The sequence below is a fragment of the Comamonas sp. F1-6 genome, assembly GCF_039581415.1.
Classification (GTDB): Bacteria; Pseudomonadota; Gammaproteobacteria; order Burkholderiales; family Burkholderiaceae_C; genus Comamonas; species Comamonas thiooxydans.
This window is the reverse complement of the sequence record NZ_JBCPWN010000027.1, coordinates 1-55,178: the sequence shown is the minus strand read 5'-3', so window position 1 is coordinate 55,178 and position 55,178 is coordinate 1. Positions and strand designations below refer to the sequence as shown.

Annotated in this window: 58 protein-coding genes and 1 tRNA gene (1 of these 59 running past the window's edge); 20 read left to right on the top strand and 39 right to left on the bottom strand. The window is 63.1% G+C overall.

Features of this window, described 5'->3' with window-relative positions:
* The 11 genes from AAIL66_RS21395 to AAIL66_RS21345 all read left to right on the top strand — a co-directional run.
* Positions 1–1,286 carry the 3' portion of a sigma-54-dependent Fis family transcriptional regulator gene (locus AAIL66_RS21395; protein WP_046462610.1) on the top strand. Its footprint begins 229 nt before the window's first position, so the window shows 1,286 of its 1,515 coding nt (coding positions 230–1,515); the start codon falls outside the window, past its left edge; it ends in the stop codon at positions 1,284–1,286.
* Between the two features lie 85 nt (positions 1,287–1,371).
* Complete coding sequence (locus AAIL66_RS21390; RefSeq protein ID WP_343497712.1) at positions 1,372–3,360, top strand: acetoacetate--CoA ligase; 1,989 nt, start codon at positions 1,372–1,374, stop codon at positions 3,358–3,360.
* Positions 3,361–3,407: 47 nt separating this feature from the next.
* Entirely contained in the window at positions 3,408–4,289 is an 882-nt protein-coding gene (locus tag AAIL66_RS21385; protein ID WP_034357944.1) for an amidohydrolase family protein, read from the top strand.
* A 257-nt stretch (positions 4,290–4,546) separates the two neighbouring features.
* A complete protein-coding gene (locus AAIL66_RS21380; RefSeq protein ID WP_034357945.1) occupies positions 4,547–5,734 on the top strand; it encodes a substrate-binding domain-containing protein in 1,188 nt (395 codons plus the stop codon).
* Between the two features lie 212 nt (positions 5,735–5,946).
* Positions 5,947–6,777 carry an ABC transporter ATP-binding protein gene (locus AAIL66_RS21375; protein ID WP_034357948.1) on the top strand — a complete coding sequence of 277 codons (831 nt, stop codon included), beginning with the start codon at positions 5,947–5,949 and terminating at the stop codon, positions 6,775–6,777.
* The gene (locus AAIL66_RS21370) at positions 6,774–7,499 is read left to right on the top strand and encodes an ABC transporter ATP-binding protein (protein WP_343497711.1); all 726 of its coding nucleotides are present in this window, start codon (positions 6,774–6,776) and stop codon (positions 7,497–7,499) included. The genes AAIL66_RS21375 and AAIL66_RS21370 overlap by 4 nt, the downstream gene beginning before the upstream one ends.
* A 91-nt stretch (positions 7,500–7,590) precedes the next feature.
* The gene (locus AAIL66_RS21365) at positions 7,591–8,574 is read left to right on the top strand and encodes a branched-chain amino acid ABC transporter permease (protein ID WP_034357952.1); all 984 of its coding nucleotides are present in this window, start codon (positions 7,591–7,593) and stop codon (positions 8,572–8,574) included.
* A gap of 156 nt (positions 8,575–8,730) precedes the next feature.
* Positions 8,731–9,801 (top strand): branched-chain amino acid ABC transporter permease, encoded by a 1,071-nt coding sequence (locus AAIL66_RS21360; RefSeq protein ID WP_343497710.1) that lies wholly within the window; start codon positions 8,731–8,733, stop codon positions 9,799–9,801.
* Between the two features lie 57 nt (positions 9,802–9,858).
* The gene (locus tag AAIL66_RS21355; protein ID WP_343497709.1) at positions 9,859–11,997 is read left to right on the top strand and encodes a D-(-)-3-hydroxybutyrate oligomer hydrolase; all 2,139 of its coding nucleotides are present in this window, start codon (positions 9,859–9,861) and stop codon (positions 11,995–11,997) included.
* A 92-nt stretch (positions 11,998–12,089) separates the two neighbouring features.
* Complete coding sequence (locus AAIL66_RS21350; RefSeq protein ID WP_343497708.1) at positions 12,090–12,998, top strand: alpha/beta hydrolase; 909 nt, start codon at positions 12,090–12,092, stop codon at positions 12,996–12,998.
* An 89-nt stretch (positions 12,999–13,087) separates the two neighbouring features.
* Positions 13,088–14,038 carry a VTT domain-containing protein gene (locus tag AAIL66_RS21345; RefSeq protein WP_003068843.1) on the top strand — a complete coding sequence of 317 codons (951 nt, stop codon included), beginning with the start codon at positions 13,088–13,090 and terminating at the stop codon, positions 14,036–14,038.
* Between the two features lie 61 nt (positions 14,039–14,099).
* Here AAIL66_RS21345 and AAIL66_RS21340 read toward each other — a convergent pair whose 3' ends face one another.
* The 14 genes from AAIL66_RS21340 to hemH form a co-directional block, all read right to left on the bottom strand.
* Positions 14,100–14,273 carry a hypothetical protein gene (locus AAIL66_RS21340; RefSeq protein WP_012837430.1) on the bottom strand — a complete coding sequence of 58 codons (174 nt, stop codon included), beginning with the start codon at positions 14,271–14,273 and terminating at the stop codon, positions 14,100–14,102.
* A 13-nt stretch (positions 14,274–14,286) separates the two neighbouring features.
* Positions 14,287–15,384: a YeeE/YedE thiosulfate transporter family protein gene (locus AAIL66_RS21335; RefSeq protein ID WP_034378269.1), complete on the bottom strand. Its 1,098-nt coding sequence runs from the start codon at positions 15,382–15,384 to the stop codon at positions 14,287–14,289.
* A gap of 158 nt (positions 15,385–15,542) precedes the next feature.
* Positions 15,543–16,499 (bottom strand): rhodanese-like domain-containing protein, encoded by a 957-nt coding sequence (locus AAIL66_RS21330; RefSeq protein WP_059441612.1) that lies wholly within the window; start codon positions 16,497–16,499, stop codon positions 15,543–15,545.
* A gap of 206 nt (positions 16,500–16,705) precedes the next feature.
* The gene (locus tag AAIL66_RS21325; RefSeq protein ID WP_343497707.1) at positions 16,706–17,251 is read right to left on the bottom strand and encodes a (2Fe-2S)-binding protein; all 546 of its coding nucleotides are present in this window, start codon (positions 17,249–17,251) and stop codon (positions 16,706–16,708) included.
* Positions 17,248–19,530 (bottom strand): molybdopterin cofactor-binding domain-containing protein, encoded by a 2,283-nt coding sequence (locus AAIL66_RS21320; RefSeq protein ID WP_343497706.1) that lies wholly within the window; start codon positions 19,528–19,530, stop codon positions 17,248–17,250. Before AAIL66_RS21320 ends, AAIL66_RS21325 begins: the two co-directional genes overlap by 4 nt.
* 6 nt (positions 19,531–19,536) lie before the next feature.
* Positions 19,537–20,334, bottom strand: coding sequence for an FAD binding domain-containing protein (locus AAIL66_RS21315; RefSeq protein WP_343497705.1), 798 nt, complete (start codon positions 20,332–20,334; stop codon positions 19,537–19,539).
* A 24-nt stretch (positions 20,335–20,358) separates the two neighbouring features.
* Positions 20,359–20,871: a nucleoside deaminase gene (locus AAIL66_RS21310; protein WP_343497704.1), complete on the bottom strand. Its 513-nt coding sequence runs from the start codon at positions 20,869–20,871 to the stop codon at positions 20,359–20,361.
* A gap of 20 nt (positions 20,872–20,891) precedes the next feature.
* Positions 20,892–21,653 (bottom strand): ABC transporter permease, encoded by a 762-nt coding sequence (locus AAIL66_RS21305; protein WP_003068866.1) that lies wholly within the window; start codon positions 21,651–21,653, stop codon positions 20,892–20,894.
* Between the two features lie 30 nt (positions 21,654–21,683).
* Positions 21,684–22,463 (bottom strand): ABC transporter ATP-binding protein, encoded by a 780-nt coding sequence (locus tag AAIL66_RS21300; protein ID WP_343497703.1) that lies wholly within the window; start codon positions 22,461–22,463, stop codon positions 21,684–21,686.
* A 68-nt stretch (positions 22,464–22,531) separates the two neighbouring features.
* Positions 22,532–23,530 (bottom strand): ABC transporter substrate-binding protein, encoded by a 999-nt coding sequence (locus AAIL66_RS21295; RefSeq protein ID WP_343497702.1) that lies wholly within the window; start codon positions 23,528–23,530, stop codon positions 22,532–22,534.
* A gap of 40 nt (positions 23,531–23,570) precedes the next feature.
* Complete coding sequence (locus AAIL66_RS21290; RefSeq protein WP_343497701.1) at positions 23,571–24,371, bottom strand: alpha/beta hydrolase; 801 nt, start codon at positions 24,369–24,371, stop codon at positions 23,571–23,573.
* An 11-nt stretch (positions 24,372–24,382) separates the two neighbouring features.
* Positions 24,383–25,336: a 2-oxoglutarate and iron-dependent oxygenase domain-containing protein gene (locus AAIL66_RS21285; protein ID WP_343497700.1), complete on the bottom strand. Its 954-nt coding sequence runs from the start codon at positions 25,334–25,336 to the stop codon at positions 24,383–24,385.
* 192 nt (positions 25,337–25,528) lie between these two features.
* Positions 25,529–26,506, bottom strand: a complete 978-nt coding sequence (locus AAIL66_RS21280; protein ID WP_034357991.1) for a LysR family transcriptional regulator — start codon at positions 26,504–26,506, stop codon at positions 25,529–25,531.
* Positions 26,507–26,551: 45 nt separating this feature from the next.
* Positions 26,552–27,649, bottom strand: a complete 1,098-nt coding sequence (gene hemH, locus AAIL66_RS21275; protein WP_034378276.1) for a ferrochelatase — start codon at positions 27,647–27,649, stop codon at positions 26,552–26,554.
* A gap of 73 nt (positions 27,650–27,722) precedes the next feature.
* Between hemH and AAIL66_RS21270 the strand changes: the two genes are divergently transcribed.
* The 3 genes from AAIL66_RS21270 to AAIL66_RS21260 are packed head-to-tail and all read left to right on the top strand — an operon-like array spanning position 27,723 to position 29,629.
* A complete protein-coding gene (locus tag AAIL66_RS21270; protein WP_080746040.1) occupies positions 27,723–28,472 on the top strand; it encodes an HAD family hydrolase in 750 nt (249 codons plus the stop codon).
* Between the two features lie 45 nt (positions 28,473–28,517).
* On the top strand, positions 28,518–29,366 hold the full coding sequence (locus tag AAIL66_RS21265; protein ID WP_034358000.1) for a DUF2189 domain-containing protein: 849 nt from the start codon (positions 28,518–28,520) through the stop codon (positions 29,364–29,366).
* A gap of 47 nt (positions 29,367–29,413) precedes the next feature.
* Positions 29,414–29,629: a DUF2788 domain-containing protein gene (locus AAIL66_RS21260; RefSeq protein WP_003068886.1), complete on the top strand. Its 216-nt coding sequence runs from the start codon at positions 29,414–29,416 to the stop codon at positions 29,627–29,629.
* 111 nt (positions 29,630–29,740) lie between these two features.
* Here the strand turns inward: AAIL66_RS21260 and AAIL66_RS21255 are convergent, their stop codons facing one another.
* The 4 genes from AAIL66_RS21255 to hpnC form a co-directional block, all read right to left on the bottom strand.
* Positions 29,741–30,763, bottom strand: a complete 1,023-nt coding sequence (locus AAIL66_RS21255) for a tripartite tricarboxylate transporter substrate binding protein (protein ID WP_059441617.1) — start codon at positions 30,761–30,763, stop codon at positions 29,741–29,743.
* A 155-nt stretch (positions 30,764–30,918) separates the two neighbouring features.
* Positions 30,919–32,259: a hydroxysqualene dehydroxylase HpnE gene (gene hpnE / locus AAIL66_RS21250; RefSeq protein WP_343497699.1), complete on the bottom strand. Its 1,341-nt coding sequence runs from the start codon at positions 32,257–32,259 to the stop codon at positions 30,919–30,921.
* A gap of 7 nt (positions 32,260–32,266) precedes the next feature.
* Positions 32,267–33,106 carry a presqualene diphosphate synthase HpnD gene (hpnD, locus tag AAIL66_RS21245; protein ID WP_034358010.1) on the bottom strand — a complete coding sequence of 280 codons (840 nt, stop codon included), beginning with the start codon at positions 33,104–33,106 and terminating at the stop codon, positions 32,267–32,269.
* A gap of 132 nt (positions 33,107–33,238) precedes the next feature.
* Positions 33,239–34,120, bottom strand: coding sequence for a squalene synthase HpnC (gene hpnC / locus AAIL66_RS21240; protein ID WP_343497698.1), 882 nt, complete (start codon positions 34,118–34,120; stop codon positions 33,239–33,241).
* Positions 34,121–34,311: 191 nt separating this feature from the next.
* On the opposite strand from hpnC, the gene AAIL66_RS21235 reads away from it, so the two are divergent.
* The 4 genes from AAIL66_RS21235 (at position 34,312) to AAIL66_RS21220 (ending at position 40,136) form a co-directional block, all read left to right on the top strand.
* Positions 34,312–35,550 carry an efflux RND transporter periplasmic adaptor subunit gene (locus AAIL66_RS21235; protein WP_343497697.1) on the top strand — a complete coding sequence of 413 codons (1,239 nt, stop codon included), beginning with the start codon at positions 34,312–34,314 and terminating at the stop codon, positions 35,548–35,550.
* Positions 35,547–38,756, top strand: coding sequence for an efflux RND transporter permease subunit (locus tag AAIL66_RS21230; RefSeq protein ID WP_343497696.1), 3,210 nt, complete (start codon positions 35,547–35,549; stop codon positions 38,754–38,756). Before AAIL66_RS21235 ends, AAIL66_RS21230 begins: the two co-directional genes overlap by 4 nt.
* Positions 38,757–38,841: 85 nt before the next feature.
* Positions 38,842–38,928: transfer RNA gene (locus AAIL66_RS21225), tRNA-Leu, on the top strand.
* Between the two features lie 71 nt (positions 38,929–38,999).
* Positions 39,000–40,136, top strand: coding sequence for a tyrosine-type recombinase/integrase (locus AAIL66_RS21220; protein WP_343497695.1), 1,137 nt, complete (start codon positions 39,000–39,002; stop codon positions 40,134–40,136).
* A gap of 21 nt (positions 40,137–40,157) precedes the next feature.
* Here AAIL66_RS21220 and AAIL66_RS21215 read toward each other — a convergent pair whose 3' ends face one another.
* From AAIL66_RS21215 to AAIL66_RS21155, 13 genes are all read right to left on the bottom strand, one after another.
* Positions 40,158–40,373 carry a hypothetical protein gene (locus tag AAIL66_RS21215; RefSeq protein ID WP_343497694.1) on the bottom strand — a complete coding sequence of 72 codons (216 nt, stop codon included), beginning with the start codon at positions 40,371–40,373 and terminating at the stop codon, positions 40,158–40,160.
* The gene (locus AAIL66_RS21210) at positions 40,370–41,557 is read right to left on the bottom strand and encodes a hypothetical protein (RefSeq protein WP_343497693.1); all 1,188 of its coding nucleotides are present in this window, start codon (positions 41,555–41,557) and stop codon (positions 40,370–40,372) included. Before AAIL66_RS21210 ends, AAIL66_RS21215 begins: the two co-directional genes overlap by 4 nt.
* Positions 41,558–41,570: 13 nt before the next feature.
* Positions 41,571–41,786 (bottom strand): hypothetical protein, encoded by a 216-nt coding sequence (locus tag AAIL66_RS21205; RefSeq protein ID WP_343497692.1) that lies wholly within the window; start codon positions 41,784–41,786, stop codon positions 41,571–41,573.
* A gap of 3 nt (positions 41,787–41,789) precedes the next feature.
* Complete coding sequence (locus tag AAIL66_RS21200; protein WP_343497691.1) at positions 41,790–41,993, bottom strand: hypothetical protein; 204 nt, start codon at positions 41,991–41,993, stop codon at positions 41,790–41,792.
* A 21-nt stretch (positions 41,994–42,014) separates the two neighbouring features.
* Positions 42,015–42,203, bottom strand: coding sequence for a hypothetical protein (locus AAIL66_RS21195; protein WP_343497690.1), 189 nt, complete (start codon positions 42,201–42,203; stop codon positions 42,015–42,017).
* 23 nt (positions 42,204–42,226) lie between these two features.
* Complete coding sequence (locus tag AAIL66_RS21190) at positions 42,227–42,391, bottom strand: hypothetical protein (RefSeq protein WP_343497689.1); 165 nt, start codon at positions 42,389–42,391, stop codon at positions 42,227–42,229.
* 21 nt (positions 42,392–42,412) lie between these two features.
* Positions 42,413–44,497, bottom strand: a complete 2,085-nt coding sequence (locus tag AAIL66_RS21185) for a replication endonuclease (protein ID WP_343497688.1) — start codon at positions 44,495–44,497, stop codon at positions 42,413–42,415.
* A gap of 6 nt (positions 44,498–44,503) precedes the next feature.
* The gene (locus AAIL66_RS21180; RefSeq protein WP_343497687.1) at positions 44,504–45,061 is read right to left on the bottom strand and encodes a hypothetical protein; all 558 of its coding nucleotides are present in this window, start codon (positions 45,059–45,061) and stop codon (positions 44,504–44,506) included.
* 35 nt (positions 45,062–45,096) lie between these two features.
* On the bottom strand, positions 45,097–45,246 hold the full coding sequence (locus tag AAIL66_RS21175; protein WP_343497686.1) for a hypothetical protein: 150 nt from the start codon (positions 45,244–45,246) through the stop codon (positions 45,097–45,099).
* Positions 45,243–45,569, bottom strand: coding sequence for a hypothetical protein (locus AAIL66_RS21170; RefSeq protein WP_343497685.1), 327 nt, complete (start codon positions 45,567–45,569; stop codon positions 45,243–45,245). Before AAIL66_RS21170 ends, AAIL66_RS21175 begins: the two co-directional genes overlap by 4 nt.
* 92 nt (positions 45,570–45,661) lie before the next feature.
* The gene (locus AAIL66_RS21165) at positions 45,662–46,183 is read right to left on the bottom strand and encodes an ogr/Delta-like zinc finger family protein (RefSeq protein WP_343497684.1); all 522 of its coding nucleotides are present in this window, start codon (positions 46,181–46,183) and stop codon (positions 45,662–45,664) included.
* 14 nt (positions 46,184–46,197) lie between these two features.
* Positions 46,198–46,509, bottom strand: a complete 312-nt coding sequence (locus tag AAIL66_RS21160) for a helix-turn-helix domain-containing protein (protein ID WP_043008494.1) — start codon at positions 46,507–46,509, stop codon at positions 46,198–46,200.
* Positions 46,510–46,604: 95 nt separating this feature from the next.
* On the bottom strand, positions 46,605–46,823 hold the full coding sequence (locus AAIL66_RS21155; protein ID WP_343497683.1) for a hypothetical protein: 219 nt from the start codon (positions 46,821–46,823) through the stop codon (positions 46,605–46,607).
* Between the two features lie 80 nt (positions 46,824–46,903).
* Between AAIL66_RS21155 and AAIL66_RS21150 the strand changes: the two genes are divergently transcribed.
* Both AAIL66_RS21150 and AAIL66_RS21145 read left to right on the top strand, forming a co-directional pair.
* The gene (locus tag AAIL66_RS21150; RefSeq protein ID WP_343497682.1) at positions 46,904–47,653 is read left to right on the top strand and encodes a S24 family peptidase; all 750 of its coding nucleotides are present in this window, start codon (positions 46,904–46,906) and stop codon (positions 47,651–47,653) included.
* A gap of 60 nt (positions 47,654–47,713) precedes the next feature.
* Complete coding sequence (locus AAIL66_RS21145) at positions 47,714–48,238, top strand: hypothetical protein (RefSeq protein ID WP_343497681.1); 525 nt, start codon at positions 47,714–47,716, stop codon at positions 48,236–48,238.
* A 61-nt stretch (positions 48,239–48,299) separates the two neighbouring features.
* Here AAIL66_RS21145 and AAIL66_RS21140 read toward each other — a convergent pair whose 3' ends face one another.
* From AAIL66_RS21140 to AAIL66_RS21105, 8 genes are all read right to left on the bottom strand, one after another.
* The gene (locus AAIL66_RS21140; RefSeq protein WP_343497680.1) at positions 48,300–49,451 is read right to left on the bottom strand and encodes a contractile injection system protein, VgrG/Pvc8 family; all 1,152 of its coding nucleotides are present in this window, start codon (positions 49,449–49,451) and stop codon (positions 48,300–48,302) included.
* Positions 49,452–49,453: 2 nt separating this feature from the next.
* Entirely contained in the window at positions 49,454–49,900 is a 447-nt protein-coding gene (locus AAIL66_RS21135) for a phage tail protein (RefSeq protein ID WP_343497679.1), read from the bottom strand.
* Positions 49,901–49,905: 5 nt separating this feature from the next.
* Positions 49,906–53,547: a phage tail tape measure protein gene (locus AAIL66_RS21130; RefSeq protein ID WP_343497678.1), complete on the bottom strand. Its 3,642-nt coding sequence runs from the start codon at positions 53,545–53,547 to the stop codon at positions 49,906–49,908.
* A 42-nt stretch (positions 53,548–53,589) separates the two neighbouring features.
* Positions 53,590–53,760 carry a hypothetical protein gene (locus AAIL66_RS21125; protein ID WP_343497677.1) on the bottom strand — a complete coding sequence of 57 codons (171 nt, stop codon included), beginning with the start codon at positions 53,758–53,760 and terminating at the stop codon, positions 53,590–53,592.
* A 10-nt stretch (positions 53,761–53,770) separates the two neighbouring features.
* On the bottom strand, positions 53,771–53,890 hold the full coding sequence (locus AAIL66_RS21120; protein ID WP_043006564.1) for a GpE family phage tail protein: 120 nt from the start codon (positions 53,888–53,890) through the stop codon (positions 53,771–53,773).
* Between the two features lie 8 nt (positions 53,891–53,898).
* Positions 53,899–54,234, bottom strand: coding sequence for a phage tail assembly protein (locus AAIL66_RS21115; RefSeq protein ID WP_063664699.1), 336 nt, complete (start codon positions 54,232–54,234; stop codon positions 53,899–53,901).
* A gap of 41 nt (positions 54,235–54,275) precedes the next feature.
* Positions 54,276–54,785: a phage major tail tube protein gene (locus AAIL66_RS21110; protein WP_043006557.1), complete on the bottom strand. Its 510-nt coding sequence runs from the start codon at positions 54,783–54,785 to the stop codon at positions 54,276–54,278.
* A 26-nt stretch (positions 54,786–54,811) separates the two neighbouring features.
* Positions 54,812–55,178, bottom strand: a 367-nt coding sequence (locus AAIL66_RS21105; RefSeq protein WP_343497676.1) for a phage tail sheath C-terminal domain-containing protein, incomplete at its 5' end; no start/stop codon positions are given.

Here is a 55,178-nt window from a genome sequence, read left to right as displayed (position 1 = left end):
AGGTCATCCCCAACACGCAGATGCGCAGCGTGCTGGAGACCGGCAAGCCGGTCCTGATCGATCTACTGACCAATAGCGCCGGAACCTTTGTCGTCAGCCGCCTGCCGCTGCATGACGATGAAGGTGGCGTGATCGGTGCCATCGGCATTGTGCTGTTCGATCAGCCCGAGACGACCTTGCAGCCGCTGATCAGCAAGTTTGCGATGCTGCAGCGCGATCTCGATGAAGCGCGGCGCGAGCTGGCTGCCCAGCGCAGCCGCAGCCTGCAGGCGTCCGTACAGGGTTCGCGCCGCAGCAAATACAGCTTTGCCAGCTTTGTGGGCAGCAGCCCGGCTGCGGTCGAGGTCAAGCGCCAGGCGCGGCGGGCGGCCCAGTCCATGAGCCCGGTGCTGCTGCTGGGCGAGACCGGTACCGGCAAGGAGGTGCTGGCCCATGCCATCCATGCCGCATCGGCGCGGTCTGCTGGTCCTTTTGTGAGCGTCAATATCGCGGCCATTCCCGAAACGCTGCTGGAGGCCGAATTCTTCGGCGTGGCTCCGGGCGCATTCACCGGAGCCGACCGCAAGACGCGCGATGGCAAGTTCAAGCTCGCCGATGGCGGCACCCTGTTTCTCGACGAAATCGGCGACATGCCCGCCAGTCTGCAGGCCAAGCTGCTGCGGGCCTTGCAGGAGGGAGAGATCGAGCCGCTGGGCTCCAACCAGATCGTGCATTTCGATGTACGCGTGGTGGCCGCCACCTCTCGGGATCTGCTGCAGATGGTGCGCGACGGGCGCTTCCGGGAAGACCTGTTCTACCGGCTGCATGTGCTGCCCGTGCGCGTGCCGCCGCTGCGCGAGCGCAGCAGCGATATCCCAGCCCTGGTGGAAATGCTCTGCGAGGACCTGGCGCTGCGCAACGACATGGTTCCGCCGGAGCTGGGAAAGGGGGCGCTGGAATTGCTGGTCGCACAGGCCTGGCGCGGCAATATTCGCGAGCTGCGCAATGTGCTGGAGCAAGCAGCCATGCGCTGCGATGACTCGCACATTGATGCCGGCCTGCTGGCACAGGTGCTGCGCTCGTCCGGGGTAGAGCTGCAGGTTCCGCATCGGCAGCCCTTGGCGCAGGAACCCGTGGCTGCGGCAGGCGATTTGCTCAAGCCGCTTGCCGAGCAAATGGCCGAGCTCGAAGCCCGTGCGATAAGGGCCGCGATGCAGGCCCATGGAGGCAACAAGCTGGCCGTTGCAAGGACGCTCGGCATATCGCGCGCCAAGCTCTACGACCGGCTCGAGAAGCTGAATTTCTGAGCCATGCTAGGGATTGCCCTTGGTGGGTAGGACTTGGTTTGTTTTTATAGTTATAAAAAATATCTAATTTGAGTCCGGAGACAGCATGGCATTGGTACAAGGGCAGGAGTTGTGGAGGCCCACGCAGAAGCAGCAGGAGCAAAGCGGCCTGTGGCATTACATGGACTGGCTGCGCGACAGCCGTGGCCGTGACTTCTCCGACTATGAAGCGCTGTGGCAATGGTCGGCGACGGATATCGAAGGCTTTTGGCGCTCCGTCTGGGACTATTTCGACATTCAGGCCGATGGTGACCCGACGCAGGTGCTGGCCGGCCGCAAGATGCCGGGTGCCGAGTGGTTTCCCGAAACCCGGCTCAACTATGCCGAACACATCTTCCGCCAGGCCAGCGACCAGCGTCCGGCCATCATTGCGCGCTGCGAGGGCCAGACCCCAGTCGAAGTCTCCTGGCAGCAGCTGCAGCGCGATGTGGGCGCCCTGGCGGCAAGCCTACGCGGTCTGGGCATAGTGCGTGGCGATCGCGTGGTGGCCTATCTGCCCAATGTGCCGCAGACCGTGGTGGCGTTTCTGGCCTGTGCCAGCATCGGCGCCATCTGGTCCAGTTGCGCGCCGGAGATGGGCGTATCCGTGGTGCTGGATCGCTTCCAGCAGATTGCGCCCAAGCTGATTTTCGCGACCGACAGCTATAGCTATGCCGGCAGGCAGTTCGATCGCCGTGAAGTGCTGGACGAGGTGCTCCAGGGTCTGCCCGATATTGCCCGGGTGATTCATGTGCCGGGGCCCTTGTTCGGCAGCGATGCCGAACACGCGGCCGTGCCTTGGCGTGACTGCATGAGTTGGGCCGATGCAACGTGCCACGCAGCGCCGCTGCAGTTTGAGCGCCTGCCGTTCTCCCATCCGCTGTGGGTGGTGTACTCGTCGGGAACCACCGGCCTGCCCAAGGCCATGGTGCACAGTCATGGCGGCATCGTGCTCACCCATCTCAAAACCAATCGCCTGCAGCACGACGTGTTGCCCGGCGATCGTTTCATGTTCCTGGGCAGCACGGGCTGGATTGTCTGGAACCTGATGATAGGCAGCCTGCTGGCCGGCGCGACCGTGGTCCTGTCCGACGGCAACCCAACGGCGCCGAGCGACGATGCGCTCTGGGACTTCATCGACCAATACCAGGTCAGCATCTTCGGTTGCGGTGCGGCCTTCCTCACCAAGAGCATGAAGGATGGCATCTCGCCGAAGAGGGGGCGCCAGTTCGAGAAGCTGCGTGCCATCAACTCCACGGGCTCGCCGCTGCCTCTCGATGCCTATGCCTGGGTCTACGAGAACGTCAAAAGAGATCTGTGGCTGGCCTCGATCAGCGGCGGCACGGATATCGCCTCGGGCTTTGTGGCCTGCGCGCCCATACTGCCCGTCAACGCGGGCGAGATTCAGTGCCGCGAACTGGGCGTGGCCGCCCATGCCTTCAACGAACAGGGCCAGAGGGTGATCGCCGAAGTCGGCGAACTGGTGATTACCGAGCCCATGCCCTCCATGCCCGTGTTCTTCTGGAACGACGAGAGCGGGGCGCGCTACCACGACAGCTATTTCGACGTGTTTGCCGGCTGCTGGCGCCATGGTGACTGGATCGAGTTCAGCGAGCGCGGCACGGCCGTGATCTACGGACGCTCGGACAGCACCATCAACCGCTTCGGCATACGCATGGGCACGGCGGAGATCTACCGTGTCGTCGAGGAGCTCGACGCCGTCAAGGACAGCCTGGTGGTCGACCTTGAATATCTGGGTCGACCTTCCTTCATGCCGCTGTTCGTGACTCTGGCCGAAGGCCAGGCATTGACGGGCGAGCTGACCGCCCAGATCAAGAACGCCATCAAGACCAAGGCTTCGGCACGTCATGTGCCCAATGTGGTGGTTCAGGTGGCCGAGATTCCGCGCACCCTCACCGGCAAGAAGATGGAGGTGCCGGTGCGCAAGCTGCTGCTGGGCGCGGACGCGGCCAAGGTGGCCAGCCCCGATGCCATGGCCAATCCATCCAGCATTGATTTCTTCATTCAATTTCGAGAGCAGGTACCGCAGGCGTGACAGGCGCTTGAGGCTGATTTGACTCAATACCCAAAGCAGACCCACCCATGAACCATCAAGATCTGATCGCCATCGATTTCCACACCCATGCGGAAGTCAGCTGCCGCAATCCCTTTGACAGCTACGGCGAGGAGTACGACCGCGCGGCCGACAAATACTTCGGCAGCTCGCTGCGCCCGACGATCGCCGAAACCATTGCCTATTACCGCGAGCGCAAGATCGGTCTGGTGATGTTCACGGTGGACAGCGAGGCGCAATTGGGTCGCCGCCGCATCCCCAACGAAGAGATCGCCGATGCCGCGCGCGAGAACAGCGACATGATGGTGGCGTTCGCCAGCATCGACCCGCACAAGGGCAAGATGGGCGCGCGCGAGGCCGAGCGCCTGATCACCGAATGCGGCGTCAAGGGCTTCAAGTTCCATCCCACGGTGCAGGGCTTCCATCCCTATGACCGCATGGCCTGGCCCATCTACGAGGTCATCAACCACTACAAGCTGCCCGCCATCTTCCACACCGGCCACAGCGGCATCGGCAGCGGCATGAAGTGCGGCGGCGGTCTGCGCCTGGCCTACAGCAACCCCATGCTGCTGGACGACGTGGCCGTGGACTTCGGCGATATGCAGATCGTCATGGCCCATCCCAGCTTTCCCTGGCAGGACGAGGCGATCTCGGTGGCGCTGCACAAGCCCAATGTCTGGATCGATCTTTCGGGCTGGAGTCCCAAGTATTTCCCCAAGCAGCTGGTGCAGTACGCCAACACCCTGCTCAAGGACCGTGTGCTGTTCGGCAGCGACTTCCCGCTGATCACGCCCGAGCGCTGGATGAAGGACTTCGAGGTCGCCGGCTTCAAGCCCGAGGTCATGCCCGGCATTCTCAAGGACAACGCCGTGCGGCTGCTGGAGCTGGACAGAAAACGCGATGCCGCATGAAAGCCACAAGGATCACCCCGGTGATCCTTTTTTCATGGCGGATTGAGCAAAGCCAGAGACGAGCCCTAAGGCGGTTGTTGATTTGTATTGAAATCAGTCACTGTCTGAATTAAAGACATTTATTGCCTGATTTTCAGACGATATAGAGCTGCGTATGGCGGCTCCTCAGAGGAAAACCAGACTGGCACGAAGACTGCTGTCTGCACACCATAGAAAGACAAGCGGACACACCGCATCCATCCTCAAGGAGACAACACATGCACAAGCGCAGCCTGCTGCAGGCGGCCGTTCTGGCGGCCATGGTGGTTCATGTTCCCGGCGCCCTGGCGCAATCCGAAATCCGCATTGCCCATGTCTACAGCAAGACCGGACCGCTGGAGGCCTACGGCAAGCAGACCCAGGCCGGGCTGCTGATGGGGCTTGAATATGCCACGGGCGGCAGCATGACGGTGGCAGGCAAGAAGCTGGTGCTTATCGAAAAGGATGACCAGGGCAAGCCCGATCTGGGCAAGAGCCTGCTGGCCGCAGCCTATTCGGACGACAAGGCAGATCTGGCTGTCGGCCCCAGCGCGTCGGGCGTGGCGCTGGCCATGCTGCCCGTGGCCGAGGAGTACAAGAAGATCCTGATCGTCGAGCCCGCCGTGGCCGATTCCATCACCGGCGACAAGTGGAACAAGTACATCTTCCGCACCGGCCGCAACTCCAGCCAGGACGCGATCAGCAATGCCGTGGCCATCGACAGGCCCGGCGTGACGATTGCGACGCTGGCCCAGGACAATGCCTTCGGTCGCGACGGCGTCAAGGCCTTCAAGGAAGCGGTCAAGAAAGGCAAGCTGGTGCATGAGGAGTACCTGCCCGCCGCCACCACCGATTTCACGGCCGGGGCCCAGCGCCTGATCGACAGGCTCAAGGATGTTCCGGGCAGGAAGGTGATCTGGATTGTCTGGGCCGGTGCCGGCAACCCCTTCAAGATCGTCGACATGGACCTCAAGCGCTACGGCATCGAGATCGCCACGGGCGGCAACATACTGCCCGCCATGGCGGCCTACAAGAATCTGCCGGGCATGGAGGGCGCCACCTACTATTACTTCGGCATTCCCAAGAACCCGGTGAACGAAGCCATGGTCTCCATGAGTTACAAGCAGTTCAAGGCTCCGCCGGACTTCTTCACGGCGGGCGGTTTCTCGGCCGCCATGGCCATCGTCACGGCACTCAAGAAGACAGGCGGCGACACCAAGACCAACACCTTGATCAAGGCCATGGAAGGCATGAGCTTCGATACACCCAAGGGCGTCATGACCTTCCGCAAGGAAGATCACCAGGCCATGCAGAGCATGTACCACTTCAGGATCAAGAACGATCCGGCCATGGCCTGGGGCGTGCCCGAGCTGGTGCGCGAGATCAAGCCTGAAGAAATGAACGTTCCCGTCCGGAACGGACGGTAACCACCCCCTGAGTTACTTCGCCTAGGCGGCCCCGCGCCTTCCCCTAACCGGGCGTCCCCTCTCTCGTCGAGAGGGGAACGACGCCATCGCCGTGAGGCGGCTCTTGCTCGGCGTCTCTGACTTGGTCAGCGTGCGGGCAAGGTTCAGTTCACTTTTTGATAGCTGCATGCGCTTGTGTGTAAGGCGCTAGGGGCTGTATTTGCCTATTTCTCATGCTGACCACTGACAAGCTCACCGTCCGCTTTGGCGGTCATGTTGCGGTCAACGGCGTGACCTGCTCCTTCGAGCCGGGCACGCTGACGGCCATCGTCGGCCCCAATGGCGCGGGCAAGACCACTTACTTCAATCTGATCTCGGGGCAGTTGCGGGCCACGGAGGGCAGGGTGTCGTTGCAGGGGCGCGACCTTACGGGCCTGCCGCCTTCGGCGCGCACGCGTGCCGGCCTGGGGCGGGCCTTTCAGCTCACGAATCTGTTCCCGGCCCTGTCGGTGCTGGAGAACGTGCGCCTGGCCGTGCAGGCCACGCGCCAGGGCGCGCACCGGCGCGGCATGAATCTCTGGAGCATCTGGAGCGACCACCGCGCATTGCTGGCGCGCGCGCAGCAAATCCTGGAGCAGGTGGCGCTGTGGGCGCGGCGCGATGAGCCGGTTTCGGCCCTGCCGCATGGCGACCAGCGCAAGCTTGAGGTGGCGCTGCTCATGGCGCTGGAGCCGAAGGTCTATATGTTCGACGAGCCTACGGCGGGCATGAGCCATGACGAGGCGCCGGTGATTCTGGACCTGATACGCGAACTCAAGAAGGATCGCAGCAAGATCATTTTGCTGGTGGAGCACAAGATGGACGTGGTGCGCGAACTGGCCGACCGCATCATCGTGCTGACCAATGGCACGCTGGTGGCCGACGGCAAACCGGCCGAAGTCATTGCCTCGCCCGTGGTGCAGCAGGCATACCTGGGGCTGACGCCCCAGGATGCCGTTGGCGGCACTGACGCTCACCCCCATCCCGGCCTTCCCCCGTCAGGGGGAAGAGGAGAACAACCATGAGCGAGATACTGTTGGAGCTCCAGGGCGTGCACACCCATATAGGCGCCTATCACATCCTGCACGGCGTGGATTTGGCTGTGCCGCGCGGCGAGGTCACCATGCTGCTGGGCCGCAATGGCGCGGGCAAGACCACCATGCTGCGCACCATCATGGGCCTGTGGCAGGCCGGCCAGGGCTGCATCCGCTTTGGCCGGCAGGACATCACGCGCCTGGCCACGCCGGCGATTGCCCAGCTCAACATCGCCTATGTGCCTGAGAACATGGGCATTTTTGCCGACCTCACGGTCAAGGAAAACCTGCTGCTGGCTGCACGCTCGGCCTCGCATGCGGCGCGTATGGACCGCTCGCGCCTGGACTGGATCTACGAGCTGTTCCCGGCCGTGCAGAAATTCTGGGACCATCCGGCCGGCAAGCTCAGCGGCGGGCAAAAGCAGATGGTGGCCGTGGCGCGCGCCATCGTCGAGCCGCGCGATCTGCTCATCGTGGATGAACCCAGCAAAGGCCTGGCTCCGGCCATCATCAACAACATGATCGAGGCCTTCGCCCAGCTCAAGGCCAGCGGCGTGAGCATTTTGCTGGTCGAGCAGAACCTTGCCTTCGCCAAGCGCCTGGGCGACGGCGTGGCTGTAATGGACAACGGCCGTGTCGTGCACGCGGGCCGCATGGCCGATCTTGCGGCCGACGAGGAACTGCAGCAGTCGCTGCTGGGGCTGGCGCTATGAAGTCACAAGAGTCAAAGCAAAAAGCAGATCGAGCGCTTGCTGGTCAAGCGCAGGCCGCTATGGATATGAAAGTTCGCGCCGAGGTGAGGACATGATACGCAAGGACCTGGATTACAAGCCGCTGCTGCTGGTGCCGCTGCTGGCGCTTGCTACCTTGCCCCTGGTGGGCTCTCCCAGCACCTGGCTTACGCTGACGGTGGCTGGCCTGGCAATGGGCATGATCATCTTCATCATCGCCTCGGGGCTGACCCTGGTGTTCGGCCTCATGGACGTGCTCAACTTCGGCCATGGCGTGTTCATCGCGCTGGGCGCCTTCGTCGCCACCAGCGTGCTCGGTGCCATGGGCGACTGGACGGGCTCGGCGCAGCTGTGGCGCAACCTGGTGGCCGTGCTGCCGGCCATGGTCGTGGCCATGCTGGTGGCTGGGGCCCTGGGCCTGGCCTTCGAGCGCTTCATCGTGCGGCCCGTCTACGGCCAGCACCTCAAGCAGATTCTCATCACCATGGGCGGCATGATCATCGGCGAGGAGCTGATCAAGGTCATCTGGGGTCCGCAGCAGATTCCGCTGCCGCTGCCCGAAGCCATGAAGGGCGCCTGGCTGCTGGGCGATGCGGCCGTGGAGAAATACCGGGTCTTTGCCGTGCTGGTGGGCGCTGCCGTGTTTGCCGTGCTGGCCTTCATGTTGTCGCGCACCAAGATCGGCCTGCTGATCCGCGCCGGCGTGCAGGACCGCGAGATGGTCGAGTCCCTGGGCTACCGCGTGCGCCGATTGTTCGTGGCCGTGTTCGTCGCTGGCTCAGCCCTGGCCGGCCTGGGTGGGGTGATGTGGGGCCTGTACCAGCAGAACGTGGTGGCGCAGATGGGCGCCCAGGTCAATGTGCTGATCTTCATCGTCATCATCATCGGCGGCCTGGGCAGCACGGGCGGTGCGCTGATCGGTGCGCTGCTTGTGGGACTGATGGCCAACTACGCGGGCTTTCTGGTGCCCAAGGTGGCGCTGTTTTCCAATATCGCGCTCATGGTGGCCGTCCTGCTGTGGCGCCCCCAAGGCATCTATCCGGTCGCCAACAGATGAGATACCCCCTGAGTCGCTTCGCGCCTTCCCCCTGGAAGGAGGACGCCACCCTCGCTGCGGGGCGGCGCGGCCGGCCCAGGGCCTTGCTCGGTGGCAACTGGCTTGGTGCATGCCGGCTGCATATGTGGCGCCATGAAAGTTTGAAAGGCTAGTCTGATGCTCAACCGTTTGCTCTCCGGCGACATGCCGCGCAGCCGCGTGCTGGCCATGGTGTTGTTGCTGATCTTCGCGGGCCTGGCCCTGGCGCCGTTTCTCTTCCCCGGCGTCAAGGCGCTCAATGTGGCGGCCAAGGTGCTGATCTTCTTGGTGCTGGTGGCCAGCTTTGATCTGCTACTCGGCTATACCGGCATCGTCAGCTTTGCCCACACCATGTTTTTCGGCATAGGCGCTTATGGTGTGGCCATTGCCTCAGGCAGGCTGGGGCCGGGCTGGGGGGCGCTGGCCCTGGGACTGGGGGCGGCGCTGCTGGTGTCGCTGCTCTTGTCCCTGGCCATCGGCCTGTTCTCCCTGCGTGTGCGTGCCATCTTCTTTGCCATGATCACGCTGGCCGTGGCGGCTGCATTTCAGACCCTGGCGTCGCAGCTGTCGGACTGGACCGGGGGCGAGGACGGCCTGACCTTCAAGATGCCCGAATGGCTGTCACCCAGCTTCGAGCCTTTCGAGAACGATATCTTCGGCGTGACCATCGACGGCAAGATCCTCAGCTACTACCTGCTGTTTGCCGTGGCCGTGGCCCTGGTGCTGATGCTGCTGCGCATCGTCAATTCGCCGTTCGGCCGCGTGCTGCAAGCCATCCGCGAGAACGAATTCCGTGCAGAAGCCATTGGCTACCGCGTGGTGGTCTATCGAACCACCTCCAGCGTGCTGTCGGCCCTGTTCGCCTGCGTGGCTGGCGCCATGCTGGCCGTCTGGCTGCGCTACAACGGGCCCGATACCTCGCTCTCGTTCGAGATCATGATGGACTGTCTGCTCATTGTGGTGATCGGCGGCATGGGCACCATCTACGGCGCGGTGATCGGCTCCGTGGTATTCCTGATCGCCCAGAGCTATCTGCAGGATCTGCTGCGCATGGCCAGCGAGGCCAGTGCCAGTCTGCCTTGGCTGGCCGCGCTGCTGTCGCCCGACCGCTGGCTGCTGTGGCTGGGCCTGCTGTTCGTGCTTTCGGTCTATTACTTCCCCACGGGTGTCGTGGGGAGGCTGCGCGCGGCTGCGGCGCGCAAGCCCTGACATCTTTTACTGGCATCCCTTCTCTGACTGCTTTCACTACGACAGGAGACAAAGCCCATGCAGAAGACCTATGCGATTGCCTTGCCACCCGCGGCCCTTGCGGTGCTGGCGGCCGCCGTGCTGACCGCCTGCGGGGGCGGCGATGGAGGCGAGCTCAATGCCAAACCCGGTTACCTGGGCACGGTGCGGCAGCAGAGCTATGACGGCAGCAGCGATGACCTGCTGACCGCGGGCCTGGGCAAGAGCGGCCTGGCCGTGGCCACGGCGCCGGGCTTTGCCAGCGCGCTCCAACCCACGGCGGCCGAGCTGCGCCGCCTGGCCATCTACACCAATTACCGCGCCATGCTGGACATGACTGCGGCGGGCGGCTACGGCACGCTCTACGGCCCCAATGTGGATGCGCAGGGCCGGGTGACGGCCGGCGAAGGCAGGATTGCCGGCACCGAGTACATCGCGTTCTCGGACGACGGCACGGGCCGCAAGAACGTCACGCTCATGGTGCAGGTGCCGGACAGCTTCGATCCCAGGAAGGCCTGCATCATCACCGCCACGGCTTCGGGCTCGCGCGGCGTGTACGGCGCCATCACCACGGGCGAATGGGGGCTCAAGCGCGGCTGCGCGGTGGCCTATTCCGACAAGGGCACGGGCGCCGCTCCGCACGACCTCATGAACGACACCGTGCCGCTGATCGACGGCACGCGCAGCACGGCTGCCGCAGCGGGCAAGCAGGCTGCATTCAATGCGGGGCTCACGGCTGGCGAACTGGCCGTCTTCAACACTGCCACGCCCAACCGCTTTGCCTTCAAGCATGCGCACTCGGGCCAGAACCCAGAGAAGGACTGGGGACGTACCACGCTGCAGGCCGTGGAGTTCGCCTACTACGTGCTCAACGAGCGCTATGGGGACCGCAATATTCTGGGCGAACGCCTGCGGACGCTCAAGCCTAGCAACACCATCGTCATCGCGTCCAGCATCTCCAACGGCGGCGGCGCGGCGATTGCCGCCGCCGAGCAGGACTCGCAGGGGCTGATCAACGGCGTAGCCGTGTCCGAGCCTGCGGTGGAGTTGCCCGCCAGCCCCGGCGTGACCGTGCAGCGCGGCGGCACGGCACTGCCTGTGGTGGGCAAGACGCTGGTGGACTTCACGAGCTATGCCAACCTCTATCAATCCTGCGCCTCGCTGGCGGCATCGGTCAGCGGATCTCCCTATGCGGCTGCGTTTGCTGCGGGGTTTGCCAGCACGGCTCTGCCGATTGCGCCCAACCGCTGCGCGGCACTCAGGACTGCCGGCTTGCTGAATGCCACGACCACGGCGGCCCAGGCCGAAGAAGCTTTGCAGAAGCTGCGCGACTATGGCTGGGAGCCGGAGTCCAGCGAGCTGCACGCCTCGCTGGCCGCCTTTGAGGTGGCGCCCGCCGTGTCGGTCACTTTTGCCAACTCGCTCTCGCGCGCCAGCGTGAAGGACAACCTCTGCGGCTACAGCTATGCCGGTGCGACGGCTGCGGGCGCAGTGACGCCGTTGGCCCCAGAGGCGCTGGCCAGCATGTTCTCCACGGGCAACGGCGTGCCGCCATCGAGCGGCGTGCAGCTCATCAACAACAAGGGCAAGTTCGGTGCCGCGCGCGACTTCCTCTCCGTCTCGGTGAACTCGGGCCTGGCCGACTGGAACACGCCGGGTGCGCTATGCCTGCGCAATCTCGTCACGGGCAATGATGGCGCCGCCAGGGCGCTGCAGGCCGGTGTCGACGAGACAAGGCGCAACGGCAATCTGCAGGGCAAGCCGGCCATCATCGTCCATGGCCGCGCGGATGCGCTGCTGCCCGTGAACCACACGACGCGGCCCTATGTGGCGCTCAACCGGAAAGTGGAAGGCGCTGCCAGCAAGCTCAGCTATGTGGAGGTCACGAATGCCCAGCACTTCGACAGCTTCATCGGCCTGCCCACCGTGCTGCCGGGGTACGACACGCGTTACATCCCGCTGCATGTCTATCTGAACCGCGCGCTCGATGCCATGTATGACCACCTTGCCAATGGCAAGGCGCTGCCTCCGAGCCAGGTGGTGCGCACCGTGCCGCGTGGTGGCAACCCGGGCCAGGCACCGGCTATACAGCCAGCCAATCTGCCGCTGATTGCCGGCACGCCGGCAGCGGCCGACAGGATAGAGGTCAGTGCCGGAGTCATCCGCGTGCCGGACTGATACGCATGACCGGCCGGTGGCTACGGCTGCCGGCTGACTACCGAAGTTGATAGCTGATAGCGCTTATCACATATGCGCTGGAGGCCTTTTTGATGCTGAAACCTGCCATGCCCAACCACTGCGCTTCTGCGGCCATCGTGCCGGCATCCTGCTATGCGAACTGCGCTGGCTACGAGATTCATTACCTTGACTGGAAGCCGCAAGGCCCGACCAAGGCTACGGTGATCGCCTGGCATGGCCTGGCACGCACGGGGCGCGACATGGATGCACTGGCGCAGTTTCTTGCGGTGCAAGGCTATCGCGTCATCTGCCCGGATACGCTGGGCCGCGGCCTGAGCCAATGGAGCCGCAACCCGCGCGAGGAGTATCAGCTGCGCTTCTATGCCCGGCTGGCACGCGAGCTGATGGATGCGCTGGCGCTGCAGCAGGTGCACTGGGTGGGCACCAGCATGGGCGGAGCGATAGGCACGGTCTGTGCATCCGGCCTGTTCGAGCCGGATCTCAGGCAGCGCATTCTCACGCTCACGCTCAACGACAATGCGCCCGAACTGGCCGAGGCTGCGCTGGCCCGCATCAAGAGCTACGCGGGCCGGCCGCCGGTGTTCGACACCGTCGCCGAGCTGGAAGGTTTTTTCCGCGCGGCCTACAAGCCCTATGGCTGGCTCAGCGATTTCGAGTGGCGCAAGCTGACCGAGACCAGCACGCGTCGTTGCGATGACGGCCGCGTCACCCCGCATTACGATCCGCGCATGATCGAGCAGTTCACCGAGCATGACAACGACTATCTGCTCTGGGATCACTATGACGTGCTGCAACTGCCCGTGCTGTTGCTGCGCGGCGTGGAGTCCGATCTGGTGCTCAAGCCGGTGGCCGAGCAGATGCTGCAGCGTGGCCCCGGTGCCCGAGGTCTGCTGACCTGGCTGGAAGTGCCGGATTGCGGCCATGCGCCGGCGCTCAATGTGAGCACGCATTTCGAGGCCGTTCTGTCCCATCTGCACTAGGCTTGACGCGCAAAACCTCGCAGCCCCGGGGATGTTCGCGTCTCGCTAGCATCGGTGGCTAACCCTGGTCGGGGTAAGGAGCGTGGGTCATGGGTTTTGTCGTGGATCTGATTCGGGAATACGGCTTCGGCATTGTCTTTCTCAATGTGCTGATAGAGCAGCTGGGCGCGCCCATCCCGGCCTATCCGGTGCTGGTGGTGACCGGAGCGCTGGAGGGGGGCAGCCTGGCACGTCTGGGCTGGCTCACTGTGATTGCAGTGGCTGCAGCGCTGATAGCCGATGTGCTCTGGTACCACGCTGGCAGGGCCTATGGGCACAGGGTGCTGGGACGTATCTGCCGCATTTCGCTCTCGCCCGATGCCTGCATACGCCAGACCGAGTCGGTTTATGGGCGTTGGGGCGCCAAGTCCCTGCTGGTGGCCAAGTTCGTGCCGGGCTTTGCCTCCATTGCCAGTGCGCTGGCCGGTGTGGTGGGCACGCCGCTGCGCACCTTTGTGTTGTTCGATACGCTGGGGGCCCTGATCTGGGTGGGCTCGGCGGTGTTTCTGGGCTCGCTGTTCAGTTCCACGGTGCAGGATCTGCTCGATGTGCTGACGGCGCTGGGCAAATGGGGGCTGCTGCTGCTGTGCGTGGCGTTCGCGGTCTTCGTGGCGCGCAAATGGTGGCAGAGGCAGCGCGTGGTGCGCTCGCTGAAGATGCCGCGCATGTCGGTCGAGGAACTGGCGGGGCTCAACGCCCAGGGCATCACGCCGACGGTGATCGATGTGCGCGAACCCCTGCTCTTCGGCCAGGGTCATATTCCCGGGGCCAGCTCCTGGCTGGAGCATCAGGGCAAGGGCAAGGCGGCCTACGAACATTTGCTGCCGCGTGAGCGGCATGAGCATGGCCTGGTTGTGTACTGCGACTGTCCCGACGAGATCTCCGCCGCGCGCGTGGCGAGGCAATTGCAGCGTGCGGGATTTCACAACGTCCGGCCATTGTCCGGTGGCCTGACGGCCTGGGAGGCAGCGGGCTTTGAGCTGGAAAAGCCCCGGGCCTGAGCAGGCCCCAAAGAAAACGCCCTGACCGTAGGGCAGGGCGTCGGGGCAGGGACTGTGGCGCTTATTTTCCGGCAGGCATGGAGCAATGTCCGCCCTGTGCTGCCTGGCCGGAGCCTGCTGCAATCAGCGGCGCTTCAAAGCGCAGGTCGATGGCCGGCGATGTATGAAAGTCCCAGGCCAGAAAGACGAGCAGCAGAGCCCAGAATACGGTGCGCAAGGTGCTTGGTGAGGTCATGGTTGTTCCTTGCTCAGAAGCCGAAATGGCGGCGGATGCGCAGGCCGAAGATGGTGCCCGCAAATGCCAGTGGGACCCAGATCCAGCCGTGGATGGAGCCGGTGGAGATGCCCGAAAGCATGGCGCCCACATTGCAGCCGAAAGCCAGGCGCGAGCTGTAGCCGAGCACCAGTCCCGCCACCAGGGCCACGACCCATTGCGTGCCTGTGAGTGCCTTGGCAGCCGCGGGCTTGCCGGCGGCAATCCACAGTGCGCCGCCCAGAATGCCGATATTGGTGATGCTGGTCACGTCCAGCAGCACGGTCTCATGCAGGCGCGCCGCATTGCCGGGCTGGCTCCAGAACCAGTTGCTGGCCAGATCGACGGCGCCCGTGGCGTTGGCGATCTTGGCGGCCCACAGACCAAAGCCGTAGACCACGCCCCAGGGCTGGCCCGCGATGATCAGGTTGAGCGTGGCCAGGATGGCCAGCAGCACGGCACCGACCAGCCATTTGCGCACCAGCAGCGGCTTGGCCGGGCGGTTCAGGGCGGCATTGGCTTTTTTCACATACAGGGCCACGCCTGCAGCGATCACGGCCAGTGCGATCAGCGTGGCGATCAGCGCTGGAGCCCAGCCCCATTGCGTGACCAGACCCACAGGGGCAGCATTGCCCAGGTCCAGCCACCAGCCCAGGTGCAGGCTGCCCAGAAAGCTGCCGATCGCGAACAAGGGCAGTATGGCCGTGTTCATGGGAATGCCCATGCCGGCTTTGTAGAGGGTGCCGCTGCCGCAACCGTCGGCGATCTGCATGCACAGGCCGAAGACAAAGGCACCGACCAGCAGGCTGATGCTGGGGGGGCCGAGAGCTGCCGTCAGCTCGGGGAAATGGCCCAGCAAAGGCATGGCCAGTGCCGCAGCCAGCGCCAGCAGCAGCAACTGGCCAAAGATGCCGCTGCCGTCTTTTTCCTCGACCAGCATGCGCCAGCCCGTGGTGAAACCAAAGCGCTTGCCGGCCAGCACCGCGCCCAGGCCTATGCCCACGGCGAACAGCGCCGCCTGGCGCACCGAGACCGACCACAGCAGCCAGCCAAAGAAAACGGCCAGCAAGGCCGTTATGGGAAGTCGTTTCATGTGTTTTTATGGAATTGATGGGTAAGGACTGCGACGCACTTTCCGCAAAGGGCATGCACCCAGATCAGAGACAACGAGCAAAGGCCGCCCTGCAGCGAAGTTGTCGTCCCCCTTGGGGGCGCCGGGCTTGGGGAAGGCGCGAAGCGACTCAGGGGGAGTCATTTAAAAGTTTTTTCCCACCATTTCTGGGCGTCATAGGCCAGTGACTGGGCGCGGCCCGGCTGGTTGGCCATGCGCGGCGCGTCCTTGGACTGCGTCCAGTCCACCATGGAGCCTGCGTAGAGCTTCACATTGGGCAGGCCGGCCATTTCGGACAGACCGAACCAGTCGGTGGCCGCCCAGTGACCGGTATTGCAGAAGGCCACCATGTCCTGGCCTTGTGGGCGCTGGACCTTGGCAGCGATTTCCCTGGCCTTGGCTGCATCCACGAACTGCGAAGTACCGGGCACAAACCACTGGTTGAAATCCAGCTGCTGGGCGCCGGGCAGGGTGCCCGAGAGCTTGGCGGCTGGCGCGCGGGTCTTGCCCAGATAGAAGGCGTCGGGGCGCGAGTCCACCAGAGCCGCGTTGGACAGGTCGAGATGCCTGCCCACGTCCTGCTGGGTGGCCAGCCAGCTGGCGTCAAAGGTCGGTGCGTAGCTGCTGGGCGCGATCTGTGTGCGGGTCTTGGCCAGGGGCTTGCCTGCGCCTTCCCAGGCCTTCATGCCGCCGTTGACGATGGACAGCTCCTGGAGACCCAGGCTTTTGAGCGTCCAGTAGACGCGGGCAGTGGCACCGAAGTCCGTGGCGTCGGCACCGCTGGAGATCACGATGGCATGCGTGGCTGGCGTCAGGCCCAGGGACTGCACCAGCGCCACCAGCTTGGCTTGGTCAGGCAGTTCGCCAGGATTGGTGGCCGGGCCGCGCCATTTGCCGTAGGGGGCGTTGGCAGCCTGGGCGATATGGCCGGCCTCGAAGGCTTTGGGGTCGCGGATATCGATGAGGCGGACATCGGCCTGCTGCAGCAGAGGCTGCAGCTGTTCGGGGTTGAGCAGGGGCTGGGCCGCGAGCGCCCAACTGCTGGCGCCCAGGCCCAAGCCCAGACCCAGTGCATAGCGTGTCAGAGAGTTTTTCATGGCAGGAGTCGGCAAAACCGAGTCGTCAGGGGCATGGCTATGCCCAGGGTCTCTATTGTCCGGCCTTGCCGCGACAGGGCCAACCAAGAAAAACTTGTCTGCTTATTGCCTGGGGTCATGAACCGGAGAGCAAACGGCGTGACTTCTGATGATGATAGCTAAAAGTGGTTGAATCGCTTTGTGGGTGAGAGATTGCAGCTATTGATTTAGATGATTAATGTGCTTTGCAGGGCCGGAAACAGCTCCTGCACGGCACGCCGGATGCCGCCATAGCCCGTACAGCGACAAAGGTTTCCGCACATCAGGGCCTCGGCCTCGGCGGCTGTGGGGCGGGGCTGCTGCTGGTGCAGCCAGCTCATACTCATGACCATGCCGGGGCTGCAATAGCCGCATTGCACGCCGCCGCAGCGCGCCAACGCCTCGCGCACGGGCTCGCTGGCGCTGTCCTGTGCCACGGACTCGATGGTGCGCACCGTCTGGCCCTGGATCTGATAGGCCATCAGCAGGCAGGCGTTCACGGGCTCGCCGTTGAGCCAGACCATGCAGGCGCCGCAGCGTCCCACTTCGCAGCCGGGCTTGGCCCCGGTGAGGTGCCAGTGCTCGCGCAGCAAGGTCAGCAGCCGGGTATCGGGGCTGCAGCTGGCGCTGACCGGCTGGCCGTTCAGATTCAGTAGCAGCACAAAAGCCGAGGCCTCCTTTGCGCTTGCTGCGGGTGGCTTGCCGCCGTGCTCCGGGATGTGGGGCGTCGTCATGGTGTGGAGGGCTCCGCGCCCGCTTCCAGCAGCGCAATCACGCGCTCCGGGGTCATGGGCAGTTGGGTGATGGGGCGCTGCAGTGCGGCGGCCAGGGCATTGGCCACTGCGGGCAGGGCCAGGTTGACGCTGATCTCGCCGGCTCCGCGCGGGCCTATGGGGTCAGCCTCGGGAAGGTTCTCGATCGCCAGCACCTGCATTTCAGGGGCATCGGCCAGCGTGGGGATCAGATAGCTGTCGAGATTGCGCGCCTGATAGTGGCCGTCCAGGCAGGCCAGCTCCTCCTGCGTGCCCATGGCCAGGCCCATGAGGGCGCCGCCTTCCATCTGGCCCAGATAGCCCTGGGCCGATGCCACGGGGCCCAGGGCCGTGCACATCACCAGCCGCTGCACCTGGACCATGCCGCTCCAGGTGTCGACGCGTACCTGGGCAATGGCGGCGCAGGCTCCGAAGACGAAGTGGGTGTCATGCGCGTTGCCCTCCGGGTCCTCTGCGCGCAGGTCTATGGAGATACAGGGCGCTTGTTCGCCCGATGCCTTTGCCAGATCGGCGTAGCTCAGGCACAGGCCCGCAGCGCTTTCCAGGCCCCAGGCGCCGCAGCGCAGAGGAATATTGGGCAGCAGTCTTGCGGCGGTCAGGAGCAAGGCTTGCTGCCAGGGCTGGGCCGCCTTCTGCAAGGCGCGCCATACCAGCGTGGTGGCGCGCGAGGCGGCGACCGGGCCCGAGTCGGGCGTCAGCCGGGTATCGCCCAGCACCGGCCTGATGGCGTCGGCGGCGCAGCCCAGATGCTGCGCGCCCAGGCTCTGGATGGTTCCGACCAGGTTTTGTCCCAGCTCGGTGAAGCCGCAGCGCAGCTCGATCGCACCGTCGGCGGCCAGGGCCAGCTCCATGCGGCAGTCGCTGGGGCCACCCTTGCCAAAGCCGTCACTGCGGTGGATCAGCGTGAGGCCCACGCCGTGCAGATGGCGGCCATCCGCGCTGGCCCAGCGGTGCGGTCCGCGCCACAGCGCTTGCTGGTGGGCGACATCGAGTGCGCGCAGGGCGCCGTCGAACGGCACGACATGCTGGCCCAGCGGGCCGGGTGCCTCGGGAGCGGCGAGATTGAGGGCGCGAAACGCGTCAGCTGTCATGCCGACCAGCGCAGCCAGTCTGTCCATCTGCTGCTCAAGTGCAAATTGCACCTGCACGGCGCCGAAGCCGCGAAACGCACCGGCGATGCCGTTGTTCGTATAGGCCAGCCTGGCGCCGAGGTCCAGTGCCAGATACCGGTAGGGGCCGGGGGCATGCTCGAGCGCAGCATCCAGCACCTCGGGGCCATGCGTGGCATAGGCCCCGGTGTCGGCCACTATCTGCACCTGGTGGTAGGTGAGCCGCCCCTGTGCATCGCAGCCGGTCTGCATGTCGATCTGCATGGGATGTCGCTTGACACCCAGATCCACTGATTGCGGACGTGTCAGGTGCAACCGTACGGGGCGCTGTGCCCTCCAGGCCAGCAGGGCCGCGATGGGTTGAATCGTCAGCTCGTCCTTGCCGCCATAGGAGCCGCCCACGGGCGTGGCCACGGCGTGAACCCTGTCGTGCGGCAGGCCCAGCATGTCGGCGATGACCTGCTTTTCCCGCGCGGGGTTGTGGCCGCCGAAGAACAGGCGCAGGCCGCCCGCGCCATCAGGCTCGGCCACACCGCCTTCGGTCTCGAGAAAGGCATGCATCTGGCGTGGCGTGACATAGCTGTCCTGCACCCGGTGCACTGTGCTTGCCCGGGCCGCAGACATGTCGCCCTGGCGGTGGCTGGCGGCATGCAGCAGATTGCCGTCCTGATGGACCGCCTGCTCGGAGGCCGCCGTACCGTCAAGGGCGGCGACCGGGTCGCAGACCGGGGGCAGGGGTTCGTAGTCAACCCGGATCAGCGCCAGAGCCTGCCGCGCCGTCTCCATGTCCACGGCCGCAACGGCGGCGACCGGGTCGCCCACATGGCGCACCTTGTCGATGCAGAGCACGGGCCGGTCTACCTTGCGCAAGCCATAGTGCTTGATGCCGGGGATATCGGCATGGGTGACCACGGCATGGACGCCTGGCAGGGCTTGGGCGGCGCTGGTATCGATATGCAGAATGCGCGCATGGGGGTGGGGGCTACCGAGAATCGCTCCGCGCAGCTGACCCGGCTGAATGCGGTCGCTCAGAAAGCCCGGGTTGCCGCCGAGCTTGGCCCTGGCATCGGGCCGGGTCGGTAAAGCCTCAAGGCTCAGCTCGCGGATGTGATGAGGGGTGGGGAATTCCATGATGGTTCAGGCCAGCAGCCCGCAATGTCCGGCAATCAGGCGGCTGGCAATCCGGGCCAGATCGGGAGGCAGGCTTTGCTCGCAGGTGGTGCGTATATCGCCGAGGGAGGGGCGGATCTGCAGCTCCTGCGCATAGCTCAGCAGCTTTTCCGTGGCTTGCAGGCGGTGCACGCCTATGCCCGGGGCTGCCGCCGCAATGCGGTCCAAGTTCAGGCGCTTTTGTGCATCGCTCCAGCGCAAGGCCATGCGCAGGCGCGCGGGGGAGAATGCCGCGCGATAGCCGACTTTCTCGAACACCAGTGGCCGGGGCTCCATCACATCGCTGCGCGGCAGCAGAAACGAGAGCATCAGAGGCCGGTCCATGAGCTTGAGCGTCTGCGCCAGCGACTGCAGGTTGCCGTCCGTCAGCTCGACCTGCGCATCCATGGCCAGCAATACCGGGCAGCAGTCGCCTTCGCCCCAGCCTATATTGCCGCCCAGGGTTCCCAGGCGGCGTATTCCCATGCCCCCTAGCTGATCCAGGGCCTGGACGAGCACGGGCGCGTGCTGCTGAACCCAGGGGTGACGGCGCACGGCCTCCAGCCGCATGCCTGCACCGATGTGCAGATATTGCGGGCCGAGGCTGATCTGCTGCATCTCGGGCCAGTGCATCACATTGATGAAATGCGTGGCCGACGGCGCCAGACGAGGCTCTGCCCATGACTGCTGCAGCAGTGTGCCCCCGGCGATGAAGCAGGCGGCATTGCCGAGCTTGCGGGCCAGGGCCTGTGCGGCCTGGGGTGACGAGGGATGGGTGAGCAGCATGGGAGCGTCCTGCTGGCCTGGTTCTCAGCGCTGCGCCCAGAAGGCTTGCTGCTGGGCGGCGATCTCGGCCTCCATCTCGGGTACGGGGCCGATCAGCTCCACGGCCTTCTGGCAATGGTCGAAGACATAGCGCGACGAGACGCTCATGGTCGGGTTCTCGCCATGGCTGCCCGTGCATTCCAGCAGGCGATGCTCGGTCATGCCGAACACGATGCGACCGATATTGGCCCAGTAGGCCGTACCGGCGCACATGCAGCAAGGCTCCACATTGGTGTAGAGCGTGCAGCTCCAGAGAAACTCGGCCGTGTAATTGGTGGCCGCCATGCGCGCCAAGGTCGATTCCGCGTGGTTGACGGTGTCGATATTGCACTGCTCCATGAGCACGGTCTCCTGGTCGGGGCCCACCAGCACGGCGCCGAAGGGGTGGTGGCCCATTTGGGTGGCGCGCCGGGCCACGGCCTGGGCGCGACGCAGATTGCGCTGGATTTGTTCGGCAGAGGGCATCAGGCCCTGCGGGGGGAAGTTCTGGTCTGTCATGGTGGCGGTCCTTGTGTTGATCAGGCTGGAGTGCTCTGGCTCCAGGGAAAGAGGCGCTTGTGCAGCTGCTGCACGCCACCATAGAGCAGCAGGCTGCACAGCACCAGCAGTGCCAGTGCGGCAAAGGCCACGGGTACCTTGAAGGAGGAGGTGGCAAACAGAATCAGATAGCCCAGGCCTTTTTCCGCAGCCACGAACTCGGCGACCACGGCGCCCACAATGGCCAGCGTGATGGAGACCTTGAGGGCCGAAAACACATAGGGCACGGCAAACGGCATGCGAATCTGCCAGTACTGGCGGCTGGTGGTGGCGCGCAGCGAGCGCGACAGCTCCACCAGCTCTGCCGGCACCGAAGCCAGGCCCAGGGCCGTGGAAACCACCAGCGGGAAAAAGGCAATCAGTGTGGTGATGACCACGCGCGGCAGCAGGCCTGCGCCCAGAGTGACGACGATGATGGGGGCGACGGCCACGATGGGGGTGGACTGGATCACCACCAGCCAGGGCATGATGATTTTCGAGAGCAGCTGCGATCGCGTGATGGCGATGGCTAACGGAATGGCCAGTGCGATCGCCAGCGCATAGCCTATGAGCGCGACCTGCAAGGTGGCCGTGACATGCTCCAGCCAGCGCTGCAGCCCCATCTCGGCTGCAGAGCGCCAGATCTGGCTGGGAGCGGGAAAAATGTATTCGGGGATATGCGCCAGGCGGCAGGCACACTCCCAGAACAGCAGGACGGCGAGGAAAACCAGCAGCGACGCATGGCGTTGTATGAGGGCAGACATAGGGGGCCTCTTGGGGCTGCGGGAGGATCTTCAGGCGTGTGCCGGGTGTTTGCTGAAGACCTGGAGACGAATCTCGTTGGCCATTTCGGTGAACACGGGATCGGCCAGAGTGGCCATGCTGCGCGGGCGTGGCAGCGGCACATCGATGATGTCGGCCACACGGCCCGGGCGGGCGCTCATGACCACGATGCGGTCGGACAGCAGCAAGGCCTCCTGGATGGAGTGGGTCACAAAGACCACGGTCTTGGGGCGCTCGTTCCAGATGCGCAGCAGCTCCAGGCTCATTTCGTCGCGTGTGAGTGCGTCCAGCGCCGAAAAGGGTTCGTCCATCAGCAGGATGTCCGGGTCATGCAGCAAGGAGCGTGCAATCGCGACGCGCTGCTGCATGCCGCCCGAGAGTTCGTGGGGCCGCTTGTGGCCGAAGTCCCTGAGGCCGATCATCTCCAGCAACTGCTGGGCGCGGGCCTCTTCCTTCATTTCCACATGGCCGTATTTGTGGCGCATGGGGAAGGTGATGTTGTCAAGCACCGAGAGCCATGGCAGCAGCGTGGGCTTCTGGAACACCATGCCGATCTCGTCGCGTGGTTCGGTCACGGGCAGATCGAAGATACGTACCTCGCCGCTGCTGGGGCGGATCAGGCCTGCAATTAGGCGCAGTATGGTGGACTTGCCGCAGCCCGAGGGGCCGATCAGCGAGACGAATTCGTGGCGGCGCAGATGCAGGTCCACGCCCTGCAGGGCCGTGACAGGGCTGCCATCGCTGGAGACAAAGGTCTGGGTGACCGCGTTCAGATCGATTACGTATTGCATGGCAGGCGATCCAGGAAAGAACAAGGGCGGGAGCGTGAGGGCGGCGCTGCGCCGCGCTCACATGGCATTTACTGGCTCAGAAAGCGGCGATCCACCAGCGTTTCCGGGTCGACCTTCTTGGGGTCGTAACTCATGGACTGGGCCACCCAGCCCCAGGTGGCTGCCAGCAGCCGGGGCTCGAATTTGCCCAGGCCGTCGCGCTGGCTGATCTCGTTCCTGAGCAGCGGGATGGAGGCTTCAAATTCGGCCTTGACCACGGCAGTGTCGGCTTCGGGTACCTGGGCCTTCAGCGACTCGGCCGCCTTTTGCGGGTTCCGGATGGAGAACTCCAGCGACTTGCCCAGTGCCCGCACATAGCGCTTGAGCACCTCGGGGCGTTCCTTGATGGTCTTGTCGCTGGCCATGACGGACCAGCCATAGCCGTCCAGACCGAACTGCGTCCAGGGCAGGACCGACAGTTCCCTGCCGGCCTGCTTGAGCACGGCGCCGAAGGCCGGAGCCACGGTCACCCAGTTGATGGTCGCATCCACGCGGCCCTGAGCCAGCATGGGCGCCAGCGTCGCCGGGTCCGACTTGATGACCTTGATCTTGCTGGCGTCCACGCCGTTCTTCTGCAGCACGATGGGCCACAGCGCATTCGACGAGGAGAAGGTGGGCATGGCCACCGTCTTGCCTTCCATGTCCTTGAGGTTCCTGATCTTGCTGTCGGCGCGCGTGAACAGCGCATCGGGCTGTTTGGAATACAGCGACATCACGGCCTTGACGGGAATCCTGCCTTCGGCAGCGGCCATCATCAGCGCCGAGATGCCGCCAAAACCCACATCGGCAGAGCCCGAGGCCACCTTGGTCACGGCATCGGCCGAGCCTCGGCCCGGAACAATCTTCACGTCCAGGCCTTCGTCCTTGAAAAAGCCTTGCTGCACGCCGGCATAGACAAAGGACTTGTCGCCCCCGGGTAGCCAGTCGAGCTGCACCGTGAGCTTGTCGGCTGCCTGGGCCGCTGCGCCACAGGCGACGAGCATGGCGAAAAGGGCGGAGCGTTTGAAGTAGGTAGCGGGGCGCGTCATGAATAACTCCTGAAGAATGCGAGTTTTGGGTAATTGGTTGCTATACATTGATGAGCGGCATGCGCAAGCTCATAAAAGGTTTTGATTGAATTTCATCTAAAGCCGGCAGCAAGGCGTCGCTCAGGGCCTGAGGGCAGGCCAGTTGGGGCACATGGCCGCAATCGAGGCTGATGCGCCTGGCGCCCGGCGTGAGCTGCTGCATGCGCTGCTGCAGCGGCAGCGTCACGGAGCGGTCCTGGCGACATTCCACATAGATACGTGGCACCCGGCCAAAACGCTCGGCGCTGAGCCGGTTCACCATGGCCCGGCCCGCTTCGGGCTGGACGCAGAGACGGCTGGCCGCCTTGAGTGCTGCGGTCGGAGGGCAGTCATGCAGGAACAAATCCATGGCGGCTTCCAGCGACACGCTGCTGGCATTGCGCTGCTCGTTCCAGGCCAGATGCGGGCCTATGCCCTGGTAGTCAAAGCCCGGATCGGCGGCGCGGCATTGTGCGATCACATCGCCATAGCTCATGCCGCTGGGCAGCATCATTCCGGCCAGGTAGACCAGGGCGCTGACCCGCTCGGGGGCGGCCTGGGCGACCTGAGACGCTGTCATGCCGCCACCGCTGTGACCGACCACCACGGCAGGGCCGTCCAGCGCTTCCAGCACGCGCAGCACATGGGCGGTGTAGCCGTCGAGATTGGCGCAGCTGTCGTCTTCGGCGGCGGCATCGTTGCCCGGCAGATTGACGGCAAGCACCTTCCAGCCTCGGGCCTGTAGCAGCGGCGTCCAGGCCGCAAAAGCCCAGCTGCCTTGCCAGGCCCCGTGGATCAGCACCATATTGCGTGAGCTTGTCATCGTGGTCTCCGTCAACCGTAGGTGCGGCGATAGCATTCGATCTGGTGCTGCTCCACCGTGATGGCCGGGTATCTGGGCTGCTCGCCATCGTCCAGGCAGGTGGGAATGCATTCCACCTTGTGCAGCGGGTTGCCCGTGAAGAAAAAGGGCACGGAATAGCGTTCGCGACCCGAGACATTGATGACCCGGTGCAAGGTGGAGACATAGCGGTCGTTGGTCCAGCGCGCGAACAGGTCGCCGATGTTGACGACGAAGGCGCCGGGCACGGGGGGGGCGTCGATCCAGCTGCCGAGATCCTTGTCCCAGACCTGCAGGCCGCCGGCCTCGTCCTGCAGCAGCAAGGTCACGCCGCCGAAGTCCGTGTGCTCGCCGCAGCCTTTCTCGCCGGGTTCAGGGTTGGCAGGCTGGGGCGGGTAATGCAGCAGGCGCAGGGTCGCGGCGGCCTCCTTGAGATAGCCGTCGAAGTGGCTGACCGGCACGCCCAGCGACAAGGCTAGGCCGCGCACAATGGTCGCGCCCAGGCCGTAGGCGGCCTGGTAATAGTTCTGCATCACGGCGCGGAAGTCGGGCAGGGTTTCGGGCCATTGGTTGGGGCCGGTATTGAAGCGGCCGGCCAGCACGCGCGCATCGTTGGCCGCGACCTCGGCGCCAGCGTAAAAGCTTTCCTTGAGATCGGGCGGTGCGCCGCTCTCCAGCGTCTGGGCGCGCAGCGGCTCATAGCCGCGATTGCAGCGGGAGAGCTTTTTGTCCACGGCCAGCTTTTCGGTCATGGGCAGGTCAAAGAAGCGCTGGCTGGCGGCAAACAGGCTGCTGATCAGCGCAGGGTCTATGCCATGGCCGGTGATATAGAAGAAGCCGCGCTGTTCGCAAGCCTGGCGCAGTTGCTCGGCCACCAGGTGCTGATCCACAGGGTCATGGCTGCGCAGGCCGCTGATGTCGATGAGGGGGAGGGCAGAGGTGCTCACGAATGGCGTCCAGAAACTGAAGAACTGGAGTCAGTTTAGAAAGCACAGTCCGTGCTGGATAGCGCAGCTTTTGCTGCGGGGTGATCTAAAAATGTGAGCGCTAATCGCTGATGGGTAAAGTGTTGCACGGCATTGGTGCATTCGCGAGAGGCGATGCGCACAATGCCGGTGCAGTCATGGACCGGGGCGCTCTCAGCTCCTGGCGGAAGCCGCCGCAGCGGCGGTCTGCGTGCGGGCCACCCATTCACGCAGGGCGACGCTTTCCTCGTCCTCGCGGCTTTCTATGGCATCGGCCGCGATGCGGTTGAAGGCGTCGAGTGCCGATGGCAGCGTGCGTCCTGCACGCACATAGACGCCAAGTTCGGAGTACAGAGTGGTAGGGGTATCCAGCGGCACATGGACCAGCCGGCCTTCGCGCAGCTCGCGCTCCAGCCCCAGGCGGCTCTGGAAGAAAATTCCCACGCCGCGTTCGGCAAGACTCTTGGCCAGCTCGATGGACGAGGTTTCCAGCAACACCTGCAATGCACGCTTGTGGTGCGCCAGCAAGGGCTGCAGCAAGTCGTGCATGGAGAGTTCGGGCGTTGGCAGAATCAGCGGAAAGGCCGCGCATTGCGCAAAGTCCACGCGCTCCAGCTGGGCAATCGGGTGCTTGGGCGGCACGATGGCACCCAGCGCAAAGCGGCCCATGGTGCATTGGCGCAGATTGTCGTGGCGCTTGATCGAAAAGCCTATGCCCACGTCCGCATCGCCCTGAATCACGGCCTGTGCCGCCTGCTGGGAGCCGCAGGTGCGCACATGAATCTGAATCGTGGGATAGCGCCTGTGCATCTGCGTGAGCACGGCCGGCATCAGGTCGGCGTTCAGGCCTTCCACGGCGGCCACGCTGACCGAGCCGCGACGTACGCCGCGCAGCAGCTCCAGCTCGGTGCTGAGGCGGTGCTCGTCCTGCAGCACTGTGATCACATGGCGCGAAAACACTTCGCCGGCGGCCGTGAGCCGCAGGCCCGAGCTCAGGCGCTCGAACAGCGGGCTGCCGATTTCGTCCTCAAGCTGCAGCAATTGGCGGTTGACTGCCGACGAGGCCACATGCAGATGGCGCGCGGCTTCGCGTATGGAGCCGCAGCGGCGAATCATGTCGAAATAGCGAATGGAGCGGGCGTGAATATGCATGCAGCCGGAGGCAGCATATGCCGTGCCAGTTCGCTGGATGGCCGCCTACTGCGGCGCGCCCGCCGCCTTGGCGTGCTGGGCGCGGGCCTTGAGCTCGACATCGTCCTCGCGCCCGGTGGGCCAGCCTTGCATATGCTGCCGGGCAATATCGCTGAGTGCGGTGATCCAGGGCGCACTGTCGTTGAGGCAGTCTATGTACTCGAACTGCTGGCCGCCCGCATGCAAAAAGGCTTCACGCGCTTCCTGCTTGATTTCCTCCAACGTCTCCAGGCAGTCGCTGGTAAAGCCGGGGCAGACCACATCGACGCGCCGGGTGCCGGCCTGGGCCATGGCAATCAGCGAGGGTTCGGTATAGGGCTCCAGCCATTTGGCCTTGCCAAAGCGCGACTGGAAGGTCACCAGATACTGGTCGGTGGCGAGCTTGAGCCGCTCGGCCAGCAGGCGTGCCGTCTTGTGCGATTCGCAGTGGTAGGGATCGCCCAGATGCAAGGTGCGCTCTGGCACGCCATGAAAACTCATGACCAGCTTGTCCCCGCGACCGTGGCCGCGCCAGTGGGCTTCTATGCGCTGTGCCAGCGCTTCGATATAGCCGGCATCGTCGTGGTAGCGGTTGACGAAACGCAGCTCGGGAATATGGCGCTGGGTCCTGGCCCAGTCGTAGACGGCGTCGAACACGCTGGCCGTGGTCGTGCCCGAGTACTGGGGGTACAGCGGCAGGATCAGGATGCGCGTCACGCCGTCTTTCTTGAGGGCATCCAGTTGGGCCGCAATGGACGGCGTGCCGTAGCGCATGGCCGGCTGCACCAGCACATTGTGGCCGCGCTCGCCCAGCCAGCCGCGCAGCAAAGTGGCCTGGCGCGTGGTCCAGTGCAGCAGCGGGGAGCCGTCCTTTTCATGCCAGACGGTAGCGTACTTGGCGGCCGATTTGGCCGGACGGGTGCGCAGGATGATGCCGTGCAGAATCGGCCACCAGGCGAGCTTGGGAATCTCGACCACACGATCGTCACCGAGAAACTCCGCCAGATAAGGGCGCACTGCTGCAGCCGTGGGGGCGGCCGGGGTGCCCAGATTGCACAGCAGGATGCCGGTGCGTGCGGATTGGTCGTGACGGAAGCTGGGTTCGGGCGCAAAGCGTGATGGCATGGTGCAATTGTGTCAGCTAATCGGATAGGCGCAGCCGCTCTGCGGCATTAGCCGGGCCGCTATTCTTCGGGGTATGCAACCCCAAGACACCACAGCCCCTGCCATTGAAACTCTTCAGCGTCTGCGCCACAGTGGCCAGATTCGCGCCATCAGTCTGGATCTGGACGACACGCTCTGGCCCATCTGGCCCACGATTGCCAAGGCTGAGGCCGTTTTGCTGCAGTGGCTCGCGCAGCATGCTCCCGCTACGGCCGAGCACCTGGGCGATACGGACAAGGTGCGTGCCTTGCGTCATGAAATCGTGGGGCTGCGCCCGGATCTGAAAGCCGACCTCAGCGGCCTGCGCCGCGAGTCCATCCGGCTGGCGCTAAGCCGCGCCGGTGACGATCCCGCCCTGGCCGAACCGGCCTTTGACGAGTTCTTTGCCGCTCGCCAGCGGGTCGAGCTGTTTGACGATGCCTTGCCGGCGCTGCAGTTTCTCTCGCAGCGCTGGCCCGTGGTGGCCCTGTCCAATGGCAACGCGAATGTGCATGTGGTGGGTATCGGTGAGCACTTCCATGCCTCGCTGTCTGCCAGCGGAGCCGGCATGGCCAAGCCCGAGACGCGTTTTTTTCAGGCCGCAGCGGATGCGGCCGGCGTCGCCCCCGAGCATGTGCTGCACATCGGCGACGATGCGGAGCTGGATGCCCGGGGCGCCATGGATGCGGGTATGCACGCAGTCTGGCTCAACCGCGGGCAGGTAGCATGGCCTTGCGTGGGAGCTGAACCCCACGTCACAGTCGCCAGCCTTTGGCAGTTGTGTCAGGGGCTGGCAGATCGTTGACCGGGACGAGCGGGAGCAGTGCGGGTCAGCGAACAAGGACCGCCTATGCCTACCTGCCTGTCTGCCTGTCTTCTCACGCCGCCTCCGCTGGCACCTGTGCGAACCATTGCCTGGAGCCGGCCTATGGTGTGGCTGTCCAGAGCCTTGCAGGACATTTCTAACGCTCCGTTAATCAGTCTGGCGCATGGTCTGGCCTTGATCCTGATCGGTGCAGCAATCCTGACCCTGGGGCACAATCGCTTCTGGTTGATGGCAGGGGCCTTGTCGGGCTTTCTGGTGGTGGGGCCTCTGGTGGCCACCAGCCTCTATGCCGTCAGCCGGGCCATAGAGCGCGGTGAGGTGGCAGACTGGGGTCTGATTCGCCGCACCTGGACGCAATGGCAGAGCTGCCATGCCACGGGCCGGGGAGGGTACTGGTGCATGGTCAGGTTCGGCGCCTTGCTGGCGCTGGCAGCCACGGGCTGGGTGCTTATTTCGGCATCGCTGATCACCGTGATGTCGCCCGTGCGCGTGCAAACCCTGCAGGATTTCATTGTGCATGTGGTGCTGGCCAGGGATGGTCAGCTATTTGTGCAATGGATGGCTTTGGGCAGCTTTCTGGCTGCTCCGATTTTTGCGTCCAGCGTGGTGGCCATGCCGCTGATGCTGGACAGGCGAGTGACCGTGCGCCAGGCCGTGTTGACCAGTTGGTCCGTGGTGCTGGCCAACCCTGGCCCTATGGCCTTGTGGGCGGCGCTGATTGTGATGTTGACTTTGCTGGGCCTTGGCAGCTATCTGCTGGGGCTGGTGGTTGTGATGCCCCTGCTGGGCCATGCCAGCTGGCACGCCTATCGAGACCTGGTGGATGCCTCTGCATTCCCCGCCAGAGATGAAGCGATAGTGCCTGCCGTCTGAGCGCTGCGCGACCAGGGCCTGGCAAAGGCTGTAAGGACCTGGTTGTCGTGATATTCGGATATACGGAAGAACAGCTTGCCCACTTTTTCCTGACCTGGGGGGTGGGTGCCTTCATCTTGTTCATGGTGTTCATCATCTTGCAGCTGGCGCGTCAGTCCAAGGCAGGCAAGTTCGGCACCTTTGTGATCTTTCTGGGCCTGGGCGTGGGCTTTGTAGGCTATCTCGCCAAGATCATCATCCAGTGGTGGATAGAGAGCCGCTGAGCTGATACATGGGGCGGCGCTGACCGGCTCACTACTTGAGCAAGGTCCGCCCCGCAGAGAGAACCTAGCCCCCTTCCGAAAAGAAGGGGGAAGAAGCGGTGTCTCAGTGGGTTAACCCGGTTTCACCTGTGCGCGCTTGAGCACTTTTTGCCAGCGGTTCTGCTCGGTGGCGATGAACTGGGCAAACTGCTCCGGCGTGCTGCCAATGGGCTCGGCCGCATCGCCTTGCAAGCGTTTGAGTGCATCGGGCGCCTTGACGGCCTTGGCGCACTCTGCAGCCAGCTTGTCTACATGGGCGCGAGGCAGGCTGGAAGGGGCCAGCATGCCGTACCACTGGGTCATTTCAAAGCCCGAAAAGCCCTGTTCGGCCACCGTGGGCACATCGGGTAATTGCGGCAGGCGCCTGGTCGAGCCGGTGGCGATACAGCGCACCTTGCCGGCCTTGATGAAGGGCAGCAGCGCGGCGGCGCCAACCGAGGCAGCATCAAGGCGGCCGGAGAGCAGGTCGGTCATCATGGGGCCGGTGCCGCGGTAGGGCACGTGGAGCATGAAGATGTTGGCCGTCATTTTCAGGTATTCGAATGCCAGATGTCCTGCGCTGCCGTTGCCGGCCGAGCCATAGCTGAGCTTGCCGGGGTTCTTCTTGGCATAGGCCACCAGATCGGCAATGTTCTTGACGGGCAGATCGGGGTGCACCACATAGAGGCTGGGCACCTTGGCCAGCAGGCTCACGGGCACAAAGTCCTTTTTAGGGTCCCAGGGCAGCTTGTCAAAAATATAAGGGTTGACGGCCAGGGTACCGATATGGCCGAGGATGACCGTGCTCTGGTCATCGGCGCGAGCCACTTCCTGCATGGCGATATTGCCCGCAGCGCCGGGCTTGTTGTCCACGAATACGTTCTGGCCTATGGTCTTGGATAGCTCTGCGGCGGTGGAGCGGGCCACGATTTCAGAGCTGCCGCCAGGCGCAAAAGGCACGACAAAGCGAATCGGACGGCTGGGCCAGCCGTCATCGGCAGCGCGGGCCATGCCGGGCAGCAGGCCGCTGCAGGCCAGGGCTCCTGCACTGGTCAGCAGATGGCGGCGCGAGATGCTCAGAACTTCGCGAGTGGACTTGTCGAATGTGGATGCCATGTTGTCTCCGTTGCTTTTGGCTTTATGCGGCTGAGAGATTGCCTCTCAAGCCATGGTTGCAACTGTGGCTGTCAAATCGCTGTCAAACCTGGTGCAGCAGGACTATCCAGGCATCAGGATTGTGCTGATAGGGTTTGCGCTAGAGCTACTCAGTCCTAGTCCTTGCGGACCAGTTGCTCGGCTGCCTCGAGTGCGCAACGCACCGCACCTTCCAGCGTCGCTGGATAGGGCCCGTTCACATAGTCGCCGCAAGCCCAGAGGCCATGGCCCAGCTCCAAGCCAGGGCGCTTCACGCCGGGCCGGCAGGCAAATGTGGCGCGCTTTTCAACCACGGTCAGCACAGCTTGAATGTCCTGCCAGCCCAGCTGTTGCTGGGCTTGTTCCAGCACCTGCTGCTCCAGGGCTTGGCGGTCCGTGCGGCAGTCGCTGACGACAAAGGCCATCAGGCCTTGCTGGGTGTCATCTGATGGCTGCAGGTGCCCGCGGTCAAACACAAACTGGGCTGGAGCCTGCTCGCCGGGTTGCAGTGCCAACCAGGGCAGCCCAGCGGTAAGGCGATGGCTGGTGCGCGCATAGACCGTGGCAATGGCCGTGTGCTCCAGCGCCTGCGCGGTCTGTGCCCAGTGCTGGTAAGCCACCGCGTCGCGTGCGGGCAGGCGCTGGTCTTCGGCCGCCAGCAGGGCCAGGCGGACGGCTTCCTGAGGTGGGCAGGCCAGCAGCACGGCATCGAAGCGCGATTGCTCAAGCGCTGGTCTCAGTGCCGCATTGGATGTACGCAGCAGCCATTGCCGGCCATGGGGAATTAGCTCCTGAATCCGACTTGCAGTATGTACCGCATGTCCGCGGCCTTGCAGCCATTGCGCAGCCGGATTCGGAAACAGATCACCGAGTCCGTAGCGCGGAAGCAGAAAATGCGAGCCGCCCGTACCCGCGAACAGCGCGTCATGCAGCACGCGCAGGAAGATGCTGCCACTTGCCTGTGAGGCCGGCAGGTTGAGGGCCGACACGCACAGCGGCTCGATGAATTCGTCGAGCAGGCGCTTTGGCAGACCGCTGCAGATATCGGCAACGGTTGCAGCCTCTGCGCAGCGAAAGCCCTGAACGCGCCAGCGCAGGGCGCGCCCCAGCAGGGCGGCACGTTCGCGCAGTGACCAGCCGTTGGCGCTGGCAATGCCGATCAAGGCGTCCAGCGGCGCCGGCAGGTCGGGGAAGGACAGGCCGTTGCCATCGGCGTAACGCATGGTAAGTGGTTTGCGCAGCAGGGCTTGCTCCGGCGTCGCGCCCACGATGCGCATGAGCCGCAGGCATTCGGCATAGGCGCCAATCAGAATGTGCTGGCCGTTGTCGGCGATGGTGCCGCCCGGCAGTTCCAGATTGCGGGCCCGGCCACCCAGTTGACGACCGGCCTCGAAAACCGTGGGCTGATGGCCGTCTAGCGAAAGCTGTACAGAGGCAGCCATGCCGGCCCAGCCGCCACCGATGATGGCAACTTCCATGGCGCGCTTACATGCGACCCAGCGCCTGCATCTTCCAGACCAGCCAGAACTTGCGCAGTGGCGTGAGACTGATGCGCTGGTGCAGTACCTGGAAGTTCTCGGACTCGATTTCGCGCAGAAGGGTGCGATAGATGCTTGCCATCATCAGGCCGGGCTTTTGTGCGTGGCGGTCGGCATCGGGCAGCAGGCCAAGCGCCTTGTCATACAGGCTGTGGGCACGCTCGGCCTGAAAGCGCATCAGCGCCGTGAAGCGTTCCGAGTACTCGCGCTTGTTGATCTCGTGGGCCTTGACGTCGAACTGCTGAAGCTCGCTGATAGGCAGGTAGATGCGCCCGCGCATGGCGTCTTCTCCCACGTCGCGGATGATATTGGTCAGCTGCAGGGCCTGGCCCAGGGTGTGGGCGTATTCGGTGGTGCGCTCCTCGGTCTGCCCGAAGATGCGGGCGGCAACCTCGCCGACCACGCCGGCGACCAGATGGCAGTAGCGCTGCAGACCGGCAAAGTCCAGGTAGCGGGTCTGATCCAGATCCATCTGGCAGCCTTCAATGACGGCCTGCAGATGGCGCTCTTCGATGCCATAGGTCTTGGCGTGGGGCATCAGTGCCTGCATCACGGGATGAGCGGACTGGCTGGTGAATGCCCTGTGTACCTCGGTCTTCCACCATGCCAGCTTGGTGGCTGCCACGCCAGGGTCCGTGACCTCGTCAACCACGTCATCCACTTCGCGGCAGAAGGCATAGAAAGCCGTGATGGCGGCGCGGCGCTCCTTGGGCAAGAAGAGAAAGGCGTAATAGAAGCTGCTGCCCGAAGAGGCGGCTTTGTCTTGGACGTACTGATCCGGATTCATAGGGGGAGCATTGTCCCATGACGCGGGCAGTTGGCCGACACAACATTGAAATGTGCGGCATGCGCCTAGTCAGACTTCAAATTCAATAGCGCCTTGCGTAGGCCCATCAGGGGATAGGGGCTATCTGTTCGCTCACATGCGCACGGCTTTCCAGAGCATAGCGATCATGTCGAGCTTGCCCAGTTTGATGCGCTGATAGAGGTTGCGCCCCTGCATGGCGTCCAGTCTGTCCAGAATGCGCAGACCGCCTTGCACGACCAGGCGCAGCTCCCAGCCCGTGCGGCCGGGCAACTGATGCACCAGGGGCGCTCCATGGTGCATGAGGCTGCGGGCTTGGCGGTTGAGTTCGCCGAGCAGAGACTGCAGCTCGGGTGTCAATGCCGCTGCCTCCGGCTTGATGGCACTTCGCACAATGCCATGGCGGGCCAGGTCGGCATCCGGCAGGTAATGGCGCTGGCGCGGCAAGTCCTGGCTCAGGTCCTGCCAGAAGTTGATGAGTTGCAGGGCGGTGCAGATGGCGTCGCTCTGAATCAGTGCCTTGGCGTTGACCACGCCATACAGGTGCAGCAGCAGGCGGCCGACCGGGTTGGCCGAGCGGCGGCAGTAATCCAGCAAATGGGCCATGTCGGTGTAGCGGGTCTGGGCGGCCGTCATGCGCACATCCTGCTCGAAGGCACTGAGCAAGTCGGCCAGCAATGGCTTGGGCAGACCATGGGCCTGGACCTGGACTGCCAGCGGGCCAAAGACATGCGGCCAGGCGGTGCGCATCAGCATGGCGGCTTCGCCGGAGCAGCCCAACTGCTGCAAATCTGCGCCATATTGCTGCAGCTGTGCGATGCGCTGCTCGGTGCCGTGCTGGCCCTCGTCGGCCAGATCGTCGGCGGTGCGCGCAAAGTGGTAGATGGCGGCGATGGGCGCACGCAGTCGTGGCGGGCACAGCCAGGAGGCGACAGGGAAATTTTCGTAGTGGTTGATGCTGGCCGGCGCGTTGGCGGCGGGGCTCGCTGGGGGCATATGGTTCACGCCCGTATTGTGGACCGGGTGGACTTGCCGGCTGGCGGCAGCCCATAAAAAGACGGCGCAAAAGCGCACGTGCGTGCACAATCAGCGCTGACTTGGGTGCAGCGGCCTGCCCGGCAGCTGCGCTTTTCCTATTTTTACAAGCCCAGAACACCATGGCTGTTTCGTCTTCTCGTCGTTTTGCAATGTTGTCTTTGCCGCGCCGGCCTGCCGCGCCCTTGGCTGCGCTGTCCATAGTGGCGGCTGCCGTCATGCTGTCGGCCTGCTCCAAGAAAGAGGCCGCGCCCGAGCCGGTGCGCGCAGTCAAGCTGGTGACCGTGGGTGAGGGGCAGATCGAGTCTGCTCAGCAATATTCGGGCGATGTGCGGGCCCGTGTCGAATCTCGCCTCGGCTTTCGCGTGGCGGGCAAGATCACAAGGCGCGAAGTGGAACTGGGTCAGCATGTGAAGGCTGGACAGGTATTGGCGCGACTGGATGCGCGCGATTACCAGCTCAGCGCCGATGCCGCGCGTGCCCAACTGGCCTCGGCCACCACGCAGCGCGATCTGGCCGAGGCCAATGCCAAGCGTTTTCGCACGCTGCGCGCCCAGAACTTCATCAGCGCCGCAGAGATGGAGCGCTATGAGGCCAATCTGAAGGCGACCCAGGCCTCACTCGATCAGGCCCGTGCCCAGCTCTCGAGCCAGTCCAATCAGGAGAACTACACCCAGTTGCTGGCTGATGCCGATGGCGTGGTCACCGCCGTGGAGGCTGAACCCGGTCAGGTGGTTGCGGCCGGCACGCCCGTGGTGAGGATTGCCCAGGACGGCGCGCGCGATGCGGTGTTCAGCGTGCCCGAAGACCGGCGCAGCGCCATCAAGCCGGGCCAGGGCGTGAAGGTGCGTCCCTGGTCGGACGAGTCGCGCGTGATCAACGCACAGGTGCGTGAGGTGGCGGCCAGTGCCGACCCGGCCACACGCACCTATGTGGTCAAGGCTGCGCTGCAGGGCGCGGACCTGCCTTCATTGGGCGCGACCGTGCATGTCATGCCCGAGGGCATGGGCGTCAGCGGCGAAGCCATAGGCAACCAGGTCATCAAGCTGCCAACCACGGCCTTGCGCCAGGAGGGGGGTAACGGTCAGGGTACGGCCGTCTGGCTGTATGACGCGGCCAGCAGTTCGGTGAAGCTGCAGCCGGTGCAGATTGCCAGCGCCGACGGCAACGAGGCGGTGATTGCCTCGGGTCTGCAAGCCGGCATGCAGGTGGTGGCCACAGGCGTCCACGTGCTGACCCCCGGGCAGAAGGTGACGGTATATCGCGATAAGTATGCCAAGTCGCTGCAGGGTTCTGCATCAAATCAGCCGAAAACGCAGGCGGGTCAAGGGCAGGATGCTCAGGAATCAGGTGTGGATCAGCCTGCGGCGGCTGCGGAGGCGGGCAAATGAGCGGCGCTGGACACAAAAAGACCAGTGGCGCGCATTTCAATCTTTCCCGCTGGGCGCTCGATCATGTGGCGCTGACACGCTATTTCATTGTCGTGCTGATGCTGCTGGGTTTTACTGCCTTCTTCCAGCTGGGCCAGGACGAAGATCCTCCGTTCACCTTCCGCGCCATGGTCATTCGCACCTACTGGCCCGGTGCGACTGCCGAGCAGGTGGCTCAGCAGGTGACGGACAAGATCGAGCGCACGCTGCAGGAAGTGCCCTATGCGGACAAGATCAGCAGCTACTCCAAGCCTGGCGAGTCGCAGGTCATCTTCCAGGTCAAGGACTATTCGCCCCCCAAGGAGGTGCCGCAGCTCTGGTATACGGTGCGCAAAAAAGTGGGGGATATGCGCTACACCCTGCCGCAGGGCGTTCAGGGACCGTTCTTCAACGACGATTTCGGCGATGTCTATGGCGTGATCTATGCGCTGCAGGCCAAGGGCTTCAGCTATGCCGAGCTCAAGACTCTGGCCGACGATGTGCGTCAGCAACTGCTGCAGGTGCCCGATGTGGCCAAGGTCGAGCAGTTCGGCGTGCAGGACGAAAAGGTCTATGTGGAGCTGTCGCACCGCGCCACGCAGATGGGGCTGAACCTCAAGCAGGTGCTCGATCAGCTCAACCAGCAAAATGCCGTGGCATCGGCCGGTACCTTGCAGACGCCAGCCGAAACCATTGTGTTGCGTGTGCAAGGCCAGTTCAACGATCTGGAGCAACTGCGTGCCATGCCCATCATCGGCCAGGGCGGAGCGCAGTTCAGGCTGGGCGATATCGCCGAGGTGCATCGCGGCTATGCCGACCCGGCCAATGTCATGGTGCGCTTTCAGGGCGAGCCTACGGTGGCCCTGGGGGTGTCCATGGTCAAGGGCGGCGACATCATTGCGCTGGGCAAGGCGCTGACGCAGGCAACGGAGCGCATCGCCAAAAGCCTGCCCGTGGGCGTGACGCTGAGCAATATGCAGAACCAGCCCAAGGCGGTGGCGGATTCGGTCAGCGAGTTTCTCCAGGTGCTGATCGAGGCAGTGGTCGTGGTGCTTGCCGTGAGCTTTCTGAGCCTGGGCCTGCACAAGCGCCCGGGGCAGCATCCGCTGTGGAAGCGCTGGTATATCGACCCGCGCCCCGGACTGGTGGTGGGCATCACCATTCCGCTGGTGCTCGCCGCAACCTTCCTGGCCATGTGGTACTGGAATATCGGTCTGCACAAGGTGTCGCTGGGCTCGCTCATCATTGCGCTGGGTTTGCTGGTGGACGACGCCATCATTGCCGTGGAGATGATGGTGCGCAAGATGGAGGAGGGCTACGACAAGTACCGTGCCGCCACCTTTGCCTATGAAATCACCTCCAAGCCCATGCTGACCGGCACGCTGATCACGGCAGCGGGCTTTCTGCCCATCGGCATGGCCAAGTCCATGACGGGTGAATACACCTTCGCCATCTTCGCGGTGACGGTGATTGCGCTGGTGCTCAGCTGGTTTGCATCGGTGTACTTCGTGCCCTATCTGGGCCTGCTGCTGCTCAAGAAGCCGCCGCATGCCGCCAAGCTGCCGCCCGAAGTGGCATCCGGTGAGGTGTCGGCTGAAGAAGCAGGCATCAACACCAATGCAGGTGAGCATGAGCTGTTCGATACGCCGTTCTACAACCGTTTTCGCCGCACGGTGAACTGGTGTGTGCAGCACCGCTGGCTGACGATTGGCGCGACGGTGCTGGTGTTCGTGCTGGGTCTGGCGGGCATGGGCAAGGTGCAGCAGCAGTTCTTCCCTGATTCCAGCCGCCCCGAAGTGCTGGTCGATATATGGTTCCCCGAGGGCACGTCCTTGCAGGCCAACAAGGAGGTGACGCTGCGTGTGGAAAAGCGCTTCTTGCAGCTCGACGGTGTGGAGTCCGTCAGCGAATGGATAGGCTCCGGAGCACCGCGCTTCTATTTGCCGCTGGACCAGGTGTTTCCGCAGAACAACGTCTCCCAGTTCATTCTGGTGGCCAAAGACCTGAAGGCGCGCGAGGAAATCCGCAAACGGTTGCCGGCGCTGATGGCCGAGGAATTCCCCGAGGTGCGGGCGCGCTCCAAGCTGCTGCCCAACGGGCCGCCTGTGCAATATCCGGTGCAGTTCCGTGTCATGGGCTCGGACCCCGCCAAGCTGCGCACCTATGCCGATGAAGTCAAGGCGCTCATGCAGGCCAATGCCGATATGCGTGGCGTGAATGACAACTGGAACGAGTCCGTCAAGGTCATCCGCCTGCAGGTCGATCAGGACAAGGCGCGCGCCCTGGGTGTGACCAGCCAGTCGATCGCCGAAGCCACGGGCATGAACTTCAGCGGCACCACAGTGGGGCAGTTCCGTGAAGGCGACAAGCTGATCGATATCGTGATGCGCCCGCCCAAGCAGGACCGCGATGCAATTACCGATATCGCGGGTGTCTATGTCACCACGGCAAACGGGCAGTCCATTCCGCTCACGCAGATTGCCAAGCCCGTCATGGTCTGGGAGCCGGGCGTGATGTGGCGCGAAAAGCGCAACTTCGCGATTACCGTTCAAGGCGATGTGCGCGAAGGCCTGCAAGGTGCAACGCTGACCAACGAGCTGTTGCCGCAGTTGCGCAAGATGGAGGCTGGCTGGCATGCTGCGGGCGACACAGGCTATCGCATCGAAGTGGCCGGTGCCGTGGAGGAAAGTTCCAAGGGGTCGGGTGCCATCGTGGCAGGAGTCCCGGTGCTGCTTTTCCTGACCTTCACCCTGCTTATGTTGCAGTTGCGCAGCGTCAGCCGTTCGCTGCTGGTCTTTATCACCGGCCCGCTGGGCATCCCTGGTGTGGCTGCGGCCTTGCTGCTGCTGAATCGCCCCTTTGGCTTTGTGGCTCTGCTGGGCGTTGTGGCCTTGATGGGCATGATTCAGCGCAATTCGGTCATCCTGATCGATCAGATCGAGAGCGGACGTGCCCAGGGCGTGCCGGCATGGGATGCGATTGTGGAAGCTGCCGTGCATCGCCTGCGCCCCATCGTGCTGACTGCAGCGGCTGCCGTACTGGCGATGATTCCGCTGTCGCGCAGCGTGTTCTGGGGCCCCATGGCTGTGGCCATCATGGGCGGTCTGATTGTGGCGACCGTGCTGACCCTGCTGGCCTTGCCAGCCATGTATGCGGCGGCTTTCCGCATCAGAAAGGACACGGCCTGAGCCTGTTCTGGAAGAAAAACCGCCAATTTTGCGGCTAGAATCTGCGTCTTGACCTCAGTAAGCGTAGATTTGCGCATTGCTGACCGCGCGGGTGGCGAAATTGGTAGACGCACCAGGTTTAGGTCCTGACGGTGGCAACACCGTGCCGGTTCGAGTCCGGCTCCGCGCACCACGAATAAAAACCGCTTAATCCAAGCGAACCCTGCATAAGCCCGCTTTCTCCTATGAGAGCGGGCTTTTTTCTTGCCTGTTTTTCGTCGGGCACTCCTACCGAATCCAGCAGAATACTGTTTAAAACTACAGTCTCTTCCCGCGCGGTTCCCGTTCCCGATCCCGCGCGGGATTTGGCAGCAAGGATTTGATATGGCGTATCTGAGGAAGGTTAAGAACGGCTGGCGCGCGGAAGTTGAGCGGGCAGGCGTGCGCAAGACGGCCACGCGGCCCACAAAGGCAGAGGCCCAGGCCTGGGCCGTGGCCGAAGAGGCTGCGATTCTTGCGGGCGCGCGGGGAGAATTCCCGCAGCGCACGCTGGCCGAGGCAGTTGAGCGCTACCGCAACGAAGTCACAAACAAGAAGACCGGCAGCACAGCACGGGCCGACAATCTGCGGTTTGATGCTTGGTTGAGGGACTATCCTGAGCTGGCCGCTAAGGTATTTCACCAGATTACCGGCAATGATTTGGCCGCGTGGCGTGATGCTCGCTTGAAGCATGTCAGCGGGGCCAGCGTGCTGCGTGAGGCTCAGCAGTACCGGCCCATATGGACGTTGGCCATCAAGCAATGGAAGTGGGCAGGCTCAAGCCCATGGAAAGAAATTACGCTCCCTGCCGCATCCTATGCGCGGCGCAGGGTCAGCCGCTGGATGGAAGTGCGCCGAATCCTCCGATCTGCAGGCGTGTCGCTTCGCGTGGCGCCACAGACTGCAATGCAGGAAACGGGCTGGGCCATGATGGTCGCCCTTCACACTGCAATGCGTAGCGGGGAAATTCTGAAACTCTCGCGCACCACGACTGACCTCAAGCGCAAGGTTTATGAGCTGCCTCATCACAAGACAGAATCTGCGGTTGGAGCACGCCGAGTGCCGCTGACCACGCGGGCAGCTCGCTTGCTCAAGATTCTGGAAGATCAGGCCCATCGTGAGGGCCGGGACACCTATTTCACGATCAGCGATGCAAGCCGCGATGCCCTATATCGCAAGCTGCGTGACCGCTGCATGGTTGAGGGGCTGCGCTTTCACGATCTGCGCGCCACATCATTGACGCTGCTCAGCAAAAAGGTCGATGTAATGACGCTGGCCCGCATCAGTGGCCATGTCAACATCAATGAGCTTTTCAATACCTACTACCGGGAGAGTCCCGAGGAAATTGCGGCGAGGCTGTAACCACGCCCCGCCGCTGTTCTTTCACTTCCCGCCCTTCATCCAGGCCTGCACATCGCTTTGCCGCCAGTAGCGCAGGCGGCGGCTCACGTTGATGAATGGCTTGGGGAAGTCCGGGCGCTTTGTGATGCGGTCTGTGACATGCACCCTTGTGACGCCTAGCATGGCGGCGATGCCTGCAGTATCCAGACGAGGCACTGCACTGGCCATTGGGTTTTGTTGGATGTTAGCGGTGTTCATGTCGGTTTTCCTGTTCTTTTCTTGATTGCAGTCTGCTCGGTTTGGCCGCCTGTTAAGTCCTCAAGTACCTTGGCAGCGAAACGCTCAAGAAAGGGGAGTATCTGAAATGCTAGATCTGGCGCGTCAGCCTCTTTTGCCAAGCGGGTGATGGCATCGCGGTCTGGGAGACTGCTAGAGCAGGTGCTGATGGCCCTGGAGATAACCTTGGCAGCAAAATCCCCAAGGAAAGAGAGCATGACGCATGCGTCAGCAGGCGCATTGGCCTCTTTTGCCAAGCGGATCACATCGTCTTGCGTAAACGCCGCGCGCCCATAAAGCACTGCCACGGCTGCGGGCGCGCCTGCTGCCTGGGTGGCGGCAAGCGCGGCACGATATGCATTCACTGCAGTAACGATCAATTCACAGTCGGCCAGCTTGCGAGCAATACCGTTGTCATCACGGTATTCGTCGTCGCCCATGATTTCCGCGTCGTAGGGCAAGCCTTGGCAATCGGGCGCAGTCACAAAGCAATCCCGCAACTCGCCATCCACTTCGCGCTTACGCACGCTCCACAGACCTGGCGTGCCACCATCAGGCACTGCCACAGCTGCGGGCGCGGCTGCTGCCGGGGTGGCGGCAAGCATGGCGAGGTAGGCGGAAATGGCAGCACGCGCCTTTTCCATGTGTGCATCGCTCGGAGCGCCGTCAAAGTCGTGGCCTTCGCACACATCGACCATCGATTCCAGCGCTTCAAGCAGAGCTGTAACCTCTGCAGGCACTGCCACAGCTGCGGGCACGGCTGCCGGCGTGGTGGCAAGCATGGCGAGATAGACGGCCTCTGCCTGTGACGGCTTTATATCTGCCGCATGTGCCCCTGCAATCTTTTGCTCCATTGTTGGCACTGTCACGGGTGCGGGTGCTGCCTGGGTGGCGCTCATGCATTGCTGCTGGCGTCCCAATCCCCGGCACTCTTTTACCAACAGCTCGCACAGCACTTTCTGTGCTATGTGTAGCTCTTGCTCTCGGTTGACCAGGGCGCGGCCACGGCTGCTCAGCAATTCATTGCCGGTCAGATCGGCCAGTCCATCCGATACTGCGAGTTTTCTGACGCCCAAGCCGATGATGACCGTGTGCAGCGCCACTGCCATATGTGCTTTTGCTCCATTTTTGATAGCTTCATGCGCTTTTCGGTATTGCTCTTGCATTGCTTTTCTCCATTTATGCGCGGTGTTTGATGCTCTGGCCCATGACGATGCTTGGCGGCTGGTTGCGCATGCTGCGGTGCTGCAGCTCTGGGCACTTGTATGGCTCGCCGCCACGCCATGAAATCCGCGGTGCCTGGGCGTAGGTGATGCGCTCTGCGGCGCGGGCTTCTTCCCATTTCGCTTTTTCAATGGGGTGGTGCAGGCTGACGTTGGCTTTTTTCTTGGTCATGGCTTAGCTCTCCACGCGCTCAGCGCGCAGCACTTTTTTGCCGCTGACGTGCTGGGCCGCGACTTCGGCTTGCTCGCAGCTGGGGGCCTTGACGCGAATGGTGGGCAGTTGGCCAGCGTCTGCCAGATCCTCTATGTCGGCGGCATTGGCGTGTTGGGGAATCAGGATGGCGCGATAGCTGTGCAGCGCGGTGATGGTGTGGCTCATGGTGATGCTCCCTGGATGGTGTTAGCCGACCAAGCGCAGCTGTGCGCTTGTGTCGGTGGTTACGTCTGCTGCCGGCTGACGGCGGCGGCGCTTGGACTTGGCTGCAGCCAAGCGTTCGCGCTCGGCGGCGAAGACGGCAGCGAGGTGGTCGTGAGTGGTGTGCGCGGCTGTCACGTAGTCGCCATTGATACGGCGTTGCCAGCAGTGCACAGTCGGCTCTGTGCGGCTGGCCTTCATGGCTGCACCTCTTCATCTGCGCAGACTGACCCGTCTTCATTCAGCAGTGCGCCGCAGTCGAGGCACTTGAAAATAGGATCTGGCGGCAGATGGCAGAAGCGTTCCAGTTCAATGCTTTTGCAGCATGCGCAAGCGGTTGGTTTCTGGTGGTTTTCGGGCATGGGTGAACCTCCTTTGATGGATCAGTGGAAGAAATGGGCTGCTTGTTGGAAGCGATCGGCCAGCTCTTGGCGGCGGAAGGCTGCGGAATCTGGTGGCAGGTAGTTTTTTTGAGCCTCAGATTCGTGTTTTGCGTTGCAGTGAATCTGGTTTGCGGTGGCGCCCTGTAGGCGGCCCGTGAAGTTATTGAAACCAGTCCAAGCGGCAGGCAAAGCCTGCCGTGTCTGCGCCTCTTGGCAGGCGCTGTCGATGACGCCATCGGCATCTGCAGCCACGTCTGCGACGTGCGCCGCCTGAGTCTTTTCGGTGCAGTGCGCCCACTGGATGCGGCGGCTCACAAGCCAATGGCCGCGAGCGCGTCCGCGCTGAATCTCCACACCGCGCACTGGCCCGACTGTGAGTTCATCGCCATACATATTTGTGGCGCCAGCCTTGGCAGCGCGGCGGGCAGGGCGCAGCAGCCAGTCATGGCGCTTGCAGCTGTGGCCGCCCATAGACTCCATGAATGCGCGCCAGTCCGCGCGCATTTCTCCCTCGCGGTGGCAGGCCTGATAGGCGCGCTGGATCTTGCGCTGTGTCTCAGGGCAGAACAGGTCAAGCTGCTGCGGCTGGTCTTTACTCACGCGGCGCAGCTCGCGCCACACCGTCACGCTGGGCATGCCAAAGGCCTGGAACTGGCGAATGCTCCATGTTGCGGCCCAGGCGTCCACACGGCGCTGGGCGGCCATGCCATTGGTGTCTTTCAGCTCTGGCTGCACGGGCTTATCAAGGCCCAGGCGCATCTGTATCTCTTGACCCTGCACCACATCCATGTGCTCGGCCAGGGCGATGTGGCCCACGTTCTTGGCGATGTACTTGGCCACATAGCCAGCGGCGCCGCCAGCCTCCATGCGCTTCACATCCACGCGGTTTTCTTTGGCGCCGCGCTCGGTGCCGTCTTCGCTCAGCCAGTATTCGCTGATGGTCTCCACCAAGGCGCTGGCAGCCTCTTCGTCCTCTGTCCATACCAGCATGTGCCAGTGCGGCGTGCCATCGTGGTGTGGCTCCACCACACGCAGGCCATAGCGGCGGATGTTCTGGCGGTCCAGCTTGGCCAAAACTCGCTTCCATTGAGCCAGCATCCACTGCTGACCCTCGCGCGGGTCGGCGCCGTTGAACTTCGGGTTGCGCTCGGCCCAGCGCTTTGCGCCATTGCCCACCAGCCGCATGGCGTGGTACTTGCTGGGCAATGTCAGCGTCAGGAACAGGCCCACATGGCCATGGGCATCGGCATACTCTTCGGCGCCACGAATGCGCGTCATCAGCTCGCCGCCGCGAATGGCTGGGTTTGATGTGCTCAGCGCGGACAGCTCGGCAAGGTTGTAGATTTGCCCGGCTTCATTCCTGTAAAAGGTGCGGGTCAGCGCCTCGGCATTGCGGGCCAGCTGTCCCTTGCGGCGGTGCAGGCCGCTATGACTGACATAGCCGCCGCTGTTCAGATGTACCAGACCCATGCTGATGGCCCCAGCCTCCACCACGCGGGCGATGTGACGGCGCAGGCGACGGCGCCACCAGCGGGCGCACTTGGCGCGAGCAATGTCGGATTCCCCCTCAATGGGCTTGCTGACTTCCACGCCCAGCATGTCCACGATGCGGCGCACGCCATTGACGCGGGCCTGCAAAATGACCTTGGCTGATGCGGCCTGCAGCTTGGGAAAGCTCAGCGTTTGCTGGGCATGCGCCACGATGCGGTTGTCGAATTCCTCCACATCCTCGGCCAGCTTCTTGGCCCAGGCGCAGATTTCGTCATCGCTCATATTCAGGCGCAGCGCGTCACCATAGCGGTCTTCGTAGTCGGCAAGGGCTTGCAGCTTTGTCCATGCCTGCTCACTCTCGCTTGGCAGTCCCAATTCCCAGCGCGCGTATTCCTGCGAATCCATGGCCACGCCAGCAGGCGGCATTGGGGCCTTCTGGATAAAGCGGGCACGAATGGCCTTTTGCCACTCTTGAGGCGCAGACTCGATGATTCGCGCAAGGTGGTAATTGACATGCCCTTGCGTTGGCATGTGCTTGAGCCACGCCGAAAAGCTAGACGTGACGCGCTTGCGGGGAATGAGGGATACAGCCATGGCAGATCACCAAAGGCTGGCGAGAGACACAAGACCGCCCCTACCGTTTACGCCGCCAAAATGCCGTTTGATGGCGCGAACAGCGGCCTTAATTGCTTGACGTTCTGGCGGCGGCGTTTCGCGCCAGTCCCTACCCGCCAGCTCTTGCAGATTCCCGCTCAACCTAGCCAGCAGCAGGACGACCATGCGCAGCTCTTCGGGCAGGCGGAACCACTCTTGGTTTTCGGCGTCGATGTAGCCACGGCCAGATTCTCGGCAGATCGCCTTGCGCTGCATTGCCATGTATGCGCGCTCTTGCAGCGTTGGCGGCCTGGGCGCGTTCTTCTCTTGAGCGTCCCGAGCCTTCTCATTTTTCAAGATGCAATCAATCTCATTGATGCCCCGAGCGAATTCCTTGCTTGCATGCAGCGGTATCTGCTCATCTTTTGCGATGCATAGCATCTGCTCCAGAAGCATGACAACCCGGCCCCGATGACATTGAATCCATTCTTCTTTGGTAATGCGCAGCAGTTCCACTGCACCGGGCAGCAGAGGCTGCTGCTCAGCAGCAGGCTGGGGCAGCATGACAAGCGCATTTCGCAATGGGGCATTCATCCTGCTCAGACCCCCACGCAGGACAGATACCAGAAGTCTTTGCCGTACAGACCTTGGACGAACTCCAGGGCCGCGTCCCGGCTGGCAGCACCGTTGACGACGAGGCGGCGGCGCACATGCAGTGCGTCCACATGGGTGATTGCAAAGCGGATCATTCGGCACCGCCTTGCACTGCAGCCGTAGCCAGATTGCGGATATTGCGAACCTGTGCCGCCGTAGCAATCAGCGCCTGCCCCATCTCCACCGCCTGTTCCGGCGTCAACGTCCCTTGCCAACCAAAGCCCACCGCACTAGCGCGCACCGCCACCACTGCCATTGCGCTGTCGCATGGCGCCCCGACTTCGAGCATGGAATACATGCTCACACTCACGTCATCCAATTGCATGGAGCGGCTGAGTTCCCAATGTCGGAATTCACCCACCGGCTTCAATGCAGGCGCTTGGGCCTGATCGTTTTCTTTGAGGTCGGCTTGTGTCATGGCGATGCCTTTCAGGTTTTTGGGCGTGAAAAGGGCCGCAGGGCCAGAAAACTGGCTCTGTCAGCAGTGTTGAAACGGGTAGGGGGAGGGCTTTAGCTGAGCGGTAGCGCCTGATCTAAGAACAGGTCACCGGTCACCGGCTTGCTGTTCACAGGGCTATAGGGCACCGATGGGGCCACATCCATCTGGGCGCGGATCACGTCGCGGCGCATCTTGTCGGGCATGGGCAGAACGACCGAAGGGTCTGGCGTGCCGCTGGGTGACAAGGTGTGCCGAATCTCCATGCTGGCCACGAACGTGTGGCCGCATTCGACGTTGTTGCACTGGTAGCTGTACTCGCGGGTGAGCTTGCTCATGCGGCGGCTGGATCGGATGGTGCAAGGGGCATCGCAGTGCGGGCACTCCAGCCGGTTGCGGGCCTTGGGGGAGTTCTTCGCGCGCTCTGCCTTGATCTTGTCTACCGTCTCTTGCAGCAGTACGCGGTTATTAGCCTCTATGGCCTCGACATCCACGCCCATTCTTATCTTGCGGCCAGCTTGGCCCTGAGTGGACTGTGTAAAGCTGCTATGCGCCTGCAGTGCGGCCTTGTCTTCAAACGGGTTGTTTTCAGCCATGGGCACTACCTTTTTTACTTGGCGCAGCTTGCGCGGTTGTCTGGGCCGCATTCGCCGCCACCGGCACGGGCGCAGTGGCAATACATACCGACTTCGCCCAGAGTGCCAATCGCATCCAGATATTTGCGGCTGACCATCACATAACCGGCGGCGCTGACAACAGCGTCCAGCTTGCTGATGGGCACACCCTGCTGACCGCTCAATACGCGGCTGACATTGGAGCCATCCCAGCCCGCAGCCTCTGCCACGGCACTGCCGGGCTGGCTCAGGCTTTGGCGCAACGCTCTCTCAATCGTTCCAGCCCCATGGGTGATTCGCATATTCATTTCTGGTTTTCTCGGTTGGTGGCTCAGTGCGCAACTCCGCGCAACACGTATTGCGTGCGCTTGCGTGGGTGCGTGCGGAAGATGCAGGGCATGGATCAGTTGACGGCGCCCTGAGCGGTTTGCTTCTTCTCGGCCTCCCACTGCTCAAAGCCTTTGAGGGCCATCAGGCGGGTGAAGGCTGCAGCAGAGCGGCCATCCTTGGCAGCCTCTTCCATGAACCTAGTGCGCTCTGCAGAGTAGAAGCGCACGGGAATCGGCTTGTCCTTTTGGACGCCGCGGGGGGCATACCGGGATGCATTGGCGGTGGTTGTCATGGCGTGCTGTATGCTGTTTGTGGAACTAATAAATGCACTTCGGTGCGAATGATAGTGCGAGAAATCGCACAAATCAACAAATGAATGCGAAAAACGTGAACGAATTTGATTTTGGTGCGAGTTTGCGCGCAGTGATAGGCGACAGACTGCGTGCCGAGCGCGAGCGTTTAGGTATCAAGGCAGAGTCTTTTGAAGACCTTGGCCCAGGCTTCTCCAAGCGCACCATCTATGACTGGGAGTCAGGCCGGAGTAGTCCTAAAGCCGAATTTTTTGCTCTGGCAGGCACTAGAGGAATTGACATCACCTATGTTTTGACCGGCGAGCGGAATTTCGCACAAGGTGGTGCTCCTGATACAAGTTATCGCACTCTTTCCGGCCCTGCACCAGCTCCCGACAGCGATGACGATGTTTTCCATGTCCCTGTGATGGCCACAACTGCCAGCATGGGCTGCGGCAAGGACCAGCTAGACACCGATGTTGTGGTGCGCGATGTGCGGTTTTCCAAGAAATGGCTAGAGCGCAACGCACCGCACAGCCGACTGGAAGCCCTGCGCCTGATCGGCTCGGATGGCATCAGCATGCAGGGCACGATCAATGACGGCGACTTATCGCTAGTGGATACCGATGTACGCACCACAGACATTCCCGGCGTCTATGTGCTGGTGGTGGCTGGCCTGACGTTCATCAAGCGGGTATCCATCAAGCTGGACGGCACAAAAGTGGTTTCCAGCGACAACCCCGACGACCAACTAACCGAAGTGCTGCGCGGCGGCGAACAGCTCGACGTGCGCGGCATGGTGGTGTACGGGTGGAATGGGCGACGGCTTTAACAAAGCAAGTCAAGGCACATAGCCCCAAGAGGCCATAGCGAATTTCAGAGAGGGTGAGGCATGAAGAAGATCAGCATTGCCGTTTACATGACGGCAGCATTGGGCGCGTCGCTGGTGTGCAGCTCACACGCTATCGCAGGCAAAACCTTTGATCTCAGCGAACAAGGCATCAAATCCTTAGACAAAAAAATCACCAAGGTTGACCTGACGCGCCAAGTGGATGGAAAGACACAGTTGGTTGAGGTTCGACTAAACCGCGACCCACTGACAGGTGGTAAGAATGACTGGAATTGGATTGCCCAAGATGGCCATCGTCTTGCGTCCACCCTTCTGGAGAAGCCAGAAGTCAACCGAATAAGGCTTGTTTACACGTCGCCTGAAAACAAGAATCTTGATTGGGCGTATATCAACGTGAGCAGATCAGACTTGCCAAGTGACTGGGACAGTCTTTCCTATCTGCAGTTCTTTGGCAAAACAAAACCGCAGGCTGGAACGGTTGAAACAAGTCGGTGGTTGTGCGACTTCTATGGCCAATACCGCTCGGCGCGGCCTGCCACCGGGTTGCCGAAGGCTTGTAAAGGCTAAGCCAGCCACCACAAAAAGGCAGCTTACCAGCTGCCTTTTTTACGTCCTTGCTTTGCCGTGGCTATCCCTGCTCGGCCTCATCGCCCCCATCCACACCCTCACTCTGCTGGGTTTCTAGCGTCAGCTGGCTGGTGTAGCCGCTGCTGCTCAGGCTGTGGCGCACGGCGGTGACCATCCACACGGTTTCATCTATCTGCTTTTTCCAGCCGCTGACGATTACGGGGCGCTGGGGCATGACATCGGCACGGCCATAGGCCAGGGTGATGTCAAAGGAGTAAATGCCGCGCTGGATGCGCAGCCATTCGGCACGGGCGGCGGCCAGTGCGTCGGCTTCGTTGGCAAAGGTCTGGCGCAAGGTCTTGGCCCTGCCGCTGATGCCCGCCACAACGCTGGCACGGGTGCCGCGCTTGATGTTGTTGTAGAAGGCCTTTACGCCGCTGTATGAGTCCCGGTCAGAGCGTGCCCAGCGGTGCTGGTCGCCCGCGTCGCGCGTGATGGTGACGGGCGGCAGTTCCTTACCGCTGGGCGTGCGGGCCTTGCGTGCTTGGCTAAAAAGCAGCGTGCCGTTTTTGATGTTGCACAGGCAGTCCATCTGCTTACCCAGGCGGCGCAGAAACGAGGCATCGGACTCCTGCGCCTGATCGGCGTGGCCAATCTTGCGCGCGGCAATTTCCTTGTCGATGCTGACCTTGAGTTTGTTCTGTGCGCCGATGCTCTGCACGATGGTGCCCACGGTGGTCTTGTGCCAGCTGCGGTCTTTCAAGTCGCGCAGCTCATCCAGCAGGTTGGCAGCGCGGCCCCGCAGGGTGATGGTGTCAGGGGCGCCGCTGTATTCCACGGCCTGGATGGTGTAGCTACCCTTATCCACCAGCCCCAAGGGGAAGCCGCCCATTTCCTCCTGAGTGGGCGCGCGATAGGGTCCGGTGCCTCGGCTGAGCTGCCAGCCTATGGCCACGGTCATGGTGTCGCCGGTGTCGGGCAGCTCCACGGCGCCGTCATGGTCGCTGATAACGATTTCCACCTCATCGGCTTCGCCGTCGCGGTTGTCGGTGATGGTGAGGCTGACCAAGCGCGGGGCAAAGCGGGCAGAAACGTCCTGGCCCTTGACCGTCACGCGCCAGATGGGCGTGAGCTGCAGAAACAGGCGCTGTCCCTGGCCACCTGTGGACGTGGCATAGGGCTGGCGGTGGCGGATGTCGTCAATATCACTCATGGTCAGCTCAGGCTTACGGCTTCGGACATTTCAAGGTCTCCCATTTCATTGGAGTAGCCGGACTCACCCTCATCGTCCTGGTCCACGCGGCGCAGGGTCAGCGTGAATTCGATCTTGCGGGCCGTGCCGTCTATCTCGAAGTAGGTTTTTGTTTCCTGCATATCGGTGATGACAAAGGCGCCGTAAACGGTGCCGCTGCCTTCGACCAGGGCGAATGCCAGGCCGGTGTTTCCCATTAGGCGCAGCTCATCGAGGCTTGCGCGCTTGCCCTTGAACTCGGGGACGATGCTGCCGCTCAGGGTAATGATGTCCTCGCCATAGCCCAGAAACTGCGATGTGTCGCGCCCGCCCACGATGCTCTGGGTGGGGTGCTTCCAAGAGGTGCGGCGCTGCAGGTCCTGATATGAGAGGGTGTCCAGGCTGAATACGAATAGGCCGAGGCAAAGCATGGTGATTAGTTCCAATCGGTATAGCTGGCCTGCAGGCGGGCAGCCTTGGCACGGTCGCGCTGGTCAAGCTGACGCTGCACCTCGCGGGCCAGCTCCTGCATATCCATGCCTGGGGCTCCATAGACCTGGATGGTGATGGTGTCTCCCTGAATGATCGGCGCCGGGCGCTGTGCAGTGGGGGCAGGCTGAGCCAGCACCGGGCGGCGGTCGATCTGTACGGGGTCGGCCATAGCGGGCATGGCTGGCAGCTGCCGTTCTGGCATGGCCTGCACTTGCTGCATGACGGGTTGCAACTGCATGGCCTGGGCCGGTACGGTCGGCAGCTTCTGCAGTGTGGGCAGCAGCTGTTGCGCAGCGGGTGGCAGTGCCGGGGCCGCAGCGGTCTGCAGCTGCACGACCTGGGCGGGAACGGGCGGCAGCTTCTGCAGCATGGGCAGCAGCTGTTGCGCAGCGGGTGGCAGCGCTGGTGCGGCAGTGGTTTGCAGCTGTACGACCTGGGCGGGAACGGGCGGCAGCGCCTGCAGATCGGGCTGCAGTGGTTGCGCGGCGGGTGGGAGTGCCGGGGCCGCAGCAGTCTGCAGCTGTACGACTTGGGCAGGCACGGGCGGCAACGCCTGCAGCGTGGGCCGCAGCTCCTGCGCGGCGGGTGGCAGCGCCGGGGCGGCAGCGGTCTGTAGCTGTACGACCTGGGCGGGCACGGGCGGCAACTTCTGCAGCTTGGGCTGCAGCTCCTGCGCGGCGGGTGGCAGCGCCGGGGCGGCAGCGGTCTGCAGCTGCACGACCTGGGCGGGCATACCGACCTGCGGCACGGGCATTGCGGGCGCGGCCATGGTTGGAGCGGCCAGCGTGACCCCTGTTGCCATGGCCATGGCCGCAGCGGACTTGCGCACCATGCCCAAGGTGCGGTCAATACCAATGGCTGCACCTTCGCCCACGTTGACGCCTGCCGCCATGAAAACGCGGCTCGGGCTATGAATGCCCAGCTTTTCCTTGAACCAGCCGATAGCCGAATCTGCAGCACCGCCCACGGCGTCGCGCACCATGGCCATCTTGCTGGTGATGCCGTTGACTAGCCCCTGGATGATGTTGGCCCCGAACTCGCTGAATTTGGTGGGCAGCTCAAGGCCAAAGTAGCTCATGACGCCAGCAAAGGCCTGATAGAACAGACCCAGCGGACTCCAGTTGACGATGGCCGTGCTGATGGTTTGCAGCACAGCAGGGAAAGAGCCGCCCAGCTGCTGCCAGACCGTGCTTGCGGTACTGACCGTTGCGGCCCACATCTGGCCAAGCATGGACGCAATACCACTCCACACGGCAGAGGCCGTGTCTTTGATGCCTTGCCACATGCCAGAGAAGAAGCCCGGCAGACCCGCCCAGATGGTCTGCGCCGCGCTGACTGAGCTGGACCATAGGCCGGAAAGACTGGCTTTGATGGATGTCCAGGCCGCTGCGGCTTGAGTCTTGACGCTGCCCCAGACCCCGGAGAAGAAGCCAGAAATGGCGCTCCAGTTTTTATAGATTAGGTAGGCCGCGCCTGCGATGGCCGCGATGGCCAGCACAAACCAGCCCACAGGCGTGGTCAGGAGTGCCACGCCCAGCTTGACGATGACGCCCATGGTTGCACGCAAGGCCACCATGAGGCCAGAGAGCAGGGCGCCGGTGAGCTTGCTCACTACACCCGTCAGCGCACTGATGCCAGCGCCCAGCATAGGCACCTTGATGCCGATCATTCCGAACAGAAAGCGCATCAGCATGAACTTGCCCGCGATCAGAGCCAGTGGCACCAGGAGAGCGCCCAGCACAACCATCAGACCAGCCAGCACCGCGACGGAACGGGCGATACCTGCCGTCAATGCGGGGTGTTCCTTGATCCAGCCGCCCACGCTGCTGGTGATGTCGCCAACGGCCTTGATGATGTCCTTGGCATCGCCCTTGATGGTGTCGCCAATGTCTGCCATGACATTGGTAAAACCGCCCTGCGCGGCTTCCATGACATTGCTCAGTGTGCCCAGCTGCTCATTGACACGCTGCTGCAGGCTGGCCTGGGCGTCCATCTTCGCTACGGTTTCCTTGTAGCCTTCGTAGCCCTTGGCCATGAAGTTGCGCAGAACCTGCAGATTCTGGGCGTCAGTGCCGAACAGCTCGGACAGCACTTCATTCTTGAGAATGTCGTTTTCACCCAGAGCCTTGAGTTTGTCCAGCTGAGCGAACAGGTTTTCAATGCCTGCAAACTTCCCCTGCTTGTCTGCAAAGTTCAGCTTGATGCCCCGCTTGGCCAGCATGTCGTTGGTCTTTTTGAGCTTCTTGCTATCGAGTCCAGCGGCGAACACTTTGTCGATGGCGTTGCCAGCGCTGCCGCCGTCCGTCATACCTGCCTGATTCATCATCACAAGCAATGGGGAAAGCGTCTTGTAGGCTTCCTGCCCCTTTTGCCGAATCAAGGACATGGCTCCCGCCATCTTGGTGATGCCAGCCAATTGGTAATTCTGGTCGGCACCGAGGTAGGCATTCTTTTGCAGCACATCCATCAGGCCGAGCATTTCGCTCTCGGTGGCCTGGGTGGCGTCCTGCATCTTGGCCGCAAAGGCTGCAGCCCCTGTGACGGGCATTTTCAACTGCACGCCCAGCAGCGCGGCGGCTTCTCCCGTACCGCCGAGAATGGCCTGCGCAGAGATGCCTTCCTTGCGCAGCACAGTCATCATCTCGATGAAGTCAGCCGTTGTGCCGGGCAGGCGGTCCCCCAGGCGCTTGGCCAGGGCATCTATCTGCGCAAACTCGGCTTGCACGCTGCCATCGGACTGCATCATGGCCGCCCGCAGCTGGGTCGATGCATCTTCCTGTTGAGAGAACGCGCCCAGCGTGGCCTGCACCGGCTTGGCCAGGGTGCGGCCCTCGGCCACCATGCCCACGCCCAGACCCACGGCCATGCCTGCGTGCATCATTGACTTGGCGTGATTGGCCTTGAGCGCGGCCAGCTTGTCCTGCTGGGCCTTGAGTCCGGCCAGCGCCTGCTTTTGGCGCTCCATGGCGGCGGTGGCAGCCTCGATCTGGGTTTTCTGATTGCGGGACTGCTGGCCCAGGCGCTCGGTGCTGATGCCTGCGCGCTCCAGCCGCTGCTGGTAGCCCTGCAGCCGTTCCTTGCCGTTGTCGATCTTGCCGCTGAGCTGGGCAATGCCCGCCTCAGTGGTCTTGATCTGGGTACGGTATTTGCTCAGCGTGGAGTTGGAGCGCTCATAGGCAGTCTGACTGCTGAGCAGCCGAATGCGGGCCATCTCCAGCTGGCGGCTGAATTCGGGGGTAGCGGTGGCGCCGTCCTGCAGCGCCTTGGTGAGCCGGCTGTGCGACTCGCGCGCGGTCTTGAGCGATGCGGCAATGTTCTTGTGCCGCTCGCGGTGCTCCACAAGGCTGGCATTGCTGCCGGCCAGCTTGGTCTGCAGTTCCTGCAGGTCGCGTTGCTGCCCGCGCAACTGCACGCGGGTCTTGCGCAGGCCGTCAATGTCTTGCTGGGCTTTTTCGAGGTCGCGCAGCTGGTCACGGGTGGCCTTGAGTGCGGCGGCTGCGTCCTTGCTGCCGGACTGGATGCCGCGCAGGGGCGCAAGCACTCTATCGCGCAGCTCCAGAATGAGCCGCAGGCGGGTGTCAGACATGGGCACCCCCTTGCGCCAGGGCGCGGGAGTGCAGGGGGGCGGCTAGTCTTTTTCGGCCAGCAGGCGCTCGATTTCGCGGGCCTGGGCGCGGTGGTCCTCGGCGCTGGTGTGCGCCCAAAGGCCAGTGGCAGCCATGATGGGCGCCAGGGCAAAGCCCAGCACGACCAGGGCGGCCAGTGCAAACAGCGCGTAGAGGAAGAAGTTGGCTGACATGGCCCATATATTACACACCCTGATGCTGGGCGCGAATGCGGGCACGTTCACGCCATTCCATGAGGTCGGCCAGCGTCATGTCTTCCATGTCCGCAGGCCGCCAGTGAAAGACCATGGCCATATCGGCCATGGCGTCCTCTACGCAGTCAGATATTCCGCGCGGATACTCTTGCGCACGAAAAAACCCGCCACCTTGGTGCCCAGCTCGGTGATGTCGGCAGGGTCGAGCTGGGCGATTTCGTGGGGCAGCAGGGTGGGGGTGGTGATGCGGGGCAGGATCATCTGCACGGCGCCGACATCGAGCGACAGCAGCTCGGTGAGCTTGACGCCACGCAACTGGCCCGCCATGGGCTTGCGCAGGGTGATTTCCTTGACTTCGGTGTCGCCGCGCTTGATGGGGTAGTCCAGCGTGACAACTTCCACGCCTTCGACCACGGGGGCGGTGCTGGTGCTCAGGTCTTCGTTTTCGTTCATGGTGATGGGTTCTCAAATAAAGGGGAATGCAGGGCGCTGGATCACATACCGATAGCGCGGCGGATTTTGGAAAGCACGTCCTGGCCATCGACGTTGAAGACCATGCCGGGCACGTCGATCTCAATCACATCGCGCCCGTCCACGGTCAGCTTGTAGTAGCTGACGCTGATGGTGTGGGTGTGCTCGGTGTCGTCGCCCGCCTTGGCATCGCCGGGGTCGATTTCGCGCACGCGGCCACTGACCAGGACTTCCACGGCGGTGACTACGGCAGTGCCATCGTCTTCATAGGCGCCGGCAAAGCGCCACTGATTGGCGTTGTGGGTCTTGCCACCGAAAGCGCGGTAGCCGTCCAGCAGAAAGCCGCCCGCCTTGAAAGACATCTCCAGCTTTTCATGACCCAGATCCACTTCAATGGGGCCATGCATGCCGCCACCGCGCCATTCCTCGACCTTGCGCACGAGCTTGGGCAGCGTCACGCTGTCGATGAGTGCGCGCCAGACGTTGCCGTCGCCAAAAAGGTTGAAGTTCTTGAGTTTGTAAGGCAGTGACATTGATTGGTGCTCCTATGGCTTCAGGCTCAGGCCTGGATGGCAGCCGCGAATTCGGCCAGGAAATCGTCCGTGATGGATTGCTCGAAGATGAGGTTTTCCAGCGGCGGCACGGGCGTGTAGCGGTAGCTGATGAGCAGGCGGCCCGCTGCGAGGTCTTCCTTGCTGTTGCGGTCCGGGTCAAAGAAGGCTTCTGCGCCGATCAGGTAGCCGCCGCCCACGAGGTCACGAAAACGGCTGTTGATGTAGCCCAGCATGTCGCGCACCAAGCTGGGGTGCATGGGCTTGTCCACGAATGTGAAATGCGCGTCGGCAATCGTGTCGGCCAGGACCTGGGCTGTGCGGGTGTAGTTTTCAAAGGAGAACTTGCCGCCCTTCTCTTCGCAGGTACGCGAT

Coding starts and splice junctions, on each gene's coding strand:
- AAIL66_RS21390 (WP_343497712.1), top strand. CDS start 1,372: ATGGCATTGGTACAAGGGCAGGAGTTGTGGAGGCCCACGCAGAAGCAG.
- AAIL66_RS21385 (WP_034357944.1), top strand. CDS start 3,408: ATGAACCATCAAGATCTGATCGCCATCGATTTCCACACCCATGCGGAA.
- AAIL66_RS21380 (WP_034357945.1), top strand. CDS start 4,547: ATGCACAAGCGCAGCCTGCTGCAGGCGGCCGTTCTGGCGGCCATGGTG.
- AAIL66_RS21375 (WP_034357948.1), top strand. CDS start 5,947: ATGCTGACCACTGACAAGCTCACCGTCCGCTTTGGCGGTCATGTTGCG.
- AAIL66_RS21370 (WP_343497711.1), top strand. CDS start 6,774: ATGAGCGAGATACTGTTGGAGCTCCAGGGCGTGCACACCCATATAGGC.
- AAIL66_RS21365 (WP_034357952.1), top strand. CDS start 7,591: ATGATACGCAAGGACCTGGATTACAAGCCGCTGCTGCTGGTGCCGCTG.
- AAIL66_RS21360 (WP_343497710.1), top strand. CDS start 8,731: ATGCTCAACCGTTTGCTCTCCGGCGACATGCCGCGCAGCCGCGTGCTG.
- AAIL66_RS21355 (WP_343497709.1), top strand. CDS start 9,859: ATGCAGAAGACCTATGCGATTGCCTTGCCACCCGCGGCCCTTGCGGTG.
- AAIL66_RS21350 (WP_343497708.1), top strand. CDS start 12,090: ATGCTGAAACCTGCCATGCCCAACCACTGCGCTTCTGCGGCCATCGTG.
- AAIL66_RS21345 (WP_003068843.1), top strand. CDS start 13,088: ATGGGTTTTGTCGTGGATCTGATTCGGGAATACGGCTTCGGCATTGTC.
- AAIL66_RS21340 (WP_012837430.1), bottom strand. CDS start 14,273: ATGACCTCACCAAGCACCTTGCGCACCGTATTCTGGGCTCTGCTGCTC.
- AAIL66_RS21335 (WP_034378269.1), bottom strand. CDS start 15,384: ATGAAACGACTTCCCATAACGGCCTTGCTGGCCGTTTTCTTTGGCTGG.
- AAIL66_RS21330 (WP_059441612.1), bottom strand. CDS start 16,499: ATGAAAAACTCTCTGACACGCTATGCACTGGGTCTGGGCTTGGGCCTG.
- AAIL66_RS21325 (WP_343497707.1), bottom strand. CDS start 17,251: ATGACGACGCCCCACATCCCGGAGCACGGCGGCAAGCCACCCGCAGCA.
- AAIL66_RS21320 (WP_343497706.1), bottom strand. CDS start 19,530: ATGGAATTCCCCACCCCTCATCACATCCGCGAGCTGAGCCTTGAGGCT.
- AAIL66_RS21315 (WP_343497705.1), bottom strand. CDS start 20,334: ATGCTGCTCACCCATCCCTCGTCACCCCAGGCCGCACAGGCCCTGGCC.
- AAIL66_RS21310 (WP_343497704.1), bottom strand. CDS start 20,871: ATGACAGACCAGAACTTCCCCCCGCAGGGCCTGATGCCCTCTGCCGAA.
- AAIL66_RS21305 (WP_003068866.1), bottom strand. CDS start 21,653: ATGTCTGCCCTCATACAACGCCATGCGTCGCTGCTGGTTTTCCTCGCC.
- AAIL66_RS21300 (WP_343497703.1), bottom strand. CDS start 22,463: ATGCAATACGTAATCGATCTGAACGCGGTCACCCAGACCTTTGTCTCC.
- AAIL66_RS21295 (WP_343497702.1), bottom strand. CDS start 23,530: ATGACGCGCCCCGCTACCTACTTCAAACGCTCCGCCCTTTTCGCCATG.
- AAIL66_RS21290 (WP_343497701.1), bottom strand. CDS start 24,371: ATGACAAGCTCACGCAATATGGTGCTGATCCACGGGGCCTGGCAAGGC.
- AAIL66_RS21280 (WP_034357991.1), bottom strand. CDS start 26,506: ATGCATATTCACGCCCGCTCCATTCGCTATTTCGACATGATTCGCCGC.
- hemH (WP_034378276.1), bottom strand. CDS start 27,649: ATGCCATCACGCTTTGCGCCCGAACCCAGCTTCCGTCACGACCAATCC.
- AAIL66_RS21270 (WP_080746040.1), top strand. CDS start 27,723: ATGCAACCCCAAGACACCACAGCCCCTGCCATTGAAACTCTTCAGCGT.
- AAIL66_RS21265 (WP_034358000.1), top strand. CDS start 28,518: ATGCCTACCTGCCTGTCTGCCTGTCTTCTCACGCCGCCTCCGCTGGCA.
- AAIL66_RS21255 (WP_059441617.1), bottom strand. CDS start 30,763: ATGGCATCCACATTCGACAAGTCCACTCGCGAAGTTCTGAGCATCTCG.
- hpnE (WP_343497699.1), bottom strand. CDS start 32,259: ATGGAAGTTGCCATCATCGGTGGCGGCTGGGCCGGCATGGCTGCCTCT.
- hpnD (WP_034358010.1), bottom strand. CDS start 33,106: ATGAATCCGGATCAGTACGTCCAAGACAAAGCCGCCTCTTCGGGCAGC.
- hpnC (WP_343497698.1), bottom strand. CDS start 34,120: ATGCCCCCAGCGAGCCCCGCCGCCAACGCGCCGGCCAGCATCAACCAC.
- AAIL66_RS21235 (WP_343497697.1), top strand. CDS start 34,312: ATGTTGTCTTTGCCGCGCCGGCCTGCCGCGCCCTTGGCTGCGCTGTCC.
- AAIL66_RS21230 (WP_343497696.1), top strand. CDS start 35,547: ATGAGCGGCGCTGGACACAAAAAGACCAGTGGCGCGCATTTCAATCTT.
- AAIL66_RS21215 (WP_343497694.1), bottom strand. CDS start 40,373: ATGAACACCGCTAACATCCAACAAAACCCAATGGCCAGTGCAGTGCCT.
- AAIL66_RS21210 (WP_343497693.1), bottom strand. CDS start 41,557: ATGCAAGAGCAATACCGAAAAGCGCATGAAGCTATCAAAAATGGAGCA.
- AAIL66_RS21205 (WP_343497692.1), bottom strand. CDS start 41,786: ATGACCAAGAAAAAAGCCAACGTCAGCCTGCACCACCCCATTGAAAAA.
- AAIL66_RS21200 (WP_343497691.1), bottom strand. CDS start 41,993: ATGAGCCACACCATCACCGCGCTGCACAGCTATCGCGCCATCCTGATT.
- AAIL66_RS21190 (WP_343497689.1), bottom strand. CDS start 42,391: ATGCCCGAAAACCACCAGAAACCAACCGCTTGCGCATGCTGCAAAAGC.
- AAIL66_RS21185 (WP_343497688.1), bottom strand. CDS start 44,497: ATGGCTGTATCCCTCATTCCCCGCAAGCGCGTCACGTCTAGCTTTTCG.
- AAIL66_RS21180 (WP_343497687.1), bottom strand. CDS start 45,061: ATGCTGCCCCAGCCTGCTGCTGAGCAGCAGCCTCTGCTGCCCGGTGCA.
- AAIL66_RS21175 (WP_343497686.1), bottom strand. CDS start 45,246: ATGATCCGCTTTGCAATCACCCATGTGGACGCACTGCATGTGCGCCGC.
- AAIL66_RS21170 (WP_343497685.1), bottom strand. CDS start 45,569: ATGACACAAGCCGACCTCAAAGAAAACGATCAGGCCCAAGCGCCTGCA.
- AAIL66_RS21165 (WP_343497684.1), bottom strand. CDS start 46,183: ATGGCTGAAAACAACCCGTTTGAAGACAAGGCCGCACTGCAGGCGCAT.
- AAIL66_RS21160 (WP_043008494.1), bottom strand. CDS start 46,509: ATGAATATGCGAATCACCCATGGGGCTGGAACGATTGAGAGAGCGTTG.
- AAIL66_RS21155 (WP_343497683.1), bottom strand. CDS start 46,823: ATGACAACCACCGCCAATGCATCCCGGTATGCCCCCCGCGGCGTCCAA.
- AAIL66_RS21150 (WP_343497682.1), top strand. CDS start 46,904: ATGAATGCGAAAAACGTGAACGAATTTGATTTTGGTGCGAGTTTGCGC.
- AAIL66_RS21145 (WP_343497681.1), top strand. CDS start 47,714: ATGAAGAAGATCAGCATTGCCGTTTACATGACGGCAGCATTGGGCGCG.
- AAIL66_RS21140 (WP_343497680.1), bottom strand. CDS start 49,451: ATGAGTGATATTGACGACATCCGCCACCGCCAGCCCTATGCCACGTCC.
- AAIL66_RS21135 (WP_343497679.1), bottom strand. CDS start 49,900: ATGCTTTGCCTCGGCCTATTCGTATTCAGCCTGGACACCCTCTCATAT.
- AAIL66_RS21130 (WP_343497678.1), bottom strand. CDS start 53,547: ATGTCTGACACCCGCCTGCGGCTCATTCTGGAGCTGCGCGATAGAGTG.
- AAIL66_RS21125 (WP_343497677.1), bottom strand. CDS start 53,760: ATGTCAGCCAACTTCTTCCTCTACGCGCTGTTTGCACTGGCCGCCCTG.
- AAIL66_RS21120 (WP_043006564.1), bottom strand. CDS start 53,890: ATGGCCGATATGGCCATGGTCTTTCACTGGCGGCCTGCGGACATGGAA.
- AAIL66_RS21115 (WP_063664699.1), bottom strand. CDS start 54,234: ATGAACGAAAACGAAGACCTGAGCACCAGCACCGCCCCCGTGGTCGAA.
- AAIL66_RS21110 (WP_043006557.1), bottom strand. CDS start 54,785: ATGTCACTGCCTTACAAACTCAAGAACTTCAACCTTTTTGGCGACGGC.